The 47,072-nt window shown below is 48.9% G+C and carries 43 protein-coding genes (1 of these 43 only partly in view); 10 read left to right on the top strand and 33 right to left on the bottom strand.

Annotated features, from left to right (window positions below; translation table 11 throughout):
• The 3 genes in view from WKT20_RS04605 to WKT20_RS04615 are tightly spaced (at most 11 nt apart) and all read right to left on the bottom strand, a layout consistent with a single transcriptional unit that may run on beyond the window.
• Positions 1 to 2,456 carry the beginning of an LPD38 domain-containing protein gene (locus tag WKT20_RS04605; protein ID WP_340416938.1) on the bottom strand. It extends 13,966 nt beyond the left edge of the window, so only the first 2,456 of its 16,422 coding nucleotides appear in the window; it begins with the start codon at positions 2,454 to 2,456; its stop codon lies beyond the left edge, outside the window.
• A 2-nt stretch (positions 2,457 to 2,458) separates the two neighbouring features.
• A complete protein-coding gene (locus WKT20_RS04610) occupies positions 2,459 to 3,580 on the bottom strand; it encodes a hypothetical protein (protein ID WP_340416939.1) in 1,122 nt (373 codons plus the stop codon).
• Positions 3,581 to 3,591: 11 nt separating this feature from the next.
• The gene (locus WKT20_RS04615) at positions 3,592 to 4,071 is read right to left on the bottom strand and encodes a virion core protein, T7 gp14 family (RefSeq protein WP_130076431.1); all 480 of its coding nucleotides are present in this window, start codon (positions 4,069 to 4,071) and stop codon (positions 3,592 to 3,594) included.
• Between the two features lie 139 nt (positions 4,072 to 4,210).
• On the opposite strand from WKT20_RS04615, the gene WKT20_RS04620 reads away from it, so the two are divergent.
• Complete coding sequence (locus WKT20_RS04620) at positions 4,211 to 4,516, top strand: hypothetical protein (protein WP_117817607.1); 306 nt, start codon at positions 4,211 to 4,213, stop codon at positions 4,514 to 4,516.
• A gap of 648 nt (positions 4,517 to 5,164) precedes the next feature.
• Here WKT20_RS04620 and WKT20_RS04625 read toward each other — a convergent pair.
• Positions 5,165 to 6,646 (bottom strand): phage integrase SAM-like domain-containing protein, encoded by a 1,482-nt coding sequence (locus tag WKT20_RS04625; RefSeq protein ID WP_130076433.1) that lies wholly within the window; start codon positions 6,644 to 6,646, stop codon positions 5,165 to 5,167.
• Between the two features lie 303 nt (positions 6,647 to 6,949).
• Positions 6,950 to 9,676: a pyruvate, phosphate dikinase gene (ppdK, locus tag WKT20_RS04630; RefSeq protein WP_340416940.1), complete on the bottom strand. Its 2,727-nt coding sequence runs from the start codon at positions 9,674 to 9,676 to the stop codon at positions 6,950 to 6,952.
• 212 nt (positions 9,677 to 9,888) lie between these two features.
• Here ppdK and rlmD point away from each other — a divergent pair, with 212 nt between their 5' ends.
• The 4 genes from rlmD (at position 9,889) to WKT20_RS04650 (ending at position 13,526) form a co-directional block, all read left to right on the top strand.
• Positions 9,889 to 11,307, top strand: a complete 1,419-nt coding sequence (gene rlmD / locus WKT20_RS04635; protein WP_340416941.1) for a 23S rRNA (uracil(1939)-C(5))-methyltransferase RlmD — start codon at positions 9,889 to 9,891, stop codon at positions 11,305 to 11,307.
• Between the two features lie 41 nt (positions 11,308 to 11,348).
• The gene (locus WKT20_RS04640) at positions 11,349 to 12,275 is read left to right on the top strand and encodes an RluA family pseudouridine synthase (protein WP_117702736.1); all 927 of its coding nucleotides are present in this window, start codon (positions 11,349 to 11,351) and stop codon (positions 12,273 to 12,275) included.
• Between the two features lie 9 nt (positions 12,276 to 12,284).
• Positions 12,285 to 12,911, top strand: a complete 627-nt coding sequence (locus tag WKT20_RS04645; protein ID WP_117702735.1) for an HAD family hydrolase — start codon at positions 12,285 to 12,287, stop codon at positions 12,909 to 12,911.
• 189 nt (positions 12,912 to 13,100) lie between these two features.
• Positions 13,101 to 13,526, top strand: a complete 426-nt coding sequence (locus WKT20_RS04650; RefSeq protein WP_223805061.1) for a hypothetical protein — start codon at positions 13,101 to 13,103, stop codon at positions 13,524 to 13,526.
• 203 nt (positions 13,527 to 13,729) lie between these two features.
• On the opposite strand, the gene WKT20_RS04655 is transcribed toward WKT20_RS04650, so the two are convergent.
• From WKT20_RS04655 to WKT20_RS04790, 28 genes are all read right to left on the bottom strand, one after another.
• Positions 13,730 to 14,617 carry a F0F1 ATP synthase subunit gamma gene (locus tag WKT20_RS04655; protein WP_117702734.1) on the bottom strand — a complete coding sequence of 296 codons (888 nt, stop codon included), beginning with the start codon at positions 14,615 to 14,617 and terminating at the stop codon, positions 13,730 to 13,732.
• A gap of 5 nt (positions 14,618 to 14,622) precedes the next feature.
• Positions 14,623 to 16,212: a F0F1 ATP synthase subunit alpha gene (gene atpA, locus WKT20_RS04660; RefSeq protein WP_304208530.1), complete on the bottom strand. Its 1,590-nt coding sequence runs from the start codon at positions 16,210 to 16,212 to the stop codon at positions 14,623 to 14,625.
• A gap of 88 nt (positions 16,213 to 16,300) precedes the next feature.
• A complete protein-coding gene (locus WKT20_RS04665) occupies positions 16,301 to 16,855 on the bottom strand; it encodes a F0F1 ATP synthase subunit delta (RefSeq protein WP_118165815.1) in 555 nt (184 codons plus the stop codon).
• Positions 16,856 to 16,861: 6 nt separating this feature from the next.
• Positions 16,862 to 17,365 (bottom strand): F0F1 ATP synthase subunit B, encoded by a 504-nt coding sequence (gene atpF / locus WKT20_RS04670; RefSeq protein WP_117702732.1) that lies wholly within the window; start codon positions 17,363 to 17,365, stop codon positions 16,862 to 16,864.
• 19 nt (positions 17,366 to 17,384) lie between these two features.
• Complete coding sequence (gene atpE / locus WKT20_RS04675) at positions 17,385 to 17,639, bottom strand: ATP synthase F0 subunit C (RefSeq protein WP_117702731.1); 255 nt, start codon at positions 17,637 to 17,639, stop codon at positions 17,385 to 17,387.
• A 46-nt stretch (positions 17,640 to 17,685) separates the two neighbouring features.
• A complete protein-coding gene (atpB, locus tag WKT20_RS04680; RefSeq protein WP_181976357.1) occupies positions 17,686 to 18,744 on the bottom strand; it encodes a F0F1 ATP synthase subunit A in 1,059 nt (352 codons plus the stop codon).
• Complete coding sequence (locus WKT20_RS04685; RefSeq protein ID WP_118244124.1) at positions 18,662 to 19,153, bottom strand: hypothetical protein; 492 nt, start codon at positions 19,151 to 19,153, stop codon at positions 18,662 to 18,664. Before WKT20_RS04685 ends, atpB begins: the two co-directional genes overlap by 83 nt.
• 69 nt (positions 19,154 to 19,222) lie before the next feature.
• Positions 19,223 to 19,468 (bottom strand): F0F1 ATP synthase subunit epsilon, encoded by a 246-nt coding sequence (locus WKT20_RS04690; RefSeq protein WP_118165817.1) that lies wholly within the window; start codon positions 19,466 to 19,468, stop codon positions 19,223 to 19,225.
• 37 nt (positions 19,469 to 19,505) lie between these two features.
• Positions 19,506 to 21,035 (bottom strand): F0F1 ATP synthase subunit beta, encoded by a 1,530-nt coding sequence (gene atpD / locus WKT20_RS04695; RefSeq protein ID WP_118165818.1) that lies wholly within the window; start codon positions 21,033 to 21,035, stop codon positions 19,506 to 19,508.
• 324 nt (positions 21,036 to 21,359) lie between these two features.
• Positions 21,360 to 21,776, bottom strand: coding sequence for a hypothetical protein (locus WKT20_RS04700; RefSeq protein WP_340416942.1), 417 nt, complete (start codon positions 21,774 to 21,776; stop codon positions 21,360 to 21,362).
• A 37-nt stretch (positions 21,777 to 21,813) separates the two neighbouring features.
• A complete protein-coding gene (locus WKT20_RS04705; protein ID WP_340416943.1) occupies positions 21,814 to 23,001 on the bottom strand; it encodes an ABC transporter permease in 1,188 nt (395 codons plus the stop codon).
• A 21-nt stretch (positions 23,002 to 23,022) separates the two neighbouring features.
• Positions 23,023 to 23,667, bottom strand: coding sequence for an ATP-binding cassette domain-containing protein (locus tag WKT20_RS04710; protein WP_317345140.1), 645 nt, complete (start codon positions 23,665 to 23,667; stop codon positions 23,023 to 23,025).
• A 78-nt stretch (positions 23,668 to 23,745) separates the two neighbouring features.
• Positions 23,746 to 25,245: a DUF4836 family protein gene (locus tag WKT20_RS04715; RefSeq protein ID WP_340416944.1), complete on the bottom strand. Its 1,500-nt coding sequence runs from the start codon at positions 25,243 to 25,245 to the stop codon at positions 23,746 to 23,748.
• A gap of 30 nt (positions 25,246 to 25,275) precedes the next feature.
• Entirely contained in the window at positions 25,276 to 25,977 is a 702-nt protein-coding gene (locus tag WKT20_RS04720; protein WP_117702724.1) for a 16S rRNA (uracil(1498)-N(3))-methyltransferase, read from the bottom strand.
• Between the two features lie 4 nt (positions 25,978 to 25,981).
• The gene (locus WKT20_RS04725; RefSeq protein ID WP_118165824.1) at positions 25,982 to 26,686 is read right to left on the bottom strand and encodes a bifunctional nuclease domain-containing protein; all 705 of its coding nucleotides are present in this window, start codon (positions 26,684 to 26,686) and stop codon (positions 25,982 to 25,984) included.
• A 14-nt stretch (positions 26,687 to 26,700) separates the two neighbouring features.
• A complete protein-coding gene (locus tag WKT20_RS04730) occupies positions 26,701 to 27,966 on the bottom strand; it encodes an MFS transporter (protein ID WP_340416945.1) in 1,266 nt (421 codons plus the stop codon).
• A 19-nt stretch (positions 27,967 to 27,985) separates the two neighbouring features.
• Complete coding sequence (locus tag WKT20_RS04735; RefSeq protein ID WP_340416946.1) at positions 27,986 to 30,469, bottom strand: SLBB domain-containing protein; 2,484 nt, start codon at positions 30,467 to 30,469, stop codon at positions 27,986 to 27,988.
• Between the two features lie 464 nt (positions 30,470 to 30,933).
• A complete protein-coding gene (locus WKT20_RS04740; protein ID WP_118337939.1) occupies positions 30,934 to 31,485 on the bottom strand; it encodes a hypothetical protein in 552 nt (183 codons plus the stop codon).
• Positions 31,472 to 32,221, bottom strand: coding sequence for an ImmA/IrrE family metallo-endopeptidase (locus WKT20_RS04745; RefSeq protein WP_118425788.1), 750 nt, complete (start codon positions 32,219 to 32,221; stop codon positions 31,472 to 31,474). The genes WKT20_RS04740 and WKT20_RS04745 overlap by 14 nt, the downstream gene beginning before the upstream one ends.
• Positions 32,205 to 32,543 (bottom strand): helix-turn-helix domain-containing protein, encoded by a 339-nt coding sequence (locus WKT20_RS04750; RefSeq protein WP_022053187.1) that lies wholly within the window; start codon positions 32,541 to 32,543, stop codon positions 32,205 to 32,207. The genes WKT20_RS04745 and WKT20_RS04750 overlap by 17 nt, the downstream gene beginning before the upstream one ends.
• A gap of 352 nt (positions 32,544 to 32,895) precedes the next feature.
• Entirely contained in the window at positions 32,896 to 33,303 is a 408-nt protein-coding gene (locus tag WKT20_RS04755; protein WP_117672225.1) for a HepT-like ribonuclease domain-containing protein, read from the bottom strand.
• Positions 33,287 to 33,580, bottom strand: a complete 294-nt coding sequence (locus WKT20_RS04760) for a nucleotidyltransferase family protein (RefSeq protein ID WP_118027776.1) — start codon at positions 33,578 to 33,580, stop codon at positions 33,287 to 33,289. Before WKT20_RS04760 ends, WKT20_RS04755 begins: the two co-directional genes overlap by 17 nt.
• Before the next feature lie 313 nt (positions 33,581 to 33,893).
• Complete coding sequence (locus WKT20_RS04765) at positions 33,894 to 35,288, bottom strand: ATP-binding protein (RefSeq protein WP_178288088.1); 1,395 nt, start codon at positions 35,286 to 35,288, stop codon at positions 33,894 to 33,896.
• Positions 35,289 to 35,618: 330 nt separating this feature from the next.
• The gene (locus WKT20_RS04770) at positions 35,619 to 36,731 is read right to left on the bottom strand and encodes an MraY family glycosyltransferase (RefSeq protein ID WP_340416947.1); all 1,113 of its coding nucleotides are present in this window, start codon (positions 36,729 to 36,731) and stop codon (positions 35,619 to 35,621) included.
• 107 nt (positions 36,732 to 36,838) lie between these two features.
• Positions 36,839 to 37,282 carry an N-acetylmuramoyl-L-alanine amidase gene (locus WKT20_RS04775; protein WP_119219597.1) on the bottom strand — a complete coding sequence of 148 codons (444 nt, stop codon included), beginning with the start codon at positions 37,280 to 37,282 and terminating at the stop codon, positions 36,839 to 36,841.
• A gap of 100 nt (positions 37,283 to 37,382) precedes the next feature.
• The gene (locus WKT20_RS04780) at positions 37,383 to 37,817 is read right to left on the bottom strand and encodes an HU family DNA-binding protein (protein WP_117672236.1); all 435 of its coding nucleotides are present in this window, start codon (positions 37,815 to 37,817) and stop codon (positions 37,383 to 37,385) included.
• A 238-nt stretch (positions 37,818 to 38,055) separates the two neighbouring features.
• Entirely contained in the window at positions 38,056 to 38,325 is a 270-nt protein-coding gene (locus tag WKT20_RS04785; protein ID WP_022053432.1) for a DUF4248 domain-containing protein, read from the bottom strand.
• A gap of 157 nt (positions 38,326 to 38,482) precedes the next feature.
• On the bottom strand, positions 38,483 to 40,582 hold the full coding sequence (locus tag WKT20_RS04790; protein WP_304312365.1) for a BT4734/BF3469 family protein: 2,100 nt from the start codon (positions 40,580 to 40,582) through the stop codon (positions 38,483 to 38,485).
• 189 nt (positions 40,583 to 40,771) lie between these two features.
• On the opposite strand from WKT20_RS04790, the gene WKT20_RS04795 reads away from it, so the two are divergent.
• The 5 genes from WKT20_RS04795 to WKT20_RS04815 form a co-directional block, all read left to right on the top strand.
• Positions 40,772 to 40,924 (top strand): hypothetical protein, encoded by a 153-nt coding sequence (locus tag WKT20_RS04795; protein ID WP_270527307.1) that lies wholly within the window; start codon positions 40,772 to 40,774, stop codon positions 40,922 to 40,924.
• A gap of 760 nt (positions 40,925 to 41,684) precedes the next feature.
• Positions 41,685 to 42,479 (top strand): polysaccharide biosynthesis/export family protein, encoded by a 795-nt coding sequence (locus tag WKT20_RS04800; protein ID WP_340416948.1) that lies wholly within the window; start codon positions 41,685 to 41,687, stop codon positions 42,477 to 42,479.
• Between the two features lie 50 nt (positions 42,480 to 42,529).
• Complete coding sequence (locus WKT20_RS04805; protein WP_340416949.1) at positions 42,530 to 44,956, top strand: GumC family protein; 2,427 nt, start codon at positions 42,530 to 42,532, stop codon at positions 44,954 to 44,956.
• A gap of 54 nt (positions 44,957 to 45,010) precedes the next feature.
• Positions 45,011 to 46,537 (top strand): lipopolysaccharide biosynthesis protein, encoded by a 1,527-nt coding sequence (locus WKT20_RS04810; protein ID WP_340416950.1) that lies wholly within the window; start codon positions 45,011 to 45,013, stop codon positions 46,535 to 46,537.
• A 6-nt stretch (positions 46,538 to 46,543) separates the two neighbouring features.
• Positions 46,544 to 47,072 (top strand): 4Fe-4S dicluster domain-containing protein (locus tag WKT20_RS04815; RefSeq protein ID WP_340416951.1); only part of this gene is annotated, 529 nt, incomplete at its 3' end.

Below are 47,072 nucleotides of genomic sequence, written 5' to 3' on the forward strand. Positions count from 1 at the left end.
ACCATTGCATTGCTTTGCTCCACACGTGCATCTATGTCATCACGCACACGTTGAATCATACCGTCATATACCTGCTTGGCATTCAGGTAGTCCAATATGATGTCTGCACGCTCATGTCCTTGTTCGTTGCCGCTGCTCGATGCGTTCCGTGCCTCGTTCAGCCAGTCCACAGCATCATTCACAAGGGCTTCATCGTTCACTCCCAGCTCGCGTTTCATCCTCTCCCTCTGGTACTCGTACATATTCTTGGCATCGGTCATTTCCTGTGGGTCTGCGATATTGTAACCATCAATGTAGCTTTCATCCAGTGACTGTACATCTTCATCCTGTCTGCGTCCACGCTTCTGTGCGAGTGTACCAAGGTTAAAGCCCCTCATCATCAACGAACGCTCCATGTAGGTAAGGATTGCGGCTCTCTCATCGTCTGAAAAATTCTTGTCGTTTACAATTCCATCCGCCACGCTGCCAATGTCATCATTGGTCGTAAGGTCGATAGTCGTCCTTAACGGTTCCCATATTTCTTTGCCAAGCAATTCTGTTGCACGGGCATCAGCCTTGTTTACTCCGTGCTTCATTGAAGCATACTGCGCTCCTGACAATGTAGCCTTACCTGCGCCCATCAATCCCATAGAAAGAGCCATGCCGCCCCAAATGTCGCCGTGGAATTGTCCTGTTGCAAGCAAGTTGGTGCGTGTGCCATCCGGGTTATGCTGGTACGCATCGTCCAGATTGAGCATGGTGCGCCACAATTGCCCATAGTATTCTTCCGTTACCTCTCCAAAATAGTCACTCACACCCATTTTGTTGAATAACTGATGTGTCTGTCCCATGATACCGTTCAACGCACCTGCATCAGCCTTTGAAAGCACTGCACCGATACGCTTTGCACCAACCACATTGGCGAGCTTACTCATATTTCCAAGAGTAACTACAGGGTCAAGGTGCGAACCGAACATTTCCGAATAATTTTCAACGATGGCATTGGCTTCTCCTTGCCAAATGGCATTTCCCCAAGTCTTGTCGTTGGAAAAATCATAGTTTCCGTTCTCATCGACAACCACATCACCGAGTTTTCTGTCAATAATGTCGGCTGTGGTTTTCCCTGCCTGTACCGTATTGGTCATAAGCGGAGCACGGAGAAGCAAGTCATCAGCAGTTGTACCGAGAGCCTTAATGGTCCAGTTGGTGGCATATTGCCCCAGTCCTTTCACGCCGTTGTTCTTTACGTATGCCTTGAAGCCCTGTTCCGCCAGTTGCTCTACTACTTCTTTGCCCACCACCTTTGTGGCAGCTTTCGTTCCGGCTTTGGAAAGAACATTGATACCGTTGAATCCACCTCCTGTAATGCCAAAGTCAAGCATGAATGCAGGCATATGGCCGGTCATCATACCGGCTCTGTTCCAAAAGCCAGCGTTCCCACCATACATCTGCTCCGCCTGTCCTTTGTTGTAGAGTGCGCCCATCATTTCATTGTAGGCTTCACGCTCTCCATCCGTGGCATTCTCTCCTTTTAGGTCATCGGCGTTCATCATCGTCAGAGCGTCACGCATATCGCTCATGCCGAAATCCCAAGTGCGGAAATCTCCTGCCACACGACCGAAACCACGCCAAAAGCCTACATCTACACCTTGTTCACGGTCTTTCTGTTCTTCAAGGTCTTTGATAAGTTCCTCTGTTTGACGAATGGCGACATCCAAGGCACTGTTTTCCTTGTCGCTCATCTGACGAGGAACATAGGTATCTGCTGCAAGCAAGAATCCAAGAGGAGCTGTATTCTTTTTTGTATCTTCTTCCCATTGTTCATGCACTCTCTTGGCACTTGCATCTCGTTTTTCTTGCAGTTCTGCAAGTTTCAGCCTTGCACGGCGTAGTTGTCCGCTTACAGACATATCAGCCGCCTGTCGGTATCTGAAACTCTCCATGTCCGCAAGTCCCTTACTGGTGTATCTGTTGCCAAGAGGGGTAATGTAGGTTTTCTCCAACTTTCCGCTCTCTGGGTTGAACTGCATTTTCCCTTCTGCTGTCTGTCCTCCACTCAATGGTGCATTTTCTTGGTACTCACGCATGGTCTTCATTTGTTCGCTGAAACCGTCCAACATTTGCTCCGTGCGGCGTTTCATCTGCCTCATATTTGCACTGAAGCGTATTTTATCCTGTTCCGTCAACGGCTTTTCTTTTGCTGTAGAGATTACAGGAGTTTCGGGTGTAGAGTCCGGTTCAGGCTGTTCCGAAACGTCATAGGTTTCTTCCTCTTGTGGTGCATTGCCTGTCTGCTTGGTGTAGCTCCACTTGTCATACTTCTTCTGAAAGCTGCCACGCTTCGGCAGGGGCAGGGAATATGCTGCACCGTCATTATCGTAAATCTCCACCTCTGCATTAGGGTATCGCTTCTCAAACGCTTCTACCTTATCATCAGGGATGTTGTAAGTTTTTCCGTTCGTTTTATATATGGGCATACTTAATTCTGTTTATATTGTTCAAAATCATCTTCATCATCTACAAGGTAACTCTCGAAACCATCGTCTTCCTTCGAGACCTCCGAGGTCATGGTGGCAGGGTCAAGTTTGGAGAGAGAAAGCATGATGTTTTTAGCTTTTTCTGATTTGTACCAGTTCTCTTTGACGAAAGTGTCTTTATCGCTTGCCGACATACCGTTTACTTTTTGAAGTGCTTCCGGCTCGATTCCGTCTGCCACAAGAGCATCATAAATGCTCGGCATCGACCCTTTCCAAACATTCTCGTAAATGGCTACTTGGTTTCCGTCACCGTCAGAAAAACCGAGTTGTTTGCCACGGACACCACGTGCGGCTGTCGCTCTCGCTTTATCACGCTCTACAGCCACATTGTCATTATGCCTCTTTACTTGGAAATTGTAGGAACGGTCAGCTTGACGTTTGTTTTCGTCAAATGTCGTTTGCCAACGCTTATCGGCTTCTTTATCTCGACCTTTCTTGTATTCTTGTTCTGCATCATATCGGTCATCGGCGATTTTCTCCCGCTCGTTACGATGCTGAATGCCTTCGTTGTACCGGTCATCATTCTTTTTGTCAAGACCGAGCAATCTTTGCCAAGAACGTTCACGGTGTGCTTCTTCTGAATCCGCCTGTTTCGCCCTAATCAAGCCATTGAAATATGCCGTATTCTTTTCATCACGGTCTTTCATCAACTTGTCATAGCGGATTTTGATACGCTCCGACATGGTGTTCTTGCCTGTGTACATGTTCGGTGCGCCCTGTGTCGTAAAAAATAGATTGGAGAGAGCCATAACGCCATCCCCAATTGCAGCAAAGATTTCATTTCTTCGCTGTTTCTTCTTTTCCTTTTCAAGTTCCTCTGCTGTCGGTGGGGTATAAGGGTTCAGTTGTCGGAACAATGCTTCATAGCCACCTCCACCAGCCGGAGTTCCTCCGTTTGTCGGCGGTGTGCCATTCTGCTTTGCCGGAGTCGGCGGTGCAGCCGGGGTAGAGGAAACAGGCGCATTATCCCCCGAATGTTGTTCCGTCCATTCCTTTGTGCCTTTCGGTGCATATCCTCCGCTTCCGGAAGAGCTGCCACCCAATATTTCATCCAATGTTGCCATAGTCGTAGAATTTAGAAAGGCATGGATGATGCGGCATTGGCAACACCCTGCACAGCCTGACCGATTGCTTGTGCTTTTCCTTGTTCAAGTTGATTAAGCTGCTCCACAAAGGCATTGTCATTAGCCATATAGGTAGCCTCGATATTGTCTTTCCGTGCTTCCGCATTGGCTGCAATCTGCGATGTCGCATCGGCGAGTGCCTGGTTGTTTGCCGCTTTTGCAGCCGCCACACTCTCATCCGTGCCGCCCATTACAGCCGCCGAACCTGCCGCCTGTTTGTTTCGCTGTTTGATACTTTCTTCAGTCTGTGTCAGAATACGCTGTGCATCCGCACGCTGAGTGGCGTCCTCATTGTACCGCCTGTCATACCAGTCTTGGTTTTTCTTACGTTGAGCCTCGACATTCTTCTTTGCCCTTTTCATTGCTTTTGATGCAGAGATACCGCCGAAGATACTTCCAGCTGCACCTATCGCACTTCCAATAAGTCCCATATGTATGTGAATTGTTAATAGTTATACTTCTAATGCAAAACTAACCACATACCTTTGAGCCATTGTTTTATCCTTTAACGGTCGGATATACGGCAAGTATGTAAGGATTCATAAAATCACTACTTCAAACTATTTTAGTATGGCAAGACAGAAGAATGACGGTCGGGGACGGCTTGGTGGAAGACAGAAAGGCACACCCAATAAATCCACATCATCTTTGCGTGAGATAATTTCAGAACATTGGCAGCACTATCAAGATAGCGGACAATTCAAGAAAGACCTTGATGCGCTCGACCCACAAACGCGTGCAGTGGTTATGGAGCGGTATGCACAATACATAGCACCAAAAATGAAATCGGTAGATATGGAGGTTACGGCAAAGGTTACGCATACCATTGAGGACAAGCTACTTGAACTCAGTGAAGAACCTGACGAGGATGATTGACAACCCCTCATGATGGGTAAATACATACAGTTTGTTTGTAGCGGTGTCAGCAATGAACACCGCTATTTTGTTGCAGAAATATTCAAGTACTATTCGGGAAGTTTGGCACATTCTTCCGTAAACATTCGGGAAGTTTGGGCGATTGTTCGGGAAACATTACCGAAATTTGCTGCAATCTTCCGTAATAAACCCTCATTCTTCAGTAAACATTCGGGAATAATGTGGCAAACTTCGGGAAACATTCGGGAAGTTTGAAGCGTATTTTAGGGACAAAAACCACTGAAAACGGCAGAAAATCCCAACAAAAACACTTTGTTTGCATTTGTAAACATATCTACACGATTTTTACTTCGGGAAGTTTGGCACATTCTTCCGGAATAATTCGGGAAGTTTAGACGATTATTCCGGAATGTTTCCCGAAGTTTGGCTCAAAACTCCGTAAGTTTGCCGTAAAGTAAAGTAAAATATATATCTACTACATCAACTGCGCGCATACGCGCGTGAGAGAAAAAGATTTTTTGATTTTTTTGTAAGGTAGGTAGAAGTCTAAAGAGAAAAAGAAAAAGTTGCGCCAAAAAGAAAAAGAGAAAGCCCACAAAGAGAAAACCTCCTTGCAGGCTTATCATATTGCCGGTATCAGCAAAAAGTTCAGAAACCTTTCCCTTTCTGTCGCTGATAGACCACAGTCTGGTCTTTGTCGAGATTGACGATTTTGAACATCACCATTGAGCGGTTCGGAATATCGTTGGGCAGCATAGTTACGAGCCGGGCAATCACCTCGTCCACATTATTGAAGCCAACATCCGTCAGTTCCGCCACTTTATGCCCGTTGTGGTATGCAGCCGCATTCACCATGTAGCGGTACGACAACCGGAAATGCACTTCTTCCTGTTTCTGCTCACGCACGGAAGCCTTGCCGGAGAAGAATATGAAATCAATCACTTTCTCGTTCAGTTCCCAAGCAGGGGAGAAGTCAATCTTGATATACCCCCGTGTCACCTTGTGACCGTTGCTGTGGTTCATCCCGAACGCCACTTCGTCAATCGTTGCCCCACAATCATTCTGAGCCACCGTACCCCATGTATGCCGGAACGTATAGACCGAGTACCATTCCTCCTTGGGCATACCCATTGCCTTGCACAGCTGCTTGATTCCACTGTTGGCATTGGCACAGAAGCTGTCGGATGTACTCATGCGCTGATAGAAATTGAACAGCCGTTCATCGTCCGTTGCAGTATTCATGTATTTCTCGAATAGCGGTTGTATGATTGCCGGCACACGCATTTCCATGTATGCACCGTCTGCACGAAACTTTTTTGTCTTGGCACGTTGGTAATGGATGATTCCGTTCTCGTAGTCCTGCTTCTTCAGTTCAAACAGGTCAACTGTGTTTATTCCTGCAAGGCAAAGCACCATCATAGCCACATCACGTCCGAATTCCGTTAGCGGAAGTTTCAGTTTGCTCTCAGGGATGGGGAACGAGAAGAACTCCCGGCACGCTTCGGGGGTAATGGCAAGTTTTTCCGTCCTGTCCGCAGACGGTATCTCCACTTTTACCCAAGGGTTCGTTTTTATTCTGATGATGCCGTTGTCATAGTCGTTGTATTCCAAAATGGCAGCTTTGAACACCTGACGCATACAGATTGGGTACATTTCTTTTGCCCTGTGGGTCTGTTCAAGAGATTTTATCCAGCGGTTCACCGTTGCTGAGGTGAGTTGGGAGAACATGACCTTGTCCGTACCTGTGAAACGCTCCAGATGTTGCAGGGCAAGTTTATAATTCTTGGCATTCCTTTCCTGCCCACGGTCAATCATCCTGTCGATATGCACCCTCGCATATTCGGAGAAGCAGATGTCGTTGTCTCCGTTTGTCAGGAACTCAACCACCTCCTTGACCGTCCAATGCTCAATGTCCTTTTTGTTGAGCCGCTCCGTGTATTCTACAATCTTCTGTGCGCAATATTGCAGGACATAGGGGTCTTTTATCTCGTTCGTTTTGGTCAGTTCCTTTTTTGAAACCATCTTGTCCGTCTTGATGAACGATGTATTACGCTTGTGAGTCACCCGTATGTACACAGGGTAGAATCCATCTGCCCGTTCTGTTCTTACCACTGCTTTCAATGTTGCCATATCATGTCATTTTTATAGTTAAACGTTCTGTTTTTCCATTCCGTGTACCAATGTGCCTAAGCCGTGTCCCAATAAAGTTCCGGCTGTTTATCCGCAACTCGCTGACTGTGCAGGAGAAACGTTTGTACAACATTGGTACAACACTGTTGTCAAAACTGTCCAACTATTGTACAACATTTGCGTTCATTCTGCTCATAAAGCGTGCAGAATGCACGCAAATTTCCTCAAAATCAATAGGCGGCAAGCCTTTATAAACAAGTACTTGCCGCCTAACTATCTGATAATTAGCTTTTATTTCGCTTGCTATTTATTGTTTTCAATGGCAGCCTGCGCCGCAGCCAGTCTTGCGATAGGCACGCGGAACGGTGAGCAGCTCACGTAATCCAGACCTACCTTGTGGCAGAACTTCACGGACATCGGTTCACCACCGTGTTCACCGCAGATACCGCATTTCAGTTCCGGACGTACGGAACGGCCTTTGGCTACTGCCATCTTGATAAGCTGGCCCACACCGTTCTGGTCGAGTACCTGGAATGGGTCTACCTTCAGGATCTTCTTTTCCAGGTAAACCGGCAAGAAGGAAGCGATATCGTCACGAGAGTAACCGAAGGTCATCTGAGTCAGGTCGTTCGTACCGAATGAGAAGTATTCGGCATGTGAAGCAATGCGGTCGGCAGTCAGGGCGGCACGCGGCACTTCAATCATGGTTCCCACCTTGAACGGAATTTCCACACCTTCTTCCTTGAACAGTTTGGCAGCAGTTTCACGAATCACCTTTTCCTGTGCTTCGAATTCATACAGGATACCAATCAGCGGCACCATGATTTCAGGATGCGGGTCGTAACCTTCCTTCTTCAGTTCGCAGGCAGCACCCAGGATGGCGCGAGTCTGCATTTCAGTAATTTCCGGATACGTATTTCCCAGACGGCAACCACGGTGACCCAGCATCGGGTTGTGTTCGCACAGACTTTCCACGCGCTGGCGGATATATTCTACGGTCACACCCATGGCCTGTGCCATTTCTTCCTGACCTTTCAAATCGTGCGGTACGAATTCATGCAACGGCGGGTCGAGCAGACGTACGTTGACAGGCAGTCCGTCCATGGTCTTGAAGATTTCCTTGAAGTCGGCTTTCTGGTAAGGCAACAGTTTGTCGAGGGCTTTCTTGCGGCCTTCCACGTCCTTGGCCAGAATCATTTCACGCATAGCTACAATCTTTTCGTCGTCGAAGAACATGTGTTCCGTACGGCACAGACCGATACCTACGGCACCGAAGCCACGGGCATCCTGTGCGTTGCGCGGCGTATCAGCATTGGTGCGGACTTTCAGGCGGGCATATTTGTCGCAGAGTTCCATCAGTTCGGCAAAGTTACCCGAAAGTTTGGCCGGCTGAGTCGGAATTTCTCCGGCATATACATATCCCTTGGTTCCGTTGATAGAAATATAATCACCTTCTTTCAGTACGACTCCGTCAATTTCTACCGTACGAGCCTTGTAGTCTACGTTGATGGCTCCGGCACCTGATACACAGCACTTACCCATTCCGCGGGCTACTACGGCTGCGTGTGAAGTCATACCTCCACGGGCGGTCAGGATACCTTCTGCAGCCTGCATACCAGCCAGGTCTTCCGGAGAAGTTTCAATACGTACCAATACCACGCGATGGCCGTTGTTATGCCATTCAGCAGCATCTTCTGCAAAGAAGACGATGCGTCCGCAGGCAGCACCCGGAGAAGCCGGCAAACCACGTGTCAGCACACGGGCACGTGACAGTTCTTCCTTGTCGAATACCGGATGCAGCAGCTCGTCCAGCTTATTGGGTTCGCAGCGCATCAAAGCGGTCTTTTCGTCAATCATGCCCTGATGCAGCATTTCCATGGCGATGCGCACCATAGCGGCACCTGTACGCTTACCGTTACGAGTCTGGAGGAACCAGAGCTTGCCCTCCTGCACGGTAAATTCCATGTCCTGCATATCGTGGTAGTGATTTTCCAGTTTGGTCTGGAGTTCATCAAGTTCCTTGTAGATTTCCGGCATGGCTTCTTCCATAGAAGGATATTTGGCCACACGTTCTGCTTCCGAGATACCCTGCAGTTCGGCCCAGCGCTGAGAACCGATCTTGGTAATCTGCTGCGGAGTACGGATACCGGCTACTACGTCTTCACCCTGCGCATTGATCAGGTATTCACCATTGAACAGGTCTTCACCGGTAGCGGCGTCGCGTGAGAAGCATACACCCGTAGCCGAAGTCTCACCCATGTTACCGAATACCATGGCCTGTACGTTCACAGCTGTTCCCCACTCTGCCGGAATACCTTCCATCTTACGGTAAAGGATGGCGCGTTCGTTCATCCATGAATCGAATACGGCACAGATGGCCCCCCACAACTGTTCGTAAGCGCATGACGGGAATTCCTGTCCGGTCTGTTTCTTCACAGCTTCCTTGAAGCGGACTACCAGGGTCTTCAGGTCGTCCACGTCGAGTTCGTTGTCCAGACGTACGCCCTTAGCCTTCTTCACTTCTTCAATGATGGCTTCAAACGGGTCGATGTCTTCTTTGTTCACGGGTTTCATGCCCAGCACCACGTCGCCGTACATCTGTACGAAGCGGCGGTAAGAGTCCCACGCAAAGCGAGGGTTGTTGGTTTTGCGAGCCAGTCCTTCTACTACTTCATCGTTCAGACCCAGGTTCAGAATGGTGTCCATCATCCCCGGCATGGACGCTCTGGCACCCGAACGTACGGAAACAAGCAACGGATTTTCCACATCACCGAACTTCGACTTCATCAGGGCTTCTACTCCCTTGATGGATTTTTCCACATCGTCTTTCAGCAGCGCAACCACTGCGTCTTTTCCTTTTTCAAAATATTCGTTGCAGACTTCGGTTGTTATGGTGAATCCGGGAGGTACAGGCACCCCGATCAGGTTCATCTCGGCCAGGTTCGCGCCCTTGCCACCCAGAAGATTTCTCATGTCAGCTTTTCCTTCAGCTTGTCCGTTTCCAAAAGTATAGACTCTTTTCTTTTCCATGTTTTCTTATATTTGATAAGGTTCAATAATGTTTTTCGTTGGTCAACCGCTGGCAAATCTATATATATTTTATTGAATCCCAAATTTTGTGAAGATATTTTTCGATATATTTTGCAACATAGAGTTTGCAAAATGAACTTCTTCGAAAAACATGGAAGAATATCAGGAAAAATGTATAAATTTGCTCCCAAATTGGTTTTATTGAAAAGAACGTGGCAAGAAAGAAAAAAGAACTGCCTTTACTGGAGAAGGTAACGATAACAGACGTAGCCGCAGAAGGAAAAGCCGTGGCTAAAGTGAACGAGTTGGTAATATTTGTCCCGTATGTAGTGCCGGGCGACGTAGTCGATTTACAGGTGAAGCGCAAGAAGAACCATTACGCCGAAGCGGTGGCGGTAAAGTTCCATGAGAAATCACCCCTGCGCACGGAGCCGTTCTGCAGTCACTTCGGAGTGTGCGGAGGATGCAAATGGCAATGTCTTTCTTACGAGGAACAGCTCAAGTACAAGCAAAAACAAGTGTTCGACAACCTTACCCGCATCGGGAAGGTGGAACTGCCGGAATTCCGTCCTATCTTAGGCTCGGAAAAGACCCGCTTTTACCGTAACAAGCTGGAGTTTACATTCTCCAACAAGCGCTGGCTTACGGAAGAGGAGGTGAAGCAGGATGTAAAGTACGACCAGATGAATGCCGTGGGATTCCACATTCCGGGGGCGTTCGACAAGGTGCTGGCCATCGACAAGTGCTGGTTGCAGGACGACATTTCCAACCAGATCCGCAATGCCGTACGCGACTATGCCTACGCGCACAAGTTCCCGTTCTTCAACTTGCGCACGCAGGAAGGACTTCTTCGTAACATCATGATCCGTACCTCGTCTACGGGCGAACTGATGGTGGTGCTGCAGTGCAAGGTGACCGACGACGAAGGCCGCCGCAAGATGGAAGAGATTCTGCAGTTCATGGCCGACAGCTTCCCGCAGATTACTTCGCTCATGTATGTCATCAACAACAAGTGTAACGACACCATCGGCGACCTCGACGTGGAGGTGTTCAAGGGCAACGACCACATCTTCGAGGAGATGGAGGGACTGCGCTTCAAGGTGGGACCGAAATCGTTCTATCAGACGAACTCTGAACAGGCCTATAATTTATATAAGGTGGCACGTGAGTTTGCCGGACTTACGGGCAACGAGCTGGTGTACGACCTCTACACGGGTACGGGTACCATCGCCAACTTCGTGGCACGCCAGGCACGCAAGGTGGTGGGCATCGAATATGTGCCCGAAGCCATCGAGGATGCCAAGGTGAACTCGGACCTGAACGGCATCGACAACACGCTGTTCTATGCGGGCGACATGAAGGACATCCTTACCAACGACTTCATTGCGGAACACGGACGTCCGGATGTCATCATCACCGACCCTCCCCGCGCAGGTATGCACAATGACGTAATCGACGTGATTCTGGCTGCCGAGCCGAAACGCATCGTCTACGTGAGCTGCAACCCGGCCACACAGGCACGCGACCTCCAGCTGCTCGACGGCAAGTACAAGGTGACTGCCGTACAGCCTGTCGACATGTTCCCTCACACGCATCACGTGGAAAATGTCGTGCAACTGGAAAGACGCTAAACACTCTCCCCTATCTTCTAACTTTTAACTGACGCAACAAAGTGGCAAGAAATAACTCTGGCAACAACGGCCGACGCCCTATCCCGCGTGCCGCAGCCAAATATACAATCTATCCGGTCAATGAACCGGCGGAACTGATGGAGTTCCTTATGAAGAAGATGGACGGCATCAGCCGCACGCGCGTAAAAGCCTTGCTGGCCAACCGCGTGGTGCTGGTGGACAACAACATCCAGACGCAGTACAACTTTCCCCTGAAGCCGGGCATGAAGGTGCAGGTGAGCCGTGAAAAGAACAAACACGAGTTCCGCCACCCCATGCTGAAGATTCTCTACGAGGATGCCTATCTCATCGTGGTGGAGAAGAAGGAAGGACTGCTGTCCGTAGCTACCGACCACCAGAAGGAGCGTACCGCACAGCACATTCTGAATGAGTACGTGAAGCGCACGCACCGCAGCAACCGCATCTTCGTGGTGCACCGTCTGGACCGCGAAACCTCGGGCATCATGATGTATGCCAAGGATGAGAAGACGCAGCACACGCTCCGCGACAACTGGCACGACATCGTGTACGACCGCCGCTACGTGTCCATCGTCATGGGCGACATGGAGAAAGACCAGGGCACCGTACGCTCCTGGCTCACCGACCGCAAGCTGTACGTCAGCTCCTCGCCGGTAGACGACGGAGGCAAGCTCTCCATCACGCACTACCGCACCATCAAGCGGGCCAACGGCTATTCGCTCATGGAGCTGCAACTGGAAACGGGACGCAAGAACCAGATTCGCGTACACATGCAGTCGCTCGGTCATCCGGTGGTGGGCGATGCACGTTACGGCTGCGAAACCGACCCGCTCGGACGTCTGGCACTCCACGCCTTCAAGCTGTGCTTCTACCACCCGCTTACGGGCGAACGGATGGAATTCGAGACTCCCTATCCTGCCCCGTTCAAGAACCTGATGCTGAGAAAATAAAAACAATATATGATAAAAAACCTGATTTTTGATTTCGGAGGGGTCATCGCCCCTATCAGCCGCGAACAGGCGGTGGAAGCGTTCCGCCAGTTAGGAGTGGCTGATGCCGACCAGCGCCTGGACAAATATCACCAGACGGGAATTTTCCAGGAACTGGAAGAAGGAAAAATTACCCCCGATGAGTTCCAGGAAAAACTGGGACAATTGTGCGGCGGACGCACGCCCAGCTGGGAGGAGACGCGCCAGGCATGGCTGGGCTATTTCACCGGACTGGACGAACGCCTGCTCGACTGCCTGAAGGAGCTGCGCAAACGCTACAAGCTCTTCGTGCTGAGCAACACCAATCCTTACGTGATGGACTGGGCCTGCAGTCCGGCATTCTCCTCAAAGGGGAAACCGCTCACCGACTATTTTGACAAGCTGTACCTCTCCTACCAGATTGGAGTGACCAAGCCCGACCGGCAGATTTTCGACTTCCTGATAGCCGATGCCGACATTCTTCCGTCAGAATCGCTCTTCATTGACGATGGGGCCGGCAATGTAAAGGCAGCCCACGAACTGGGTTTCCAGACCTACTGCCCGCATAACGGCGAAGACTGGCGCGATGCGCTGGCTGTCCTGCTTCAGAAAGCCTGACCAGGCACAATAATACATCTCCATAGCGCCCTGCACCGGAAACTTTTCCACCGGCTGCAGGGCTTTTTTATGCGCCAATCCCTACCTCCGATAGGGAAATTCCCCCACAGGAATAGGAAAAATCATTCGTTTGTATGATTTTTTTCGGATACCTTTGTCACATAGAGGAAAACAAACACACAAAGAGTTATGAGAACAAGGGTAAGAAAATTCATATATATGGCGATGCTGGTCGCACTGACACTCGCCTTCCCGTCGTGTAACGTGGAAATGGAACTGGGAAACAACACCCTGGAATATCGTGAACGCACAGCGTATCTCTGCAGCTACGACTGGCAGGACGACTGGTACGACGACTACGGCTTGCATCACTTTCAGGTGCTGCGCTTCTATACCAACGGAACCGGTGAAGACTTTATCCGCATTCAGGATGCCCGCGGACGTTGGGAGGAATATACCTACACCTTCACGTGGGACTGGTACGACGCTTTCTACACCAGCATCCGGCTGAACTACGGCCGAGGCGACTACTCCTACATGGACAATATCCGCCTGGGAGAAGGACGAATGGAATGCCTGCTCGACGGTGCGGCAGTATGCTTCTATAGTTATTAAAAAAAATCAGTAAGAAAAACCGACAGATAAAGCGAACAAAACACGAAATCTGTTTGTTATAGAAATAAATCACCAAAGAATTTCATGTTTTCTTTTTTAAGATAATTAATTTTTTAGTTTATTCGTTCAAAAAAAAACGTATCCTGCCGTGAGACAGCGATACGTTTTTTTATGCAATGAACACAAGAGTTCCGCCCGTGGGCTCAGCTCATGCTGCCGCCCACGATGTCCAGCAACTCGTTGGTAATCGCCTGCTGGCGGCTCTTGTTGTAAATCAAGGTCAGTTCCTGAATCAGGTCGTTTGCATTGTCCGTGGCAATCTGCATAGCCATGGTGCGCGCGGCATGTTCCGAAGCCGTGGAGTCAAGCAGCACGGTGTACATCTTCATGCGGAGCACCTTGGGCAGCAGCTCCTCCATCACCTGTTCCGGCGACGGCTCGATGAGGTAATCGGCCTGCATGGTTTCCTGCTCCTCTCCCTTCTCGTCCGCATGACCGGCACTCAGGTCGAGCGGCAAGTAAGTTTCCCGCGTCAATACCTGCGAAGAGGTCGACTTGAAGTGGTTGTAGAGCAGCTCCACCTGCTGAATCTCACCGCTGGCAAACCGTGTCATCAGCTCGGCAGCCAGGTCAGCCGCCTCCTGATAGTTCGGTTTTCCGCTCATGTGCTGATAATCGCCGGCCGCCGTCAGTCCCTCCATCTTCTTCACCGCATCGGCCACCTTACGGCCCACCGGATAAATCAGGATGTTCTCACGGCCCACCTTCGGCTCATACTCTGCCACCACCTCGTTCAGGTGACGGATGACATTGGCATTGAATCCGCCGCACAGACTGCTGTTCGAGGCAAACACCACCACGGCCACTTTCTTCACTTCACGTTTCACTGCAAAAGGCGATTCCACGCTCAGTTCCGCGCCCAGGAAATTACTGAGCATGCGGTGCAACCGGCGTTCGTAGGGAAGCATATTTTCAATGGCCTCCTGCGCCTTGTGCAGCTTGGAAGACGCCACCATCTTCATCGCCGAAGTAATCTTCAGCGTGCCGTGGATTGAGTTGATTCTTCCTTTAACTTCTTTCAGTGATGCCATGGGATTTATGCTTTAAATTGTCCGGCTGCGTCTGCGGCCACTTTTTCAATGAGCGACGTAATTTCGTCGGTAATCTTTCCGGAAGCCAGCACGTCGAGCACATCTTTCTGATGGTTGGCACGCAGGTAAGTCAAGAACGCATCCTGGAAGGCACGTACCTTCGAAATAGGAATGTCGCGCATCAGTCCGTGCGTACCACAGTACAGAATGGCCACCTGTTCGCCTACCGGCATCGGTGAGTACTGCGGCTGAATCAGCAGCTGGTTGTTCTTACGTCCACGGTCGATGGCCATGGCAGTCACAGAGTCCATGTCGCTGCTGAACTTCGAGAAGGCCTCCAGCTCACGATACTGTGCCTGGTCAATCTTCAGCGTACCGGCCACTTTCTTCATACTCTTTATCTGGGCGCTACCACCTACACGCGATACGGAGATACCCACGTTGATAGCCGGACGGAATCCCTGGTTGAACAAGTCAGTTTCCAGGAAGATCTGACCGTCGGTAATGGAAATCACGTTGGTCGGGATGTAGGCAGACACGTCGCCGGCCTGTGTTTCGATAATCGGCAGGGCGGTCAGTGAACCTCCGGCCTTTACCTTGCCCTTCAGGCTGGGCGGCAGGTCGTTCATCTGTTCGGCCACTTCCTGCTGGTTGATAATCTTCGCCGCACGTTCCAGCAGACGAGAGTGCAGGTAGAAGATATCACCCGGATAAGCCTCACGTCCTGACGGACGACGCAGAATCAGTGATACCTCACGGTAGGCCACAGCCTGTTTTGACAAGTCATCGTACACCACCAGTGCATGACGGCCGGTGTCACGGAAGTACTCACCGATAGCAGCTCCTGCAAACGGAGCGAAATACTGCATGGCAGCCGGGTCGGAAGCCGTAGCAGCCACCACGATGGTATAGTCCATCGCACCCTTCTCACGCAGTGCATTCACGATGCTGGCCACGGTAGAACCTTTCTGACCGATAGCCACGTAGATACAGTACACCGGATTTCCTGCCTCGTAATTGGCACGCTGGTTGATGATGGTATCGATGGCAATGGCCGTCTTACCTGTCTGACGGTCACCGATAATCAACTCACGCTGTCCGCGGCCGATAGGAATCATGGCATCGATAGCCTTCAGTCCCGTCTGCAGCGGTTCCGTTACCGGCTGACGGAAGATAACCCCCGGTGCCTTACGCTCCAGCGGCATCTCGCACAGCTCTCCGCCAATTTCGCCGCGCCCGTCCAAGGGCACACCCAGAGGGTCGATTACACGTCCCAGCATCGATTCTCCCACGTTGATGGAAGCAATATGCTTCGTACGCTTCACAATCATCCCCTCCTTAATCTGGTCGGTCGGACCCAGAAGCACTGCTCCCACGTTGTCCTCCTCCAGATTCATCACCGTTCCCATGATACCGTTTTCAAACTGTAGCAACTCGTTGGCTTCCGCATTACGCAAACCGTAAATACGGGCCACACCGTCGCTCACCTGAAGCACGGTACCCACTTCGTCGAATTTCAGCGAGTTGTCAATCCCCTTCAACTGTTGGAGCAACACCTCTGAAACTTCGCTGGGTTTTATTGTATTTTCTGGCATAATTCTTTTTAATTAATAATTAATAATGAACAGTGAATAATAGGAATCGTTTTTCATTATTCATTATTCATTCTTCATTATTCATTGTTTACACTATTCTCCTGTTTTTCGCGATAAACTGCTGTTTCACGCGCTTCAACTGGTTCGCCACACTGGAGTCCAGGCGGAAGCCACCCAGTTCGATGATGTATCCTCCGATCAGGCTTTTGTCCACCTTCTCTTCCAGAATCACCTCACCGTGCGTCTTCTCGGCAGCCAGTTTCTGCAAGTGTGCCACAAGCTTGGGCGAACTGACGGCAGTGGTAAGCTTTCCGATGAGGATGTGCTTGTCTTCCTGATACAGGTCGATGTACGACCACATCATGAACTGCAAGACCTTCTCCCTTCTGTCTTCCAGCACCAGGCTGAGAAAACGCGTCATCACCTGGCTTACGTCCTTTCCACCCGAAGCCTCGCAAAGCAGCTCCAGCTTCTTGCTTCTCTCCAGCACCGGATTTTCCACGGCACGCCGCAGGGCGGGCACTTCGGCAAAGTGTGCAGCCAGCGTCTTCACCTCTTTGTACACCTTGTCTTCCAGCCCTTCTCCCTTCGCGTATGCCAGCAGTGCCTTCGCGAAACGTCTTGAAACGACTCCTGTATTCATGACACGTTATTTTTTAGAAGTTTCAATCATTTCATCCAGCAGACGGTCAATCAGCGCAGCCTGTTCCTTTTCATCGGCCAGCTTGTTGCGCATAATCTTCTCTGCGATGCCCACTGACAACACGGCTACCTGGCGGCGGATGTCACGGATGGCACTTTCCTTTTCCGTTTCAATCTGCTTCTTCATCTCCTCCATCAGGCGGTTGCCTTCGGCGAAGGCCTTCTCCTGAGCGTCCTTGATGATGCGGTCGCGCGTAGCAGCAGCCTCACTCAGAATGCGGTGCTGTTCTTCACGTGCCTGTGCCAGGAGTTTCTCCCCCTCCACCTTCACGTTGGCCAGCTGTTCGTTGGCCTCGCGCGCCGCCTTGAGCGAATTGTCAATGTATGCTTTCCGGTCCTCCACCATCTTCAGTATCACCGGGAAGCCGTATTTCGCCAAGACGAAGAACACGACTCCGAAGGTGATGACCATCCAGAACAGCAGCCCCGGATCCGGAGTTAATAATCCCATAACTTATTGTTTTATTTTTTTACAAGAACAAAGTCAACAAACAAACCACGATAGCAATCAGTGCCACACCTTCTACCAGCGCAGCAGCGATAATCATGTTCATACGCAAGTCGCCTGAAGCTTCCGGCTGGCGTGCAATAGCTTCCATAGCCGAGCTACCAATCTTACCGATACCCATACCGGCACCTAAAACTGCAATACCTGCACCGATAGCGGCGCCCAACTTACTAATACCTACACCTGCAGCTGCCTGCAATAAAACTGACAATAACATAATTTTCTTGTTTTAAAAGGTTATACTTTAATTTTTTTTGAATCAATTATTTTTCGGCATGTTCCTTCACCTGCGACAGACCGATAAACACGGCCGACAGCATCGTGAAGACGTATGCCTGGATGAATGCCACCAGAATTTCCAGCGCATTCATGAAAATATCGAATGCCACCGACACCACCGTCATCGAGCCGTTGATTACCGGACCCGACTTCACCGTAATGAAGATAATGGCAATCAGACTGAGCACGGCCGCATGTCCTGCCATGATGTTGGCAAACAAACGGATCATCAGTGCAAACGGTTTGGTAAAAATACCGAAGAATTCTATCAAAGGCATCATCGGTATCGGTACCTTCAACCACGTAGGCACATCGGGCCAGAAAATTTCTTTCCAGTACGCCTTCGTACCATACACATTAGTCATGATGAACGTGCACAAGGCCAGCACCAAGGTAATGGCAATGTTACCCGTCACGTTAGCACCTCCGGGGAAGATAGGAATCAGCCCCATCAGGTTGTTCACCAGAATGAAGAAGAACGCCGTGAGCAGATAAGGTGCGTAGCGGCGGTAATTCTCGCCGATGCAGCCCTTAATCACGTCGTTGTAGATAGAAAGCACCGTGGCCTCAATCATGCCGACGCCCCCCTTGGGTGCCCCGTCTTCCAGCGGATGTTTCTTGTACCAGCGCACGCAGCTCATCATGATGACCAGCAGCACCGCACTGTTGATAAACAAGCCCAGCACATTCTTCGTGATGGAGATGTCCAGCGGACGCACCTCCTCGCCGGCCGCATTGCGTTCCACGATCTTGCCGTCGTAGGCACCGCCCTCGGCCACGTACAGACCCTCATAAGGACCTTCCTCCAGCCGGGCAGACGAGAACACATGCCAGCCCGTACTGCTTTTCACGATCACCGGCAGCGGAATGCTTACCTCCGTATCGCCAAACTTCGCAATGTGCCACTGGTAGGCATCGCCAATGTGTCCGAACACCAGTTCGTTCACGTCGATGTCCCCCTCAGCGGCCTGTGCCTTCGTCAGCGCAGCCGGAACCGCCATCAGCAGTAACAGCGTGATGATTATGTACCGTAATTTTTTCATCATTAGCTTTTTTTCTTAGTTTGAGTTTCGCTTCAAAAAGAAGGAAAAAACGGGTTTCGAATATCAGAAACGCAAAGTAGAAGAAGATGAAGGTCAGCATGAACGCCACCACTTCATGTCCTATCACAAATCCGTAGAACATCAGCAGCATGGCACTGACAATGAATTTCAGTACCTTGCACACCAGATACGTCATCGCAATCCGTTCCAGCCCCACGCGATAGTTGAACGCGAACATTTCTATGTAAAACAGGCCGAAAAGATAGAAGAATATCGGAATGGCCGGAAACCACAGGAAATACCTGTCGGGAATGAACAGATGATATACCACGGCGACGAGCGTCGTCAGCACAACTCCAATCACGGTCAGTTCTTTTATAAATTTCTTCTTAACGGTCAACAAAAACATAGTATCGTGCGGTTTTTCATCCGGAAAGCCGCCAAAAACATATTCGGTTCATCGCCTGCTTCGCTCCTCTCAGAGTTCCACACAGACTGAAATCTGATTCTCCTTGACTTCCACGAATCCCCCCTTGATTTGCAGGGATTGCGTTTCCTGTCCGGCCACGTATTTCACTTCCCCGGCCGAGAGCGTGGAAATCAGCGGGGCATGGTTGGCCATGACCTGAAATTTTCCTGCGCTTCCCGGAAAGGTAGCCTGGCTCACTTTTCCTTCGTAAACCAGCTTTTCGGGTGAAACGATAACCAGATGAAGTTCTTTCATATTAAGCTATCAGCTTTTAACTTTTAACTATTAATTATTAACTCTCAGCCGCTTCCATCAGCTTCTTACCCTTCTCAATGGCGTCCTCAATGGTACCCACGTTCAGGAAAGCCTGTTCAGGCAGATAGTCTACCTCGCCGTCCAGAATCATCTTGAATCCCTTGATGGTGTCTTCTATGGAAACCATCACGCCCGGCACACCCGTAAACTGCTCGGCCACGGCAAACGGCTGCGAAAGGAATCGCTGCACGCGGCGGGCACGGTTCACCGTCAGACGGTCTTCATCCGAAAGTTCATCCATACCTAAGATAGAGATAATATCCTGAAGTTCCTTGTTGCGCTGCAGAATCTGTTTCACGCGCTGAGCGGTTTCGTAGTGCTCCTTGCCCACAATCAGCGGGTCGAGGATACGCGACGTAGAATCCAGCGGGTCTACAGCCGGATAGATACCCAGCTCGGTAATCTTACGGCTCAACACCGTAGTGGCATCCAGGTGCGTAAAGGTAGTAGCCGGAGCAGGGTCGGTCAAGTCATCGGCCGGCACGTACACCGCCTGCACGGAAGTAATGGAGCCGTTCTTCGTAGAAGTGATACGTTCCTGCATCTGTCCCATTTCCGTAGCCAGTGTCGGCTGGTAACCTACTGCCGAAGGCATACGTCCCAGCAAGGCTGAAACCTCAGAACCTGCCTGCGTAAAACGGAAGATGTTGTCGATAAAGAACAGGATATCGCGCGGACCGTTGTCGCCCGTCTGGCGGTCACGGAACGATTCGGCCAGTGTCAGACCCGACAAGGCTACTGACTGACGGGCACCGGGAGGCTCGTTCATCTGTCCGAACACCATGGCTACCTGCGATTTTTCCACTTCGTTGTAATCCACCTTCGAAAGGTCCCAGTTTCCTTCCTCCATGCTCTTGAGGAATTCGTCACCGTAGCGGATTACGCCTGATTCAATCATTTCTCTCAGCAGGTCGTTACCTTCACGGGTACGCTCACCCACTCCTGCAAACACGGAGAAACCATTGTGTTTCTTGGCAATGTTATTGATTAACTCTTTGATGAGCACGGTTTTTCCAACACCCGCCCCACCAAACAGACCGATTTTACCACCCTTCAGGTAAGGTTCCAGCAGGTCAATCACCTTGATACCGGTAAACAATACTTCCTGGGTAGTGGCCAGGTCTTCGAATTTCGGAGGTTCACGGTGAATAGGAAATCCGTCCGTCTTGTCCAGTTCTTTCATACCGTCAATGGTATCACCTACCACATTCATCACACGGCCCTTGATCTGGTTTCCGATAGGCATCGAAATCGGATGCCCTGCAGGAACGACTTCCATTCCGCGCTTCAATCCGTCCGTACTGTCCATGGCCACGCAGCGTACCGTGTCTTCACCGATATGCTGCTGCACTTCAATCACCAGCGTACGCCCGTCGTTACGGGCAATCGTCATGGCATCGTGGATCTTCGGCAAGGCGTGTTCCACGTCTTGTCCTTCTTCAAACTTGAAGTACACATCGACCACCGGACCGATTACCTGCGAAATGTGTCCAACGATTTTTGACATAAGCAATTATTTTAATTTAAAAGAATGAATCATCCATGGTTCTTACCTATTAAACAAACGTCCCGGGTATTTGTTTAAAGTTTGACCATTTCTGTAACGCAAATGTACTGAATAAACTCTCATATATGTAACTCCATGTAACATTTTTTAGACTGATTCCCCTAATAATAGACATAAATCAAGAGATATCGGACAAATGGTTTTACACTTGTTTACACGGAAGCCGGATATCTAAACAAATATTTAAAGATTCAGGACGTGTGTGCGGCCACACCTACAAAAAAAGCCACATTGCTGTGGCTCTTCTTGTAATAATATGTCTCGTTACACGCGCTTGAAGGTGTAATTGCCTTCCTCAGTGTACATTTCCGATTCAAACGTACAGTCGTACGAAGCTTGAATCTCCTCCTCCGTATACGACAGAATCACCACCCGTATGTTGCGGCCACGGTTGTCCGACAGCGTCAGCACTCCTTTGCTCAGCGTCCAGTTGAACGACTCGCCACGGAACGAAGCCGTACCGTCACTTCTTACCGAGAGCGTCTGCCCCATGTGCTCAGGATCATTACGACCAGACTCACCTTCCGAATTTGTCCAGTCATTCGCCGTCACTTTCCACGTACCGATAATGTCTTCTCTCGACACTTCCACACCCGTCGGGTCTTCCGTGCTACAGCTGGCCATTCCAGCCACCATCAGGATAAAGCTCAAAAAGAGCCATACATTCTTTAGTTTCTTCATTTTCATTTGATTTTACAGATAATATATAATGCTTATACTATTTCTTTCTCCAGATCGATTCCACCTTCCGCCTTACGGCCAGCACGTTCAGCACCGATACCAGCAGGAAAAGTCCCCCGGCCGTCAGCAGCGCCGGCAGCAGGCTGCCTCCCTGAAAATCGGGTACCATCCGCTGCAGCATGTCCAGATACGCTCCCCGGGCCACGCACACCAGCAGCACACCCATGGCTGCCACTGCCGCGTTCAGCCCCACCGTGAGCACCTGATACGGACGCGCCACCGCTGCCGGACTGAAGCCTATCATCAGCAGGTTCTCCAGCTTCTTCGTGTTCTTCTGCAACAGCAGGTAGATGCTCAGCATTAGCAGGTAGAACGACAGCACACTGATAATCAGGCCCACCGTGAGCACGATGCCTACCACCATCTTCAGGAACCACGTCGTCTTTCCCGCATCCAGCTTGTCGCCTTCCGTCTCATAGCCTTTCTGCTTGAAATACTTCGCAATGCGGTCGTCCGCCGGATTGTCCACTTCCACAATCAGTCGTGAGGGAGCCGTCTCACCGCCGTCCCCCAGTGTCGCGTTGGCCCAGTCCATGAACGCCTGCGGCACCAGAATCGTGTTCAGCCGGTTGGAGAAACCCACGATACGTCCCTTCATGCGCTCCGTCCGTCCCCTTCCGCTCAGCCGCACGTCCAGCGTCATCATCCCCATCACGCCCTCCGAGAGCTGCGGCAGGTTGCGGCTCTGTGCAAAGCCGAAATTATACAGGTTCAGGTAGTTGCGCGGAATGATAATAGGGATTTCGGTCTGCCCCTCGCGATACGTCCAGCCTTCCAGCCGCACGTCGACAAACTCATCGGGCACCGACTCAAAGAACATGGCCGTAGAGAGCTGCATGCCCGCCATGTCCATGCCGGCCGACACCTGAAACTGCGCCGGAGTGAACGCCCCCGTCCGCTTGGCAAACGGCTGCGACTCCATGTCGGCTATGTCGGCACGCGAGAACGTGCCTCCCTTGCCCACCAGGCTGCCCAGCGTGCTCACCTGCTTGCTCACAATCACGTAGTCCTTCTTCATGAAACTGTCGCCCTGCGTAAACACCGGCAACACGTCCTTATAAAACTGTATACTCAGCAGCACGATGACCATACCGCACAGGTTGGCCAGGAAAAACCCCGCCAGCTGCGCCACACTGATGTGCTGTCTCAATAATTTCCAGATCATATCCGTCTTCGTTTTAATCCCTTACAAACTCAGCACCCTGTCATACTCCAGCGGCAGGTGCTTGCCAATGGACGTCACAATCACTCCTGCTCCCTGGCGGGCCGCCTCCTCCTTCAGGATGCGCGCCATAATCAGCCCGTTGCCGTCGTCCAGGTGGCTCACCGGCTCATCCAGGAAGAAAAAGTCGGCCGGCTGACACAGCATCCGCACGAAAGCCACGCGCTGCTGCTGTCCGTACGACATCTTGCCCACTTTCACGTCCCACTTGTCGGCGATGCCCAGCTGCTCAAACCAGTCCTTCACCTGCTGCTTGCGGCAGAAGCCCGTCAGCCCGTTCTTCAGCTGCACGTTCTCCCATGCCGTCAGTTCCCCGAACAGGCGGAGCTCCTGAAACAGCATGCTCAGCGAACGCTTGCGGATGTCGGTCCACTGCTTCACCGTGAGTTTCCGCACATTCTCCCCGTCGAAGGTGATAATCCCCTGGTAATCCGTACGGTACCCGTAAATAAAACTGCAAAGCGACGACTTGCCTGTGCCCGACGCCGCTTCAATCAGATACATCTTTCCCTTCTGGAAAGCCACCTGCCGGTGCCACACGTCAGACACGATTCCGTCGCGTCCGGCGAATACCTCCGGCAGGGTTTGCTGTAATTCTATTGTGTTCATTTCATTCAATGAATAATTAATAATGAACAATGAAAAACGAGTGAATGCTCTTCGTTATTCATTATTCATTATTCACTATTAATTATTAACTATCTGTACCAGCTGCTTCAGCGCATTCTCCTTGCGGTTCTTCAGCTGCAACACCATGCGCGCCTTGGTCGGTTCATCCGATTCCACGCTCAGGTAGTCCAGCATGCTCACGTATGGCACCTGCGGAAGCACGGCAGCCAGTGCCTGGAAGTTTACGTTCAGGTAGAAATGCTTGTCCTTCACGTCCTTGGCCCAGTCACAGTCTTTCAGCGACAGTCCCTTCACCTCACGACCAATCAGGTCTTCCTGATTCGTCAGGTAGAAGCGGTCATCTTTCACGCCCAGCCAGAAAGACACCGGTCCGCGGCCCATGCCCAGCATGGCACCGTTGGCAGCCACAAACTGATAAGCATTCTCGCCCTTGTTTACCAGGCGCATCTGTCCGTTTGTCATGGCCAGCATCGGTTTCAAGTCTTCAAACGTGCGCATAAAGTCACTGTTCGTCACGTCGGCATACAGGATGAAGCCCGGCTTCATCGACATTTCCGGCATGGCCACTGCCACGTCACCCTTCACCGCCTTGAAGATAGCCTCAAAGTCGAGCGGCATCATCGAGTTGTCCAGCTCCTGACGCACCGTCGGGTTCTCGCGCAGCAGTTCGTACGCCTTCTCACCGTTCACGTTGGCAGCCATCCAGCCCACCGTATTGGCCGGAAACGTCTTCAGGTACGTACCGTCCAGTTCCCCGCTCACTTCCGCCTGCTTCTTCAGCAAGTCCTTGAACTTGCCCTCCAACAGCGTCTCCACTTCCATCACGGCCCTTCCCGCCTGGAAATCGAGCGTAGAGAATATCTTTAAATCATTCAGGTTCAAGTCAGCCGGCAGTCCCATGGTCATCGGTCCCCAATAACTCTTCGGCATGACATCCAGTGCAGTCACCATGGCCACATCCTCGTCGGCATCCTCTAATTTCTTGAATTCCGGAGTGCCCGAATAGCCCTCCCCTTCTTTCTGGCGCAGCCACATCGAAGCCTGATGCTGCAAGTCCTTCGGGTTGCCGTTGCCCGCCAGCATCATGAACGCATCGTCCGTCCAGGCCATCAGTCCGCCGCCACCCACGGTCCAGCGGCAGCCGTCGCCGTCGGCAGGAGCCTCACACGCCTTCTGCTCCTGAAGCATTGCAATCAAATCTTCCAGTTTTCCCTTGTCGGCCATGCGCACCAGCACACCGCCCATCTCCATCTGAGAAGCCCCAAAGAAATACACCCGGTCGGTCAGTTTCAGTCCGCTTTCCTCCGGATTCTCCATCAGCTTGTCCACCAGGGCATCCGCATTGCCCTTCAGGCTCGATTTCATCATCTGCCCCATCGACTGCTTTGCCTGATCGTTCAGGTCACACTTCTGTGCCATATCCATCAGGTCGAACGAGAATACAGCAGCCGCATCTTTCGGCAATGCATTGGTATAAGGATTACTCTCCCCGCAGGCAGACAACAGGAAAGCCATACCCAGTGCCAGGCTTCCCATCCATTTCCATGTCTTTTTCATAATCATTTATTTAAAAGTTACACATCACCTTCATTCCGCGTGTGTCAGGTTCATCAGGTGTACGGCCACCAGCGCCGCCGTCTCCGTACGCAGACGCGACTTGCCCAGGCTCACCGCCTGAAAACCTTTTTCAGCCGCCAGTGCCACTTCCTCCGGACTAAAGTCCCCCTCCGGGCCAATCAGCACCACGGCATCCTCGTCCGTGCGGAGCACATCGCGCAGAAGGGGCTTTTCCCCCTCATAACAGTGCGCAATGAACTTCTGCCCCGTAAATTCCCGCTCCATGAAGCGGCGGAAATCCGTCATCTCGTTTACCACCGGCTTGCGCGCCTTGAGCGACTGCTTTACGGCCGACACCACGATTTTCTCCACCCGTTCCGTCTTGATGACCTTCCGCTCCGAAAAACGGCAGTTCAGAAAAGTCAGCTCGTCGAAACCGATTTCCGTGGCCTTTTCCGCCAGCCATTCCATGCGGTCCATGTTCTTGGTAGGTGCCAGTGCCAGGTGCAGATGCCCTTTCCAGAAAGGCTCCTGCTCCGTTTTCTCCACCACCTTCACCACACAGCGCTTCTGCGTGGCAGCCGAAATGACCGCCCGATAGAAGCAGCCTTTCCCGTCGGTCAGGGTAATCTCCTCGCCCACTCCCAGGCGCAACACCCGCAGACAGTGTCCGGCCTCTTCCTCCGGCAGCTCCATGGTTTGCGCAATATCCGGTGCATAAAACACGTGCATAGACTTATTCCTTTTCGTTAGCTTCTTCTTCCAGACTGTCGTCTGTTTCCCCTCTCTCCCTACGAGCCTGCATTTCGCGCTTAATCAGCTCTGCATACTCGTAGTTTTCCTCACGGATGGCCTTTTCCATCTCCTTCTCCAGGTAAAACATCGGCAATCCGCGCAACAGCGCCGCCTGCAAGTGCGATACAGACTTCTTGGCAAAATCCGGCACCCGGTTTTCCAGCATCTCCGTTCTGATATAGAACGGTGCCTCTCCCAAGGTAGCAAGTACCAGCGCATCGGCCAGTTTCACGGTCAGTTCCACCACCGTGCCGTCCGCCTTGCGCATATAGACACTGGTCTGCGGTACCTGGTCTTCCTTTCCCCACAGCACTGCCTTTTCCACCGTAGCCCCATAATGCTCCTTCAGCATCTTCAGCATCTGGTAGTGCACCGAAAGGTCCACCGCCTCCGGCGCATCCAGCGATACGTCCAGCAAGTCTGCTTCGTCGGCATTGATGATAGCCATGAACTTACGGTGCGGCTCTTCCTTCTCTTCCAGCATCATCTTGTAATTGTAGCCGTTTGCCATCAGCATATCCATTTTGTCCGCATCCGTCAGCACCTCATCGAATGTCAGGTCCTTTACCAGTTCTACCGGGTTTATCATCTCTGTAATGTAGCTGACTTTCAGTTCTGTCAGTCCTTCGTTTCCTTTGAATTCCATAGTGAAATCTCATTTTAATTGTTATTACTATTATGCTTATATTTAAATACCACTGAAAAGACTACGGCCACCACCAGCGCATAAGCTGCAAACACGAACCATGCGTAGCTCCAGCCTTCCACCTGCGGCGCCTGCGAGTTGAAGTCCACAAAGCAGTTCACCACCGCCTGCGCACACAGCGTGCCCACCGTAGCACCGATACCGTTGGTCATGATAATGAACAGTCCCTGCGCGCTCGAGCGGATAGACAAATCCGTCTCCTTGTCGACAAACAGCGAACCCGACACGTTGAAGAAGTCGAATGCCACGCCATACACCAGCATGGACAGCACGAACATCCACACCCCGCTGCCCGGGTCACCCAGGCCGAACAGTCCGAAGCGGAGCACCCATGCCACCATGGCAATCAGCATCACCCGCTTGATGCCGAAACGTCCCAGGAAGAACGGAATCAGCAGGATACAGCACGCTTCACTGATTTGCGAGAGCGAAATCAGCAGGTTGGCATGCTGCACGCCAAACGTATCGGCATATTCCGGAATGGCGCTGAAGCTGGTGATAAACGGATTGGCAAACCCGTTCGTAATCTGCAGCGACACACCCAGCAGCATCGAGAAGATGAAGAACACCGCCATCTTGCGGTTCTTGAACAGCAGAAACGCCTTCAGTCCCAGTGCCTCCACCAGCGACTTGCGTCCTCCCTGCGCACGGCTCACCGGACATTCCGGCAGCGTCTGGGCATATACAGCCAGCACCACGCCCCACACCGCACACGTAAAGAACTGCATGTAGTTCGACTGGAATCCCAGTAAATCTACCAGCCACATGGAACAAATGAAACCGATGGTCCCGAACGTACGTATCGGCGGAAACGCCTTGATGGTATCCAGCCCTGCCTTGTCCAGCGCCGTATAAGCCACCGAATTCGACAGAGCCAGCGTAGGCATATAGAACGCCACACTCACGGAGTAGAACGCGAACAGCGGCGCAAATTCCACCTGCGGTCCCGTAGTCATGGCATAATAGCCCGCTCCACCCATAAACAGGGCCGCCAACAGATGGCTCAGCCCCAGCAACCGTTGCGCCGGAATCCAGCGGTCAGCCACAATACCCAACACAGCCGGCATGAACAGGGACACAATCCCCTGCATGGCGTAAAAAATTCCGATATGTCCGCCTAATCCCACACCCGCCAGGTACGTACCCATTGAGGTAAGATACGCTCCCCACACGGCAAACTGCAGGAAGTTCATGACAATCAGTCTCATTTTCATGTTCATATACTCATAGATTTAAAGGTTATTTCATCATCGTAGCCAGTGAAGCCAGCATCGTAGCCAGTGAAGCAAACGAAGTCGCATTCGATACTATGTTCGCAAAGTTGAACTTCTTCGTCTTGTTCGGCACCACGATTTCGCAGCCCGGCTCAATCTGTTTCTTGCCGCTGCCCTTCACTTCGGCCACCTGTCCGTTCATATAAATAATGAACTTCTGGCTCTTCTTGGCGTTGGCAGAGTAACCGCCCGCCTGGCTCAGGTAATACTTCACGCTCTTGCCTGCCGCATACGATACCGTGTTCGGCATCATCACCGCTCCGTTCACCTTCACCGTATTATTATATTCCGGCACAGTCAGCACATCGCCCTCACGCAGCACCAGGTCAGCGTCTCCGCCCGGGTTCGCCAGTGCAGCTTCCAGGTCGATACCTACTGTAAACGTACTGTCCACCTTCAGTCCCAGCGTGTTGGCCATGGCATCACCGATTTCACGGCGCATCATCTTCACCACATCCTCCATGCGGCGCAGCTCCTCCTCGTTGGCCACGCGGCGCAACTTCGCTCCACGCACATACGCATAACGGCTCACCCCGCCGGCACGCTGAATCAGGCTGCTCAGACGCTCGCTCTTCGTGTTCAGCGTATAATCACCGCGGAACAGCACCTCACCGTCCACCGTCACGTTCACCTGCTCGTTGTAGCTCGGGCTGCGGCGCACAAACACCTGGTCGTACGGCTGCAGTTCAAATCCCGCTTCACCGTCCACCACGAAACCATCCTTCAGTCCGAACGAGAAATTCTGTCCGATTACGTCCGGTTCCGCTGTACCTCTCGGGTCACGGATGCGTCGTGACACGTCCACACGCACCAGCGAAGCCGATTCCTTCAAACCGCCCGCTGTAATCACCAGGTCCTCCAGGCTCATGTGGTCGGCATACGTATAGCTGCCCGGCTTGTTCACCTCACCGCTGATGGTCACCTTGCCCATGTCCTGCAAATCGTGGATGCTCGGGATATACAAAATGTCATTCTTCTGCAAGGCAATGTCGGGCGACGTACCGTTCAAGATACCCTGAATGTCAACCGGCAACACCTCCTTCGTCAGGTTTTCCCGTTCGCGATACAACACCGCACGTCCTGTAAAGGCATCCCCCAGCAAACCGTCGGCCTTCTCCACCAGCTGGCGTACCGTGTTCAGCGAACCGCTCAACTCGAATACTCCCGGGTGATACACAGCCCCTTTCACCTCCAGACGGTTGTTGAAGCGGTTCAGAATCGAATCCACCGAAATCACGTCACCGTCTAATAATTTAAACGCAGAATAGTCTATATCGTTCACCGTTTTCACGGAAAATTCTTTACCGTCCTTACGCAACACCCTGATACTCTTCTTGTAAGCATCCGAAGCAAAACCACCGGCATACTTCAGCAAAGTGGCAGCCGATTCCCCGTTCTTCATTTCGTAGAACATCGGGCGCTTCACCTTACCCGTAATCTTCACCAGCTCGTCGTAAGTAGGCACAATCACCACGTCGCCGTCCTGCAGGCGGATGTCGTCCTGAATCTGCCCCTTCATGATGTACTCATACACGTCCAGACGGGCAAACGTCTTTCCGCCGCGGGCCACCTGCACGTTACGCAAGCTACCGATGTCGCTCACACCACCTGCCACGTACAGCGCATGGAATACCGTCGAGAGTGACGACAGCGAATACGTACCCGGCGCCATCACTTCCCCCATCACGTTCACCTGGATGGTACGGATATTTCCCAATGTCACCTGGATGTTATTGCCCGAATCCGCATAAATCTTTCCCAATTCCTGCTTCAGCAGCTGGCGTGCATCCTGAATCGTCATGTTGTTCAGGTACACCGGACCCAGGTTGATGATGTTCACATAGCCGTCGGGCGAAATCTCCAGCCGCATGGTATTCTGGCTAGCGCCCCACACGTCGATAATCACCTCGTCACCCGGTCCCAAACGGTAGTTTTCCGGAGTTGCCATGCTCAGGTTAGGCTGGAAGGTCAGCTGTTCAATGTTGAAGATATTCCGTCCGAACACATCGTTCTCGCTGGTAACCACCGTCGTCAGGTTGCGGCGTTTCTTCATGGTCTTCTGCATGTCTTCCGACCACATGCTCTTGTCCACGTTTGTCGAACTTGTCTCCAGGAATTCCGAAGCATCCTCTTCCGTACCGGTCGCAGTAGTTTTCCGGGCCCGTGAACCAGAGCCCAGCAGCGAGCTGTCTTCCCCCGTCAGAGAACCGCTGCCCGATGTCGACGCGCCCGTCGAACCCGAATACATGGACTTCAATCGCAGCAACTGCTCCTGAGTGGCCCCCTTGGCCAGCAGCTCCATCGCAATGGTTTGCTGGTCCTTGCCCTGTTGAAGCGCCTGTTGCACATATTCTATCACCTGGTTGTCGGTCATTCCGCTCTGGGCATACGCGACGGATCCCCACAGCAGGAACAGACACAATGCCAATCTTACAAACTGTCTTCTCATTCTGTCTTTCATTTTAGTTTTAAGGACAAAGATACATTATTGAAAACGAATCACCAAGCGCTTAGCCCCGGAATCTACATTCCAAGCAGAAAAAACCGGTGTAAAAATTCCGCGTCCCTGCTTTAAAACATAAAAATAGTTAATTCAATGCAGATTTTCGCTCCAATTATATGTTTCATAACATAAAATCCTTACCTTTGCATCGTGTTTTTCATGGTATTAGATTTAAGGTTAATGAAGATTGGGAGTCTGGGAAGATTCCCTTTTTTTATGTCTATTTTTTATGTCTTTTTTTAGACAAAAGAACAGAAGAACATATTGAGTTAAAAGGTAATAGTTAAAAAGTAAAAGCGGCAAGTAATCACAAAAAAACGGAAGAGTCCCCCCGTTCTTCATTATTCATTCTTAATTCTTCATTATTTTTCATTCTTCATTCTCAATTCTTCATTCTTCATTATTCACTATCAAAACGTACTGATGTATTCCGGCGCCTGATAAACAGTAATATCGTCAACTGGAAATTTCGCTTTGTTTTTCGCCTTTGCTTCCGCCATGAACCGATTACATTCATCACTTGTAAAAATCCCCTTATTCATTGCAATAGTCAGCACATCCAGCGTTCCAATATATTCAATGCCATTCTCATCACAATAAGGAGCCACATCCCGAAAGTTACTACTTGCGATAACCTCCTGTCCAAAACGCGCCATCGACATACAAGCCCGTTCTCCGTCCCCCAGCATCGGATTCTCTTTTTTAAGCCGGAAAAACTCTCGCCGGATATTTTCATTGGCATAAGGGAAAGCAATCTTGCATACCTTGCAGTGCTCCATCCACTTGTCCACCTTCCGTTTCCTGTCCGGCTCCGTAGGATGATAGCTGGCCTCCTTGTACACATTCTCTACAATCATCACGGCATGAGGCTGCAGAATTTCCGTCAGCCTGTCTATATAACCGGTAGCCATGAAATGAGAGATGACATCGGCATCCACCAATATTACTTTATTCCTCCCCATATACCTCTTGAGAAACATTAATTTCCATATCCATCAGCAACGAGTAATACTTTGCCTGAGAAATACGCCCCTTATCATATAATTCACGAGCTTTCAAGTTATAATCTCCCACCAGCTCCGTCTGATAAGTAGGATAATACAACTGCGTATTATAACCGTATTCGATTGCCGAAGCAACCACATTTTTCTGGTAAAGGTCAAACGTTTTCTTGGTAATCCATTTCAAGTCCTTCAGCCGGGTAAGAAGCGCCGCCCTTGAGCAAAGAAAATTCTGCTCCACCTTCAGAAGAGTAGCCAAGGTTATTTTGTCAACCTGCTGTTCCTCGGCAGGAACCAGTTCCTTCAACCCCATTTCCGGAAGCAGAAGGTAGGCTGCAAACACATCGGCATTATACTCTTCCTCCTCTTTTTTATTAAACAGCCCCGCATTGTTCTGCGACACCTTAAAATCTTTCTGATACAACAAGTGATACAACTCATGACAGGCAGTAAAACGCTGCTTGGCATAAGACAAAGCCGTATTTATCAACATGAAATACTTGTCAGAAGAAGATCCGTTTCCCTTTATCCGGATTGCCATGCCCGAAAAATTATCATCCAGCTTCTTAAACCACGTAAGCACGTGCTTTTCTTTCAATATCTGATGAATGCGCACAGGGTCCTTTGTAGTCACGTGCATCTCCTCCCGCAACCTGGTTGCAAGACATTCCAGTTCAACTTTACTTCTCAAGCTCATTGCACATCTGAATATAATTTCTGACTATTTTCTGAAATTGAGAAATCTGACCAAGATTTCCAATATTTCCCGTCTTACGATACGCACAGGCCACAGATGTCTGAAAAAGCTGTTCATTTTCCTCCATCAGATCGTATTCATCCACGTTATACAGAGTGGCCAGTTTCTCCATTGCCTCCAAAGGAACTACAGTCTCCCCTTTTTCATATTTCACGTATGCCGGCTGACTGATACCTAAATAATCACTGATTTCCTGCTGGGTATAGTTCAAATGCTCACGAAAAGCCTTGATATTTTTCCCGATTACCTGATCAAGTCCCATATTTTATCAATTAAATGATTCGTTTGCAAAGATACTCATTTTTAAGTTATAAAAGCAGAAAATACAAATAAAATCAACCCGATTTATAACTTTTATTTATAGAACCAAAAGCAAAGGGTGAAGAATGAGAATATTCCTTTTTGTTTTTAGACAAAAGAACAGAAGAACATATTGAGTTAAAAGTGAAAAGTTAAAAAGTAAAAGCGGTGAGCGTATCACGTTTTCACTTTTCATTCTTCATCATTATTAAAATTATGTCTTTTTGTTCTTATGTCATAATAAAAAAAACGGAAGAGTCACCCCTCCCGTTCTTCATTATTCATTATTCATTCTTCATTATTCACTCTTCATTCTATGACAAGAATAAGCTGTCATGCTTACCTGCTTCCACGTCTGACAAAATTTGCTTTACACAAACAACCAGTTCAGGAAGATACTTTTTGATTATACCAAATATCTGAATGGGGTCTACATTCCCATATTCATGCGAAATAATATTTCGACATCCGAATACGCCTCGCCAATAGACTTGCGGATAATGCGCAAACAACAGAGACGATGTACGATCATCTATCTTCTTAGCCGTTTCACCTACTACCTGTATCAGCATACATGCTGCATCAAATTTTTCCATTCTGTCCGGCGATGTAAGAAAATCCTGTGCACACGTAATCGACTGATTTCTGTTTATCACGAGAGTAGCTTTTTCCAGAATCAGCTCCAATAAATCAATCAATATTTCTTTAGATATAGATCGCATCTTTAAGGATATTCTTTTTTAACGTTGGACGAAGTGACTCTCTAAAGTTCACTAAATCAATAGAAGAATGGAGCAAAACTTCAAGTTCTTCTTTAATCTGCTCCATCACGAAAAAGTCCGGTTCCTGCAGACAGATAAAAACATCCACATCACTTTTTTCATCTTGCTGCTGGCGCGCATAGGAGCCAAACAACCCCATGAACTTTATTTTATATTTCGAAGCCGATTGTGCTTTGAATATTTTCAGTCTGTCGATGATGTCTGTTGTACTAACCATAGCTTGCAGAGATGAAGTTTACACAAAGAAACATAAAAGCTTTCATCTTTCCAACTTAATCGCATAAGTTTTTCAAACGATACGCCTCACAGAAACATGTTGTTTCTTTAGACAAAAGAACAGAAGAAGGTATTGAGTTAAAAGTGAAAAGTTAAAAAGTAAAAGCGGCGAGCGTATTGCATTTTCACTTTTCATTCTTCACCATTATTGAAATTATGTCTTTTTGTTCTTATGTCATAACAAAAAAAAGAACGGAAGAGTCACCCCTCCCGTCCTTCACTATATTAATTCTTCATTCTTAATTCTTCACTCTTCATTCTTCATTATTCAACGCACTCACATCAACATCAGGAATGATAACGTCTGCAAGTTTGTCGTTTACAAGAAATCCCATGTATAGTGGAATAGTAAGAATATCCCCATCACGGCCTACGTTATATTGCCCTAACTTGATTGCATTCTTAACATGATACACGTCCTTATTTTTAAGAACCGTAGTCATGCTTTTTGCTTTACCAGACTTTGCCTTAATTTCAAGGAGAACACATTCGCCTTTGAACCTTACCAGGAAGTCCAGTTCAAGCCCGCTGTCCTTATGGAAATAGTACAGTTTCTGACCGGACTTACACAGAAAATCCGCCATGAGGTTCTCGAAAATAGCTCCCTTGTATCCAAGAAGATTTCCCTTTAAAATATCCGCCTGAGTACCATAGTCGAGCATTGCCACAAGAATACCTATATCAGTTGTGTACACTTTGAAACAGTCTTTAATAGCATTCCCCTCTAACGGCAATTCCGTAGTCTGTGTGTTATAGCATCTACGGATAATCCCTGCATCTTCCAGCCACTGAATACTGCCGATGTATTGAGCAGACCTTCCTCCCTTTTTCACAACTGAATACTGGAATTTCTTGTTCTCTTTAGCCAGTTGCTTCGGAATAGAGTCAAAACATTCCCGGATATTGGGCTTGTCCGCATCCTCTGCATATTTAACCATATCTTCTTCGTATCCGGCAATAAGATTTCGCTGCAACTTATAGATAAGTTCGATATTCCTGGTTTTAAGGAAGCAATTCACCACTTCCGGCAGCCCTCCGACAATCACATATCTGTACAGCATCTCCATCATGACCTTATGAATCCCGTCAGGAACAGCCTTTTCGTTCTCAAAGCATGATTTTACAGAATCAATAACTGTCTGACCGATTCCGTTTGCCCATAGAAACTCTTCAAAATCCAATGGATACATGTCAATCACGGTTTCGTATCCGACCGGAACAGAATCTTGCCCTACATCCTCCTTCTTTTTCTTACTTTGACCATAACCTTTTACCCCCAAAAGCGAACCTGTGGCAATGACATCGAAACGCCCGTCTATATGAAATGACTTCAAGGCAGTCCTTGCTTCCCTACACTCTTGAATCTCGTCAAGAATAATACAAGTCTTCCCTTCAATGAAACGACTGCCCTGAATCAAAGCAGAGAGGTTGAGAATGATGGTATCCACATCTATATTGCCGGTAAAGGCAGACTTGTTGTCAGGCTCAAGAATGAAATTCATATAGACCACACTTTCATAATTCTCCCTTGCGAATTTCTGAACAATGTATGTCTTTCCACACTGGCGGATACCTTTTATTACAAGAGGCTTTCTGTCCTCAGACCGTTTCCAGTCGGCTAAATATGTTTCTATCTTCCTTTTAAGCATGGTGTAATCTTATTTCCCAACGACGAAATTACACTTTTTCCAGCGAATAAACCAACATTCGACACATTTTTTCAAACGAATAACATTCATTACAGCACATTTTCTCAAACGAGTTATACAGATATCGAGCTTCTTTAGACAGAAAAAGGTATAAGGTATATAGTTAAAAGGTAAAAGTTAAAAAGTAAAAGAGGTGAGCGTATTGCGTTTTCACTTTTCACTTTTCATTCTTCATCATTATTGAAATTATGTCTTTTTGTTCTTATGTCATAATAAAAAAAACGGAAGAGTCACCCCTCCCGTTCTTCATTATTCATTCTTAATTCTTCATTATTCTCCATTCTTCGCCTTCCGGTTAATCACATGGTCAAACCAGAGGTTCAGCAGCGTCCATACCACCACGTCAATCACGAACACCAGCGTGTTATTCATATAAAGAATCGCCACGATGGTAAACGCACAGAAGCAGGCCGACATCAGCTGAATCGTTACCAGCGCCCTCCGCGGTGAGAAACCCATGGCCAGGAACTTGTGGTGGATGTGCGTCTTGTCGGGCATGAACAGCACCCGCTTGTTACGCGCACGCCGCAGCACCACGCGAATCACATCCAGACACGGCACCATCAGCACGCTGAACGATACCAGCACCGGACTCGTCTTCATCGTGAGCAGCATATCCGGCTCATACATACAGTACTTGATGACAAAGAAGCTCAGAATATACCCCAGCGTCAAGCTGCCGGTATCCCCCATGAAAATCTTCATTCCCAAATCCGCACTGCCGAACACGTTGTACGAAAAGAACGGGATAATCACCCCCACCGTCACGAAAGCCAGCATGGCATAGCTCCACATGTGGAAATGCACGAACAGCACCCCGAACACCAGCAGCGCCACCATACTCAGCCCCGATGCCAGACCGTCGATACCGTCAATCAGGTTGATGGCATTGGTGATGAACACCACCAGCAGCATGGTCAGCGGAATACCTACCTCTGCAGGAATCAGGTAAATGCCAAAGAGACCATAGAAATTGTTGATATACAAGCCCGACAGCGGAAACATCGCCGCCGAGATAATCTGCACCAGGAACTTCTTCCGGTAGCGCACCCCAATCAAGTCGTCGGCAATGCCCACGATATACAGCAGGGTCAGCCCTCCCGTCAGGAAAAGAAACTCGCACACCAGGTCCGTTGTCGAAGTATCCGCAGGTCCGTGGCCCGTCATCAGCCGCACGGCCGTAAACACACACAAGGAAAAAAGAATTACCGGGAAAAAGGTCACTCCCCCGAGGCGAGGTATCGGACGTTTGTGTACTTTCCGTTCATCAGGCACGTCAAACAAGCGTTTGCGCAATGAAATAATCAGAATATTCGGGATAATGATTCTCCCCAGTATCACTGCCGATACAAATGCAGAAATGATAATATACAGATTCGCCATGTCCGTTTGGATTTTGAGTAGTGCAAAGGTAGGATTTTATTTCGAATCCTGAAAACTTTTCAGGCGCCGGACACCTTCTTTTTACGATTTTGAAAACTTTTGTTCCGCTACAGCTCCTTTTTCACGTCAAAACAAGGGCAGGCCTTGGTCCATTCCTCCGGTTCCACCGTTCCGTCGCCGTCCAGATCCGGGCTCAGGTCGCGATGCCCCACCACCTGCGTGATGGCCGGGAAATCCGATTTCAGCACCCTCACCAGAATCCGGAGCGAACGCTTCTGCAGTTCCGTACGCGTATCCGCCGGCCGTCCCTGCGCATCCAGTCCCCCTTCGTACGCAATGCCGATGCTGTGCTCGTTATACCCCCTGGCATGCGCTCCGGCCCGTTCCACCGGTCGCATTGTACAAATTTCACCATCCGTGCGGACAAAATAGTGATATCCGCAACACTTGAACCCCCGTTTCCGGTGCATCTTCGTCAGTTCGGCAGGCGAGAGCGGGCGGTCCGCTCTCGTTGCCGTACAGTGAATCACAATCATGTCAATTTTTCTCATCACAATCCGGTTTTCTTCCGGTCAGGAGACAGAGAATACACTTCAGCACCCTGACCACAATCCATTTTACTTTCGTCATCTTCTCACGCCTTAGTTCCGATTACACCCCTGCACCGTCGTCCTCTTCTTCTTTCTTATACTTCACCGGCACCCGTTCGAAAGCCAGGTTGTTGATAGCCTCCTGCATCACCGTACCCGGGCGGAACAGCACGCGCACCTTTTCAATCATGCTGTCGGTATACGTATCTTCCGTAGCGGCTCCTTCCCCGCTCAGGCTCAGCTGCAGCGAACCCAGTTCACCCAGGCGTACGATTTCGCCGCCCTGCAAGCCTTCCGATACAATGTCTTCCAGTCCCGTCAATACCGCCATCACGTCGGCACGGGTCACGGTACACATCTGGTGAATACGTTCCGCTATTTCACGGATACCCATCTCGCCGCGAGCCTGCGACTGTGCATAATACTTCACTTCACCGCTTTCACGATCGGCCGGGTTCACACGCCCTACAACCGAATAAGTCACTGTTTTCTTCATAGGTCAATCAATTAAAATTAATAATAAAATGAAGAATTAAGAATGATGAATTAAGAATCCAGGAAACGCGCGCACATTCTTCATTATTCACTCTTCATACTTCATTGTTTCTTACAAAGGCAAAGTTAGCACTCTCGTTTCCGCCCATGTAGACATTTGAGGACATACGAAGACTTACGAAGACATTCGAGGAAATTTGAAGACTTTTGAAGACATTAGAAAAAGGAAACGCCGCCGCTTACGGCTCTCCAAGGAACCTCACAATCAGTTCCACCTCCGATTTCAGGAAAAACTTGCGGTTTTTCTGGTAGCCCGACCGCTCGAGCTCCCTTTCCAGTTCCGCACACTGCTTGATCCATCGCCCCAGCCCCTGCAGGGCACCTTTCTTACCTGCCTGCGGAAAATACAAGCCCGCCAACTCACTTTTCCGGTAAGCCTTCAGGCAGAAACCCTCCCGTTCCTCCCCGGAAACAGCTCCCGGTCCCGTTTTCAATTGCATGTAGTTCATTGTTCCGTTTTATTTTAGTTACCTATAAATTTACACAATTCCGGTCGGATACACAAGTTTTTCCACCCGTTTTTCCCGGTATTTTCCCTTCTTCGGAACATAAAAATCCACATGAAAATCAAAGCATTACCACCATCCGGCGACCGGGCGATGAAGACTACTCTTCAGCCGGCGCCTCGGTGAATCGCCCCATGGCACGACGGTTACGGTTCACCTCTTCGATGGTATACATCACCACCCGATACCCCCTCTTTCCCGCCACGCGAACCTGCTCGAATCCCGCCTTCCGCAAGGCAAGCCCCACCTTGACGGCACTGAGGGGATTCTTCATGCCCCCGTTGATGTGCTGCAAAATCTCGCCCACCGTCAGGAACATACATTCCTCGCCGGGCATCGGCACGCGGAAAAAAGCCAGCAACAAGTCCGTTTCCAGGCTGGCCGTCTCAAACCGCTCGTTGCGTGCGTTCACCTGCGCGATTTCCTCCTCGTCGAACCAGTAGCGGAACCCCTTCTTCCACAGCATCAGGGCCTGCCCGTACACCCCCGCATAGTCCACGGGATGCGTGTAGGGGTCGTCAATGTGCACCACCGTAAAGGGCAGCCAGCGCCGGCTTCCCGTGGGGTCGTTCAGAAATTCCGGCTGGTTGGTCGTGCCGCAGAAACTCGCGATGTGCGGACGGTTCTCCTTGTAGTGCCCGTACGCCCTCCGCTCGTTCACCGCCGGCATAGTCACCATCGCCTTGAGCTGGTTGATGTCGCCCAGGCGCAGCTCGTCAATCTCCTCCAGGCAAATCAGCGCAAATTCCGACAGCGCCAGGTTATCGTCCTTCGTCAGCCGTCCGCTGTTGGAGCGCACGCAGAAATACCGCTGCAGTTCAGGCGGCAGCAGACGCGCCAGCCAGGTCGTCTTGTAGCAGCCCTGCCGCCCCACCAGCACCAGAATCTGGTGGTTCGTCACCTCCTTCACCATCAGCGACACCACCGCAGCCACCAGCCACTTGCGGAAACAATCATCAAACAGTTTCGCGTCACCCTCCACGTGCACCGTGGCCGCCAGCCGCCCGATGTGGTCGGTCACCCCGTCCCACGGAGGCAGCGAGCGGAAATACTCCGTAAAAGGGTTGAACTCCGGCACGAACTCCGACTCCAGCACCGAACGCACGTCGCACAGGCGCACCGTGTGCCCCTCCTTGGTCATGCGGCTCCACAGCGAGTTCACCAGGCGGTCGGTCAGCTCCACAAACTCCCCGGCCTCGGGATGCCGCATCTCCTCCTTCCCGGTAATCACGTTCTTCCGGAATTCCGCCTGCGTGGCGAGAAACTGCTCTATCTCCTGGGGCGTGGCCAGCTGGGAACGTCCTTCCCCCTTCTTCTCCCTCTTCGCACGAAACAGTTCCGCCTCCCGCCGTCCGTGCGCCTCCGTATCGGCATAGCACGAGCGGAAAATGGCCGCCACGTCGCCGTCGTATTCCGGAAAGCGTCCGTCCGCCCAGCCGATGGCCTGCTCCAGCGGCAGCCCGAACTCGTTCATCAGATAGCCCATGCGCATGATGTACTCGTTGTGATGATGCGGGGCATACACCACACCCTGCTCCTCCAGCTCCCTGCGGATACGGGCCACCACACGCTCCACCCGTCCCCTGCGCGGCTCATCCGCCTTCTTCATGCGCGAAAGGTCGAAGCGGAAAGGTTCCGCCCCGCCGTGGTAATGCACCTGCGCGTCATGCGCCAGTCCGCTCAGTCGCGTGGCATTCTTGCAGGCAGGGTCGAAAGCACACTTCGTCAGCTTCTGGTAATACTCGTTTACCCTGTTGAACACCTGGGCGTACAGCGTCAGACGGTCATTGTCAGGCACCTCCCCGTCCAGGCAGTAACGGCACACCACCCTCACCCCCTGCCCGCTGATGGTGGTATAAGCCAGCACAGTATGCGGGTCGGCACACACTTTTTCGAACACCTCCTCCGCCTGTCCTTCGGGCAGATGGTCAAAGTCCACCATCGAGAGACCCGTCCAGCCACTGATGTCGGCCTTCCGTTTCCCGTTCTCAAAACGCACCGCCACGGCAAAGCAGGGGCAGGCCGCCTTTTCCCGGTTGGCGGCCGTCTTCTGCCCCTGCGAGCGATAGTAACGGTACTTTTCGGTGTGGTCGGCCAACACCTTGTCCTCCCGAATCAGACGGACCACTTCATCAAGACTCGCCGCCACGGGCATCGTGTCGGCATAACCCTTAAAAATACTTAACATCATTTTGTTCATTTTCTCGTGTTTTATTTTATAATTTATTAAATTTGCAATCCTTTTAGTTTTAATTTTTGTGTTTTCTTTTCAAAACAGCGAAACGAATGTAACACAAGTTTACAGAAAGTACAAACCCACATTGCACACATGTGTGCAATATTTTAACTAACAATTTACTATAATTTTATTTTTTAAACAAAAATGCGTATGAAACAAGCGAAATTGATTGAACTGGGACAGATGCTGGAAGCGTGGCGCCACCAGGTGCGGTCGCACGGCCGTACCCTCACCGTACAAGAGTTGTGCCGACTGGCGCCGATGAGCGCACACACGTTTCAAAAAGTTAAAAAGGGCTCCTGACGGATCTGACATTCCTCGGCCGCATCCTTGCCGTGTACCACCGACTGCTTGCCGCCGATCCGCAGAAGCAGGACGAGCTGCTCCGCGACTTTTTCCGTTCACTCACCACTGATTTAGAGCGAATTAAATCAAGCCAAGGCATCCAAGCCCCTCGCACAAAAGATACAGAACGGTAGTGAAGAACCGGTCTTCCCCGGGCCACCGCTTGACGGGTTGTCGGGGTTGGCACCGGTTTTGCAAACTCTCTATATACAGGTGTGGAACAAGTATGACACACTTGTTCCACACCCCGCGTATATACATTTTATAAAAATGCCTGCCAACCCCGACAACCCGTCATGATTCCCTTTCCGGAACTCCCCGAAAACGCCCTTGCGTTTCGAATCAAACGCCCTTGCGTTTGAAGTAAAACGTACTTGCGTTTGAAGTAAAACGTACTTGCGTTTTATCTCAAATGCACTTGCGTTTCAGGTAAAACGCCCTTGCGTTTTTCTCACGCCCCGCCCCTATACCCTATACCTCGTTCCAGAATTGTTACAAAATCCACCGATATGCCCACTTTTTCATTGATTTCCACCCTTTTCACCGACAAAAACCCCTCTATAAGTTGAATAAACCAAAAATAAAGCTTAATTTTGCGGCTGATTATCGGCCGCTGTGTTTACCGCCCCCAATCCACAGCTGGGAGTGGTAACGGCGAAGCACGCCCTATGCACAGGGAAATTCCTTTAGAAAAATCATAACAAAACCATAAGAAAAGATGAAGATACGCAAAGTAGTCTGTATGCTGACGTTGTCCACCCTGCTGGTGAGCGGGTGTACGTCTTACAAGAAGGTACCCTACCTTCAAAATTCTCAGGAAGTGGAAGTAGCCGCTGGTGAAATCCCCCTTTACGATGCGAAAATCATGCCCAAGGATCTGCTGACCATTACCGTCAGCACCACCGACCCGCAGGCCAGTGTGCCGTTTAACTTGACAGTCCAATCTGCTGTTTCGCAAGCCAGCACGAGTTTAACTACACAACCCGTATTGCAACAATACCTTGTAGACAACCAAGGCGAAATAGATTTCCCGGTTTTGGGCCGTCTGAAAATCAGCGGACTTACCAAAAACGAATGTGAAGCGCTGATTCGTGAAAAATTGGTACCCTACCTGAAAGAAACCCCCATCGTAAATGTCCGTATGGTGAATTATAAAATTTCCGTATTAGGGGAAGTAACCCGTCCTGGGACCTTTACAGTCAACAACGAAAAAGTAAACGTGTTGGAAGCCTTGGCTATGGCAGGTGATATGACGGTGTATGGTGTACGCGACAACGTCAAACTTGTACGCGAGAATGCCAACGGAGAGCGTCTGATTCAAACGCTCAACTTGAACGATGCCGATTTAGTTCGTTCTCCCTACTTCTACCTGCAGCAAAATGACATTCTTTATGTCAGTCCCAACAAGACCAAAGCACGCAACTCTGACATAGGTAACAGTACCACCCTTTGGATCAGTGCAACCTCCATTTTGGTATCTATTGCCAGCCTGCTGGTGACTGTATTTAAATAAAGCCCTTAAATCCACATAATTTCAAAAAAAACTAATTACACTTAATATCTATGAGTGACGAAAGAGACGACGAATTGTTTCAAGCCGAGAATGAAAAGCCTATAGATTATAAAGCCATCCTATTTGAATACCTGATGTATTGGCCTTGGTTTGTGGCCTGCCTGATAATATGCCTAGCTGGAGCGTGGTGCTACCTGCGCTATGAGGCCCCGGTATACAATGTCAATGCGACGGTCTTGATTAAACAAGGAGACAAAAATAAAGCCGGTGGGCAAAATGCCTCGTTGGCAGCCATGCAAGATTTGGGCATGCTCAGCATGGCCAGCAACTTCGATAACGAAGTCGAAATCTTGCAATCCCGCACCCTTCTCAAAAAAGTAGTCAACACGCTGAATTTGAATATCACCTACCAAGAAAAGCGTAGTTTCGGATACCCTACTCAGCTCTACAAAGACACCCCTATACAAGTATGGATGAGCCCGGAAGAGGCAGACAAACTACCTTCCGCCCTACAAATCAAATTAGCCTGTACCGCGGACGGAAAAGTACAGACTGATGCCCTCTATTATCAAGCAGGGAAAGAACGAACCGTTTCCAAGAACTTTGACCGACTTCCCGGAGTACTGGTGACCCCTGTAGGTACCCTTACTCTCAGCCCGAAAGATAGCACAACAATCAAAGAAGCGCACACCATCTATGCAACTGTCATCACACCAACTGCTGCAGCCGCAAGCTGTAAAGCCCGATTGAGCGCTGAACCTACCAGCAAATTTACCACCATTGTACGGTTAAATTACAACGATACCCACATTGGTCGTGGAAAAGACTTTTTAAATACCTTGGTTGCCCTCTATAACAGTGATGCCAATGATGACAAAAACGAAGTGGCTAGCCGTACCGCAGAATTTATTGACGGGCGTATCCAAATCATCAATCAAGAACTGGGTACCACTGAAAGTGAATTAGCCAGCTACAAGCAAAAGGCCGGTCTGACGGATTTAAGTTCCGATGCCAAACTTGCTTTACAAGGTAATGCGGAATACGAACAAAAACGTGCAGACAATGCTACCCAGCTTCGTCTCGTTCAATTTTTAAAAGAATACATCGACAATCCTTCCAACCAAATGGAAGTGATTCCAGCTAATATCGGATTAGCCGACAATGCCTTAACAAAAGTGGTTGGACAATACAACGAAATGCTGACTGAGCGCAAACGTTTACTTCGGACTTCCAGTGAAAACAACCCTGCAGTTGTCAACTTGGACACTTCTATCGAAGCCACCCGCAAAAGTGTACAAGCCTCTGTCAATAGCGTTTTGAAAGGGTTGGAAATTACCCGCAATGACTTAGAAAACCAGGCACGCAAGTTTGAAGGAAAAATCAGTAATGCCCCAACTCAAGAAAAAGAACTGCTTAGCATTACCCGGCAGCAGGAAATCAAGGCCAGCCTTTACCTAATGTTGCTCCAGAAACGTGAAGAAAATGCCATCACTTTAGCAGCAACAGCCAATAATGGGCGCATGGTAGAGGAACCTCTTTCAGCAGGAAGTCCGGTTTCCCCAAACAAAAAAACATTCTACCTAATAGCCTTGGTACTAGGAATCGGTATTCCAATAGTTATCATTTATCTGAATAATCTGCTTCGCTTTAAAATTGAAAGCCGTGCCGATGTAGAAAAAATAACTGACGTACCAGTAGTGGGCGATGTGCCCATGGCAGATACCAAAGGGAATCCGATTGTCGTGCATGAAAACCATAATGACTTGATGGAAGAAGTATTCCGTTCCGTCCGCACCAATATCCAGTACATGTTACAGGAAGGCCAAAAAGTAATTCTCTTCACTTCCACCAGTTCCGGCGAGGGAAAGAGCTTTACCGCCGGAAATTTGGCTTGTAGCTTTGCCTTTATGGGTAAGAAAGTAGTAATTGTAGGTCTCGATATCCGCAAGCCCGGTCTGAATAAAGTCTTCCAGATTTCCCATAAGGAAAAAGGTATCACCCAGTATTTGGCCGATTCGGAACATACCGACTTACTTTCTTTGTGTCAGCCTTCTATAGTATCACCAAATTTGTATATACTTCCAGGTGGCACAGTACCTCCCAACCCGACCGAGCTGGTAGCCCGTAAGACCCTTGACAAGGCCATTGAAATTCTGAAAGCAAACTTTGACTATGTAATTCTAGATACAGCCCCCATTGGCATGGTAACCGATACCCAACTCATTGCTCGTGTAGCCGAACTGAGTGTGTATGTCTGTCGCGCTGGCTATACCCACAAGAGTCACTATGAACTGATTAACGAACTAAAGAAAGATAAAAAACTTTCAAACCTCTGTACACTGATAAATTGCATTGATATGAATCAGCGTAAAAATGGCTACTATTATGGATATGGGAAATATGGGAAATATGGGAAATATGGATACGGAAAAAAATATGGATATGGATATGGATATTATGAAAAAGAAAAGAAATAACATCTTGAAACATATTTCATAACAAGTAATAATATCTAATTCCAAAATAAAAAAATGGGAAGTATAACAGAAAGCAACAAACGAATAGCCAAAAATACTATTTTTTTGTATTCAAGAATGCTATTAACAATGTTTGTTGGCCTATATACATCACGTGTTGTATTACAAACACTAGGATTAGAAGATTTTGGTATTTATAATATTGTAGGAGGAGTCGTTGTCTTATTTACATTCATAAATAATGCTATGGCAAGTGCAACACAACGGCATTTATCATATGAATTAGGGAAAAAAGATGGCAATATATCTGAAATATACAGTGCATGTTTAAATATCCATATTGGAATAGCATTTATAATCCTAGTTTTATCTGAAACCATTGGATTATGGTTCATAAACACACAAATGAATTTTCCCTCCAACAAAATGGATATTGTAAATATTGTATATCAATTTACAATATTAAATTGCCTAACATTGATTCTCAGAGTCCCCAATAATGCATTAATTATTGCTCATGAAAAAATGTCATTTTATGCATATATTGGAATTATTGAGTCCATATCAAAACTAGCTATTGTATATTTTCTATTACTAACAAATAATAATAGACTTATTTTTTATGCCATTTTGTTATTTATTGTCAGTCTCATTGTCAATATCTGTTTTAAGGTCTATTGCAAAAAGAGTTTTCAGGATACTAACTATTTACATATTAACGATAGAAAAAGGTATAAAGGACTTATATCATTTTCCGGATGGGCTATGTTTGGAAGTATAGCCAATGTAGGACTTCAACAAGGTATCAACGTCATAATTAACATCTTTTATGGAGTAGGATTAAATGCAGCAGTCGGTATTGCTAATCAGGTTAATGGCCAAATAATGACACTTGTTGCAGGTTTTCAACAAGCACTAAATCCTCAACTAACAAAAAGTGAAGCTGAAGGAGATCGTTCTAGACAATTTACATTAATTTGTACATCTTCTAAATACTCCTATTATATCATGTTTTTCGTTGCCTTCCCACTTTTATTAAACCTAGAATATATATTAACCTTATGGCTTGGAAAATATCCGCCTCATACAGAATCAATCTGTACGGCAATTATCATAGGTGCACTCATAGAATGCTTTTCGGGGCCATTATGGGTTACTATTTTCGCAACAGGAAAAATTAAATCATATCAGATAACAATTAGTATTCTATTATTAATTAATATTCCAATATCCTACGTAGGAGGAAAATATGGAATGACACCCGAAAGTATGTTCTATATCCGAGATATAATTTATATATTTGCATTGATACTGCGAATTATATATTTGCGGAATTTAATAGGATTCAATATTTTGCATTTCATAAAAAAGACAATACTCCCTTCGTTATTTTGTTCTACAATATTATTCATAGTTGTTATTCCAACAATATCTATAATAAAGGCAAATAGCTTTTTTGAGTTTTGTTATATTACAATAATTCTACTAATCATTGAATTTATTATTTTCTTCACAATTGGATTAAATAATGAAGAAAAAAAATATATACACTCTATAATAAAATCCAAACTAAAAAAATAATCTATCATGGAAATATGCCCCCAAAACATTTGTACAGGTTGCCAAGCATGTAGAATGTCATGTAAACATTCTGCTATTCAAATGGTTGAAAATGAAAAAGGAAACATATATCCAATCATTAATGAAGAAAAATGCACAGGATGTCAAAGATGTATTAATACTTGTCCTGCTTTACATCCTATTTCCACAAATAATCAGAAACAGCCAAGAGTTTTTGCAGGCTGGACCAAAAACGGAAAACAACGTAAAAGAAGTACCTCAGGAGGATTATCTTTCGTAATTTCTAAACATATAGTCAAAAATAAAGGTATATTCTGCGGAGTGATTTGGACTGAACAAGGAGCAGAACACCAAATATGTGAAGACATTTCTATGCTAAATAAATTCCAAGGTTCCAAATATGCACATAGCGATGTCAGAAACACTTACATAGAAATACAAAATCTTTTAAAGACAGGAAAAAAAGTACTATTCACAGGAACTCCTTGTCAAGTAGCAGGTTTAAAAAATTTTCTTAGAAAGGAATATGATAACT

The sequence above is a fragment of the Phocaeicola sp. ICN-14070 genome (assembly GCF_037892625.1).
GTDB classification, from domain to species: Bacteria; Bacteroidota; Bacteroidia; order Bacteroidales; family Bacteroidaceae; genus Phocaeicola; species Phocaeicola plebeius.

Coding starts and splice junctions, on each gene's coding strand:
- WKT20_RS04610 (WP_340416939.1), bottom strand. CDS start 3,580: ATGGCAACATTGGATGAAATATTGGGTGGCAGCTCTTCCGGAAGCGGA.
- WKT20_RS04615 (WP_130076431.1), bottom strand. CDS start 4,071: ATGGGACTTATTGGAAGTGCGATAGGTGCAGCTGGAAGTATCTTCGGC.
- WKT20_RS04620 (WP_117817607.1), top strand. CDS start 4,211: ATGGCAAGACAGAAGAATGACGGTCGGGGACGGCTTGGTGGAAGACAG.
- WKT20_RS04625 (WP_130076433.1), bottom strand. CDS start 6,646: ATGGCAACATTGAAAGCAGTGGTAAGAACAGAACGGGCAGATGGATTC.
- ppdK (WP_340416940.1), bottom strand. CDS start 9,676: ATGGAAAAGAAAAGAGTCTATACTTTTGGAAACGGACAAGCTGAAGGA.
- WKT20_RS04645 (WP_117702735.1), top strand. CDS start 12,285: ATGATAAAAAACCTGATTTTTGATTTCGGAGGGGTCATCGCCCCTATC.
- WKT20_RS04650 (WP_223805061.1), top strand. CDS start 13,101: ATGAGAACAAGGGTAAGAAAATTCATATATATGGCGATGCTGGTCGCA.
- WKT20_RS04655 (WP_117702734.1), bottom strand. CDS start 14,617: ATGGCATCACTGAAAGAAGTTAAAGGAAGAATCAACTCAATCCACGGC.
- atpA (WP_304208530.1), bottom strand. CDS start 16,212: ATGCCAGAAAATACAATAAAACCCAGCGAAGTTTCAGAGGTGTTGCTC.
- WKT20_RS04665 (WP_118165815.1), bottom strand. CDS start 16,855: ATGAATACAGGAGTCGTTTCAAGACGTTTCGCGAAGGCACTGCTGGCA.
- atpF (WP_117702732.1), bottom strand. CDS start 17,365: ATGGGATTATTAACTCCGGATCCGGGGCTGCTGTTCTGGATGGTCATC.
- atpE (WP_117702731.1), bottom strand. CDS start 17,639: ATGTTATTGTCAGTTTTATTGCAGGCAGCTGCAGGTGTAGGTATTAGT.
- atpB (WP_181976357.1), bottom strand. CDS start 18,744: ATGAAAAAATTACGGTACATAATCATCACGCTGTTACTGCTGATGGCG.
- WKT20_RS04685 (WP_118244124.1), bottom strand. CDS start 19,153: ATGTTTTTGTTGACCGTTAAGAAGAAATTTATAAAAGAACTGACCGTG.
- WKT20_RS04690 (WP_118165817.1), bottom strand. CDS start 19,468: ATGAAAGAACTTCATCTGGTTATCGTTTCACCCGAAAAGCTGGTTTAC.
- atpD (WP_118165818.1), bottom strand. CDS start 21,035: ATGTCAAAAATCGTTGGACACATTTCGCAGGTAATCGGTCCGGTGGTC.
- WKT20_RS04700 (WP_340416942.1), bottom strand. CDS start 21,776: ATGAAGAAACTAAAGAATGTATGGCTCTTTTTGAGCTTTATCCTGATG.
- WKT20_RS04705 (WP_340416943.1), bottom strand. CDS start 23,001: ATGATCTGGAAATTATTGAGACAGCACATCAGTGTGGCGCAGCTGGCG.
- WKT20_RS04710 (WP_317345140.1), bottom strand. CDS start 23,667: ATGAACACAATAGAATTACAGCAAACCCTGCCGGAGGTATTCGCCGGA.
- WKT20_RS04715 (WP_340416944.1), bottom strand. CDS start 25,245: ATGAAAAAGACATGGAAATGGATGGGAAGCCTGGCACTGGGTATGGCT.
- WKT20_RS04720 (WP_117702724.1), bottom strand. CDS start 25,977: ATGCACGTGTTTTATGCACCGGATATTGCGCAAACCATGGAGCTGCCG.
- WKT20_RS04725 (WP_118165824.1), bottom strand. CDS start 26,686: ATGGAATTCAAAGGAAACGAAGGACTGACAGAACTGAAAGTCAGCTAC.
- WKT20_RS04730 (WP_340416945.1), bottom strand. CDS start 27,966: ATGAACATGAAAATGAGACTGATTGTCATGAACTTCCTGCAGTTTGCC.
- WKT20_RS04735 (WP_340416946.1), bottom strand. CDS start 30,469: ATGAGAAGACAGTTTGTAAGATTGGCATTGTGTCTGTTCCTGCTGTGG.
- WKT20_RS04740 (WP_118337939.1), bottom strand. CDS start 31,485: ATGGGGAGGAATAAAGTAATATTGGTGGATGCCGATGTCATCTCTCAT.
- WKT20_RS04745 (WP_118425788.1), bottom strand. CDS start 32,221: ATGAGCTTGAGAAGTAAAGTTGAACTGGAATGTCTTGCAACCAGGTTG.
- WKT20_RS04750 (WP_022053187.1), bottom strand. CDS start 32,543: ATGGGACTTGATCAGGTAATCGGGAAAAATATCAAGGCTTTTCGTGAG.
- WKT20_RS04755 (WP_117672225.1), bottom strand. CDS start 33,303: ATGCGATCTATATCTAAAGAAATATTGATTGATTTATTGGAGCTGATT.
- WKT20_RS04760 (WP_118027776.1), bottom strand. CDS start 33,580: ATGGTTAGTACAACAGACATCATCGACAGACTGAAAATATTCAAAGCA.
- WKT20_RS04765 (WP_178288088.1), bottom strand. CDS start 35,288: ATGCTTAAAAGGAAGATAGAAACATATTTAGCCGACTGGAAACGGTCT.
- WKT20_RS04770 (WP_340416947.1), bottom strand. CDS start 36,731: ATGGCGAATCTGTATATTATCATTTCTGCATTTGTATCGGCAGTGATA.
- WKT20_RS04775 (WP_119219597.1), bottom strand. CDS start 37,282: ATGAGAAAAATTGACATGATTGTGATTCACTGTACGGCAACGAGAGCG.
- WKT20_RS04780 (WP_117672236.1), bottom strand. CDS start 37,817: ATGAAGAAAACAGTGACTTATTCGGTTGTAGGGCGTGTGAACCCGGCC.
- WKT20_RS04785 (WP_022053432.1), bottom strand. CDS start 38,325: ATGAACTACATGCAATTGAAAACGGGACCGGGAGCTGTTTCCGGGGAG.
- WKT20_RS04790 (WP_304312365.1), bottom strand. CDS start 40,582: ATGAACAAAATGATGTTAAGTATTTTTAAGGGTTATGCCGACACGATG.
- WKT20_RS04795 (WP_270527307.1), top strand. CDS start 40,772: ATGAAACAAGCGAAATTGATTGAACTGGGACAGATGCTGGAAGCGTGG.
- WKT20_RS04800 (WP_340416948.1), top strand. CDS start 41,685: ATGAAGATACGCAAAGTAGTCTGTATGCTGACGTTGTCCACCCTGCTG.
- WKT20_RS04805 (WP_340416949.1), top strand. CDS start 42,530: ATGAGTGACGAAAGAGACGACGAATTGTTTCAAGCCGAGAATGAAAAG.
- WKT20_RS04810 (WP_340416950.1), top strand. CDS start 45,011: ATGGGAAGTATAACAGAAAGCAACAAACGAATAGCCAAAAATACTATT.